Here is a 57,671-nt window from a genome sequence, read left to right on the forward strand (position 1 = left end):
CGGCCGGCAGCGTGGTGGCGACGGCAGGCAGCACACTGGCCACGGTGGTCGGAGCCGGCGCGACCTTGAACGTCGACGGCAGCTTCGGTTGTGGCGCCGCCAACGACACGATGAGCGTGTCGGGCACGGTGTCGGGCAGCGGCAGCATCGACCTGTGCGGCGGCGAAGACACCCTGACCTTGAGCGACGGTGCGGTGCTCAACGCGACCATCAGCGGCGGCGGACACGGCACCGGCGACACCGTGGTGCTCGACAACGCCAACGCCTTCAGCTTCGATGCCGGCAACACGATCAACTTCGAGTTCCTGCAGAAGGACAACACCGGCGAAGCCACGCTGACCGGCTCTCAGAGCTTCAGCGGCGGCACCACGCTCAACGGCGGCATTCTGAGCGTGGCCGGAACCTTGCAAACGCCGACCTTGGCGATGGCCGACGGCACCACGCTCGCGATCGACGGCCGCGTGCAAGGCATGGCCGCGGGCCAGACCGTGCTGACCGGCAGCGCCGGCGTCAACACGGTCGAAGTGGCCGCTGGCGCGAGCTTGCTCGCCTCCGGCGACCTCGGCGACGGTAACGACGTGTTCGATTTGGCCGGCACGCTCGACACCGGCAGCGGCATCTTCGCACTCGGCAGCGGCGACGATCGCTTCATCGTCCACGAAACCACCGCGGCGATCGGCACGGTCGAAGGCGGCCTCGGCAACGACACGCTCGAGGCAAATATCGGCGGCGGCTTCAACGTGCCGCTGGGCAGCATGCTGGGCTTCGAATCGCTGGCCAAGTCCGGTGCCGGTGCGTTGCAGATCAACGGGCCTTCGCAGTTCATCGACGTCGATGTAATCGGTGGCCTGCTCGAAGTCACCGCCAGCGGCAGCGTGGCAGCGCAGAACACTACGGTAGCCGCCGGCGCGACCCTGAAGGCCACCGGCCTGTACAGCGGCACCGCCGGCAACGACAGCTTCGCGTCGTCGGGCACGGTGATCGGCAACTTCGAATTCGGCGCCGGCAACGACAGCGCCGATTTCCGCGGCGGCGAGCTCAGCGGCCTGACCCGTTTCGACGGCGGTGCCGGCGGCGAGGATCGGGTGAACTTCCACGGCATGACCCTGGACCAGAGCGACGTGGGCGCACTGTCCAACTGGGAGCGCGTCGACCTGCTCACCGGCACTCACCTGACCTTGAACGCACCGCTGAACCTGGCCGGGGGTTTGCTGTCGATCGACGGTACCTCGGAATTGATTGCAATGAGCGGCGCCAACCTGACCGGCAGCGTGGCCAATTCTGGCGTGATCACGGTCGGCGGCGCCCGCTTCGGCATCAGCGGCAACTACACCGGCGGCGGCGCGCTGGCGCTGACGGTATCGCCGGGCAACCAGACCTCGGGCGGTTTGGACATCGGCGGCGACGTCGCCGGCACCACCGCGGTGACCTTTCTCGGCGACGGCAGCGAGACCCCGCAGCAGCCGGCGTCGATCCGGGTGATCTCGGCCCCGAACGACAACGCGGCGACCGCAGGCAGCTTCACCGCGGCCGGCGCGAGCGACGGAGTGGTGCGCTTGAACGGCAGCGTGTTCCCGTGGAGCTTCGACCGCCAGGGCGATGGCTGGTATCTGAACACCGAGGCCAGCAATATCCTGCCGGAAATCGGCGGGTACGCGGTGCTGCCGGACATCGGCCTGGCCGATATCCAGAGCAGCAACCGGCTGTTGTTCGAACGCATGAGCGGCGTACGTGGCGACACGCCGCGCTGCGGCGCGGAGGAGGAGGGCGCACGGCGCGCTTATGCGTCGTTGCGCGGCGATTGCCACGGCCTTTGGGTAGCGGCGAGCGGCAGCGAACTCGAGATGGGCGCCAACCCGGGCTTCGCTTTCAGCGGCGACACGCTCGGCTTGTACCTGGGCATGGACGCGCTGTTGCAGGACCGCGAGACGCGCAGCTTCCGCGGCGGCGTATTCCTGGGCTACCAACACGGCAACTACTGGGCCGACGGCGCCAATTCGACCGATCTGCAAGGCATCGGCCAGGCCCATGTGCGCGTCGATACGCCGATGGTCGGCATGTACGGTAGCGTCAGTTGGCAGGGCGGCAGCTACCTGGACATGACCCTGGTCGGGCAACGGCCGGAGGCCCGCGTCGCGGTGGCCGACGGTTTCAACCAAGACATCGGCGGCAGCAGCGTGACCGCAAGCGCACAGTTCGGCCATCGCTTTCACTTGAGCAACGGCTGGACCCTCGAGCCGCAAGTGAACCTGAGCGCCAGTGCCATGCAGTGGCAGGACCAGCGCGATGCGAGCGGCAAGCAACTGGTGATGGACGACGACCTGCTGGGCACGGTGCGCGCCGCGGTGCGTGCCGAGAAGCGTTTCGAGACGGCCGGCGGCGCACGCATCCGCCCGTGGGCGACGCTCGGCCTGCAGGACACCCTGGGCGAGAAGGACAACGCCTTGCTGGTGGTGCCGATCGGCTCCGGCACGCAACCGCAAGCGTTTCCGAACCATGAGCTGGGCCTGATGGCGACCGTCGACGTCGGCGTGGAAGCCGAGTTGAACGAATCGGTCAGTGTGTTCGGCGTGCTGTCCTACGGCGAAAGCCTGGAGGGCAGTGACGTCAAGCAGCGCCAGGCCAACCTGGGCGTGCGGATTCGCTGGTGACGGCAGGGGCGGTGCATGCCTGAGGCATGCACCGCCCGATGACGACCCGGTGGATGCCTGTCGTACGCGGGCCTCGGCCTTACGTTTCGGACTGCGGGCGCGATGGCCGACTTTCTAAGACTTTTGCCAATTTTGCGCTATCGAGCGCACTCCTAGTATTGCGCCGTTGCATTCCGAACGAGTGCTGCGACGGCATCGAAGCGCTAGGACAGGTTCTTGAATTTTTCATGGCTCAATGAGTTACGCGACGAGCGCTGGAAGCCGGCGCTCGATGGAAGTTGGTACTTGGTCATGCCGCTCACCGCGTTCCTGGATACGAGCGGCGTGCGCCAGGGCGACCGCTGGGATACGGTCTTCGATACTTGGGGCAGGCTGCAGCTGCGCAAGTATTCCATAGGGCCGGTCGCGACGCTCGATCCGTCCGGAGACCTCTGCGTGTTCATCTCCGCATCCATGGGCGACTGGCCCTGGCCCCAACAGCTATCTGCGGACATGAGCCTTGGCTCATTCTGAAGGGATCGCGATGACGCTGAACTTGAGCGCCACCGAATTCGATTGAAAGCAGACAGGCTGATCCGTTCCTCGAGAGCGGATCTTTCTTCTGAGTGCGATAAATAGCGCACTTTCCTTCGACCCAAGGCGCTCTTCGAGCATCCTGTGCCTGCGACCAACTGCGCCCTTCGAGCATCCTTGGAAGTGCTGCCCGTTGCTCCCGACGAAACTTGGAACTGGCCAAACTGTTCGTTCGGGATCTGCAAAGACGGCGACATGGCGAACGGCATCTTTTCTGCCGTCGATTCACGCGACCCCATAGTTCGAGGATGCTCATGAAGATCACTTTGCTTTCTGCCGGCCTGACCGCTGCCTTGGCCTTTTTACCCGCGCAGGTCGTGCCTGCGTCTTCGCCGGGCAATGCTCCGGCGCTGATTTCGCGTGATCTGTTGTTCAGCAACCCTGAACGCACCAACGTCTCGATCAGTCCCGACGGAAAGTACCTGAGCTGGGTCGCTCCATTGGATGGCGTGCTCAACCTGTGGGTCGCACCTGCAGGCCAGTTGGACAAAGCCAAGCCCGCGACCCACGACAAGGCCCGCGGCATCACCGGGTATACCTGGGCATACAAACCCGGCACGCTGCTGTATGTACGCGACAGCGGCGGCGATGAGAACTATCACGTATTCGCGTTGGACATCGTTACCGGCAACGAGCGCGATCTGTCGCCCTATCCCAAGACCCGTGCCAGTATCGGCAACATCAGTCCGCGCCATCCCGAGTCGGTGATGATCGGCATGAACGACCGCGATGCGAAGTACCACGATCTCTATCGCGTCGAGCTGAGCAGCGGCGAGCGTACATTGGTGCAGAAAAACGATGGCTTCAGCGGCTTTCTCACCGACGAGGACTATCGCGTGCGCCTGGGCTACAAGCCGGCTGCGGACGGAAGCCGCGAGATACTGGCTCTCGGCGAGAGCGGGCAATGGAGTCCTTGGGACCGCATCCCTGTCGAGGACGGTCTGACGACCCGAACCCTGGGCTATACCGCCGACGGCCAAACCTTGTACTGGCTGGATTCGCGCGGCCGCGATACCGGCGCGCTGTTCGCGCAGGGGCCCGACGGCAAGCGCCGCCTGCTGCTGGAAAACCCCAAAGCCGATATCGCCGGGGTTCTGACCGATCCCAGCAGCGGCCGGATATTGGCCGCGAGCGCCAACTACCTGCGCGAGGAGTGGACCGCGATCGATCCGCAGGTGACCGCCGACCTGGCGGCGTTGAAGACAATCGGCCCCGGTGAGGTCTCGGTGCAATCGCAGACGCTGGACAATCGCAGTTGGATCATCCTGTATTCGGCGCCGGAAACGCCGAGTGTGTATTACCGCTACGATCGCGGCGAGCATGGTCGCCCGGGCAAGCTGACCAAGTTGTTTTCGTCGCGGCCGAAGATGGAAGGCCTGCCGCTGGCGCCGATGTGGCCACAGGAAATCCGCTCGCGCGACGGCCTGACCTTGGTGAGCTACCTGACCCTGCCGCCGCAGGCCGATACCAACGGCGACGGCAAGCCCGAGCGAGCGGTGCCGATGGTATTGAACGTGCACGGCGGCCCCTGGGCCCGCGATTCGTACGGCTATGCCGGCACTACGCAGTGGCTGGCCAACCGCGGGTATGCGGTGCTCAACGTCAACTATCGCGGTTCCACCGGCTTCGGTAAGAATTTCCTCAACCGTGCCGACGGCGAGTTCGCCGGCAAGATGCACGACGACTTGATCGATGCGGTGGCCTGGGCGGTGAAACAGGGCGTGACCACGAAGGACCAGGTCGCGATCATGGGCGGCAGCTACGGCGGCTATGCGACCCTGGTCGGGCTGAGCTTCACGCCCGACACCTTCAAATGCGGCGTCGATATCGTCGGCCCCTCCAGTCTGGTCACGCTGATCGAATCGTTCCCGGCATACGCCGCTCCGATGCTGGAGACGACCTGGTACAAGCGGGTAGGGGATCCGCGCACGCAATCCGGGCGCAAGCACCTGCTCGAGCGCTCGCCGATCGGTCGTGTCGACAAGATCAGCAAGCCCTTGCTCGTCGGTCAGGGCGCCAACGATCCGCGCGTCACCCAGGCCGAGAGCGACAACCTGGTTGCCGCGATGAATCAGCGCAAGATTCCGGTGAGCTATGCGTTGTTCGCCGATGAGGGACACGGTTTCGCGCGCCCGGAAAACCGCAAAGCCTTCAATGCGCTGACCGAAGGGTTTCTCGGCAAGTGCTTGGGCGGACGAGTCGAGCCTATCGGTCAGGATCTGCAAGGCTCCAGCTTGTCCGTACCGCACGGTGCCGACGGCGTGCCTGGTCTGACGGAGGCGCTCAAGACTCATAAGGCGCAGAGCAAGAAGTAGAAGTTCGATCGAGGCAACGCACGGAAACGCTCGGCCCTGGCTGGGCGTTTCCGTGTCGGGCCCGTTCTGTCCGTGACGAAAGCGTGTGTGAATCGGACGATCAATGCGGGGGCAGATGGCGCTCGTGCGGCGTTTGCGATGCTGCGCCCATGGCATGCGCCGCGTCGGGTGGTGTGATCGCGGCCAGTTCCGCCAGCGATCGTTCCAATGGCGTGGTGCTGGCGACACGTTGATCGACCTGCACGTACTGATTGGCGGGATCGTTCGGTATGCCGCCCCTGATCGCGAACAGATACTCGTTGTGCTCGGACGCGACGACATGATCGATGCGTCCCAGATCGGACTTCTGCGCCTCATAAGCCAGCCCGGCGGCGAGGCACTGCAAGGTTTCCGGCGCGCGGCTGCGAAGCTCCGGGTCGGAGTGAGTTTGCAGCGCGTGCAAGGCTTGCAGGTACAGTGGATGTTGCGATTGCGGCGTACTGGAAGAAGTTTGTGGCGGGTCGGGCGGCTGCATCAGGTTGAATTCTCGGTCGATGCGCGGAATTTTCGGACTGCCCTGGCTTGCCCTTGGCGATTCGTCGTCGAACTCGCGTTTGCCGAGCGCGCTGCCGGTACTCGGCCCAACTTCGTCGCTGAGTAGCGAGGCGATCCAAAGATCCAAGAGTTCGGGCGACTGCGGTACGGGCGGCAGCGGCGGAGATCCGGGAGGCGTGGTGAACGGGACCGGCGCTTCGCCATCCGGATTCCACTTGGCAGACATCCTCGTCTCGAGCAGTGAGCTGCCACTGAGGTCGACAGCATCGCTGCTGGCGGCATATTCGTCGCCCACACGCTGCTCGGACATGCCCAGCCATGAGGAGTCGTAAAACAATGGTCTGGGCTCGGGTTGGCCAGGAGCGGGCAGCGTTTCGGTTTCTACCGGGTCGTTCGCCGGTGCCGGCACGGATGCATCGCTGAAGATCGGAATGCCGGTGGGGCTCAGATCTACCCCGCTGGCCCAAAGGGTCGCGGTATCGAGATGGAGCGCAGACAGTCGCACCTGGATTTGCGAGGAGGCGGTTTGATGGATTTCCCCGATCGCCATGGCCGCGTAGTAGTGCCGATAGTCGCAGTTACCCGACGGGCCCAGGCGCGAGCGCTCCGGCGGAGCGTCGAAGTAGCACTGCGATATCCTGGCGATGGCTTCGGTGCTGGCCGGCATGCTCCGGTCGGAGTTCAGAACCGCCTCGATCTCCGGCTTGAAATCGTAACCCAGGCTACCGGCGCTGGGCTGGAAGTAAAGGTCTTTCCGACCTGGAACCGACACAACGATGTCGTTGGCGTCGGGCACGTCCTTGCCGCCGTTTTTCTTGAGGACGTCCAAATGCGCATTCCAGCCCGCGATCTCCGAATACGCTTCGTCCTCGCGCATTGCTTGCACATAGAACCCGACCACGTCGGTGTAGTCGTAAGTACTGTCTGTCGCAAATATGTTTGCGATTTCGATATCGCGGCCGACACGCGCATGAAGCTCGGCGGACCTGACGCAATGTTCGAGTTCATGGCCCACGATCCAAGCCGCTGCGGTGCCGCCCTCGGCAGGAGACTTCGACAGGGCCTCGCGACTTAGCGATATCACCCCGTTCGTATAGGTATAAAGTCCGCCTAATGTCGATGTCTCCGGCAACAGGACGATCGAGGTCAGCCCACCCTCGGCCATGGCCCTGCGCAACTGACTTCGCAGATGCGGAGAGTCGGCGAACAGCTGTTTTAGATTGGCGTACTCGATGGTGTCGGCGCCGATATCGTTGACACTGTCGAGCAATGCGCTGACGTCCTGCTCGGTTTCGGTTTCGGGCTCGTGCACGGGGCGCTCCACTGATCGACGCTCTAGGGGATACGTGCGGCGGCGTTTCGACAGGACGCGGCAGACCGTCGACAAGCGTGTCGATAGTCACAAATTGCGCAGATTGCGGGCGTGCTCGCAGCAGCGAGAGCCGGGCGATCCAATCTCGATGGCCTCGCAGCGGTCGAGCAAGCTCATCCGGTCTTGGTTGGGGCAGTGCCTGGGCGATCTCGGACAGAGGATTCGCCGGGACGAACGGGGCGACCAGGGCCGGCCCCAGCGCTGAGTGCCTTGGGCCTACCAGAATGGCCGGAGGGGAGGGCTGCAGCATCGAGCGCCGAAGCCCTCCAATGGGGGCTTTGCGCACGGAGTTTTGCGCTTGGGATGGGCCGCTCTTGCCATTTTCCCTTTGCCAAAGGGGGCAGGGGGATTTGCTTTCGCCGTCGCCTTGGTCGAGAAAGGCAAGTATCGTGATGGCGACGGCGCGTAGTCCGCCGACATCTCAACTTCCGAGAGAAAGCATCCATGGAGAAGGTCGCTGCGAGTCTGATTTGCGCATTGGCGCTTGCGTGCGCAATAGGGCCGGTACAAGCCAATCAGGCGGAAATGGCTGCGCATGCGCGAGCGATGAACGACATCGCGGCGACCCCACCGTGTTGCCACGGGGAAGACGACGAAGATCAATGGCAAGGCTACGAGCCCAACTTCTCTGCCGAGGATCTGCAGGAGATGCTCCACAGGAGCAAGCAGGAGGAGGCGGAAAGCCTGCGCAAGCATCAGCAACGGATGGCGCGCGACCCTGACTACCGGGCCTTCTTCGACGGATTCTGGAATTTCAGGCCGGCAGCGGATAACGCGCCAGGACAGTACTGCGCCGCGCGTTTCTATCGCGAGGGCAGCAGCATGATGATTCTAGGCCCGGGCGGCGGCTCTCCCTACGCCTATCTGGCGCTTTACGGGCGCGGCGTTCCCAAACCCAAGTCGGCGCAGAAGTTGACCGTCCAATTGCACCAGACCGGGGAAGAGCGCCAGGCCATCGAGGTATTCAACCTGCCGATGGCGGGCACCGGCGGCGACGGCATGTTGCTGATGGCCGTCGAGAACGTGGACGCGCTGCTCGATGGGATGCTCGACCAACATCGATTCGAGGTCTTCGATCGCAAGCACGAAAACGTGCTTTACATCCTCGAATGGAGCGGAGGGCTCGCTGCACGCGACAAGCTGCGGGTCTGCGTCAAGGCCACAGAGAGGTCCAGGCGCTAGCGGCCAAGCCGCCATCGTCCACGCCGAGGAGACATCATGACGATCGAGCGTATGGATAACGTCGGCATCGTGGTGGAAGACATCGATGCCGCCATCGGGTTTTTCACCGAGCTCGGCCTGGGGCTCGAAGGACGTGCCCCGATCGAAAGGGATTGGGCGGATGGCGTCACCGGATTGCACGACATGCGCGTCGAGATCGCCATGATGCGTACGCCGGACGGTCACAGCCGGCTCGAGATCTCCCGATTCCTCGCGCCGCATGTCGTCGCCGATCATCAGTCGCTTGCCGATTTCGCTTTGGCAAATCTGCCCCCTCTCCCGCTAGGGGAGGGGGGCTTTACGCGCCGCAATGACGGCATCAATAGTCGAAGCGGACACGCAGGCCGACCGTGCGCGGGTCGTTCCAGTAGCCGCGGATGAAGCCGCCGGCATCGTCGGCCCAGTTCTTGGTCATCTTGTCGGTGGCGTTGAGCACGTACAGCTCGGCGCGCCAGAACGACGGCGACTGCAGACTCAGACTGGCATCGACCGTCGTATAAGCCTCCTGCGCGTCGGAGACGTGCGCGTTGTCGAGATTGCGCAAGGTGAAGTACATCTTGTCCTGCCACTTCACGCTGAGCCAAGGCACCAGTTCATAGCCGTTGCCGAACTTGAACGTGTGGGAGACGTTGATACCGGCGGTGAATTTCGGCGTCATCGGCAGGTGGTGGCCGGTGATGTCGTAGATCTGGCGACCGGCCAGGGTCGGGTCGGGGCCGTTGTAGGGCTCCGGGCAAGGCACGGCGCCGAACTCTTCGCGCACGCCGCAGTTCCATTCGTCGCTGAAGCTGGGGTAGTCCTTGATCTTGCTGTCGATGTAGGAGAAGAAGCCGCCGATACGGGTGTTGGGTGTGGGCAGATAGTCCACTTCCACTTCCAGGCCCGGGATGTTCACCGTTCCGACGTTGACGGTCTGCCACTTCTTGATCACATCGCAGGTCGGGTCCCAATCCGGGCAGGGTTCGTTGACGTGCACCTTGGCGGCGAAGAAATCGCCGGTCACCTGCATGTCCTTGTAGCGGCTGTAGAAGGCGGTGACCGACAGGCTCAGGCGCTTGTCCAGCAGCAGGCCCTTGTAGCCGATTTCGAAATTGGTGACGGTTTCCGGCTCGTACGGGAAGAAGGTGTACTGCGGGCCGGGCGGGCCGTCGATGCAGACTTTGCCGCCGCAGACATCGTCCTTGTCGCCGAAGCCGCCCGCCTTGTAACCGGTGGAGAGTGAGGTGAACAGGATCTCGTCATCGGACAGATCCTTGGTCAGGCCCAGTCGCCAGGTGACCTTGCGCCAGGATTCGGAGTGTTCGTTCTCGGCCGGGGGGCCCCACAGTTTGTAGGCATCGATACCGCCGAACGGCCCCATTCGTTCGGTCAGCTCGCGGCCGTTGTGGGGGCGGAAGCCCGGTTCGCCCGGCGTGCCCGGGTGGTACAGGCCGTTGTAATAGGCCGTCGATTCGGCATCCCAACCGCCATACACCTGGCCGCCGCGGTCGGTTTTTTCGTCGCGGCTGTAGCGTGCGCCCAGCGTTGCGGTCCAGGTGGGAGCGAAGCGCCAGTCGGCCTGGGAGAAGATCGCCTTGGCGTCGATCTGGCGATTGGGCTGGTGGTAGAACTGGCTGATCGGATAGCCGAACGGCGCGTTGACCAGCATTTCCTGGGCATAGTCGATCGAGTTCTTCTCGTGCATCCAGAACAGGCCGGATACCAGCTTCAGGCGTTCGCCCTGATGCTTGAACTGCAGTTCGTGCACGAACGACTTGTACTTCGAGTCCAGGGTGATCGAGGTGTTGTCGCGCACCGGCCACACGCCCCAGTCGCCCGCCGCCGGCACCGGCAAGGTGGCGGTCACCTGCGAGGGGATCTCGTGGTAGCCGCCATCGTCGTCGGCGATCTGCGAGCGCTTCTGTGTGGCGAACGCCACGCTGTATTCGATGCTGTTGGTGTCGCTGAGGAACCAGTTGAGATTGGAGCGCACCGTGTCGATCGACATGTCGGTCTTGCCAGGCACGTTGATCTTTACGTCCCACTTGCCGCCTTGGCAGGCGAAGCGGGTGCCCGCCGCCTGCTTGCAGTCTTTCAGCCCGACCTGGCCGGCGCCGGAGTTCTGGAACTTCTCGTAGGCCAGCAGCCACTCGACGTCGTCGGTGATGGCGAAGCGCGCGGCGAGGCGGACCGCCCATTCGTCGCGGTTGTAGTAATACTCGTCGCGCCCGACCTTGACGTTGCGGCGCTGGTCTACGTCGGGAATGCCGTCGGCGATGAACCCGCGCTCGGGAATATCGACGTCGGTGAAGTCCTGCTGTTGGTCGATCCAGCCATCGCGCTCGACCTTGGTGGCGGACAGGCGCAGGGCGAAGCGATCGTTCACCGCGATGTTCTGGATCAGGTTGAGCTGGCGCAGGTTGTAGCTGCCGACTTCGAGCTCGGTGCTGCCGAAGCTGGAATCGAAACGGGGCTTGGCCGGAATGATGTTGATGCTGCCGCCGGTGGAGTTGCGGCCGAACAGCGTGCCCTGCGGGCCGCGCAGCACTTCGACCTGGTCGACGTCGAACATCAGCGCCAGCGCGCCTTGCGGACGCGGCGAGTACAGGCCGGCCACGTGCAGGCCCACGGCGGGGTCGCCGATCTCGGTGAAGTTGTTGGCGCCGATGCCGCGGATGCTGACCTGCACGCCGGAATCCGGGCCGGAGGCGATCTGCAGATTGGGCATGCTGCCGGACAGGCCGCGCACGTCGCGGATGCCCTCGCGGGTCAATGCTTCCTGGGTGACGGCGGTGACGGTCACCGGCGTCTTCAGCAGGTCCGATTCGATGCGGGTGGCGGAAACATGCACGGTTTCCAGTGTCGTTCTGGCTTCGCCAACGGGAGTGGCCCGGGCTTCGCCAGCGTCAGCCTGTCCGGCGTCGACCTGCCCGGCGCTGACCTGTTTGCTGTCCTCGCTCGTACTGGACTGGGCCATCACCGGCGCGCTTGCGCAGCCGATCAATACCGCGGCGATTGCGACGGCGATGCCGGTCGGTCGGACATCGCTGGGATGCTTCTTCATTATGGGCTCCTGGTTGTACGGCGACTCGGGCCGGCGGACCCGCGCAGTGGCTGGTGCGGTTGCCCGATCAGGGCGAGGCGGGAGTGTTCGAGGCGGGCGTGTTTTTCGCGGAATACACGGTCTGGTTGCGTACCAGTGGCCTGGCCCAGGCACCGACGCTGAGGATGTAGAGCAGGGGGATGAAGACCAGCGACAGGCCCACGCGCAGCCCCCAGTGGTCGGCGATGAAGCCGATCAACAGCGGCACGATGGCGCCACCGAGAATGCCGCTGCACAGGATTCCCGAGAACGCGCCGTGATGCTGGCGCACCGAGTTCAGTCCCAGCGAGAAGATCACCGAGAACATCACCGACAAGAAAAAGCCCGCGGCGGGGAAGGCCAGTAGAGAGATGTCCGCGGAGCCGAAAAGAGCGAGGGCCAGGCAGGCGATGGCGAGCGTCGAGAAGATCGCCAGCACCCACTTCGAGTCGATGAGTTTCAGCAAGCCCAAGCCGGCCAGGCAGCCCAGCGACATCAAGCCCCAGAAGCGGCTGACGGCAATCGCACCTTGCTCGGTGGCCGACATGCCGTGGTAGCTGTGCAGGAACTGCGACATCCAGTTGGCGAGGGACTGCTCGGTGCCGACATAGGCGACGATGGCCAGGAAGAACAAACGCACATCGACGCGGCGCAGCAGGCTGCGGTAGGCCGCGCGGCTGCCCACGCGCTCGTCTTCCTTCAGCGCCACCGCCGGCAACGGCAGCTTGTAGTTGAGCAGAGCCAGCAGTACGAAGGCGGCGCTGAAGAACCAGTAGAACGTCAGCCAGGCCAGCGGCTGCCCCTCCACGCCGGGGCGCTGCATGTAGAGCCGAAACGCCAGCGGGCTGAGGAAGGAGGCCAGGCCGAACACCAACTGCGCCATCACCGAAAAGAAGGCGAAGTGCTCTTCGCCGCCGGCCGTGCGCATCAGCGGGTTGATCACCACCTGCAGCAGGGCCATGCCTAAGCCGATGACGAACAGCCCGGCCACCACCGAGACGTAACCCGGCATCACGGCAATGGCCAGGGCGCCGATGAAATTCAGCGCGAAGGCGGTAAACAGAGTGAAGCGCGTGCCGCGGACTTCGATCAACAGGCCGCCGGGGATCGAGATCAAGCCGTAGGCCAGGAAGAATGAGAACGGCATGAAGCCGGCCATGGTCAGGCTGAGCTTGAAATCCTGGATGGCGATGGGCATCAGCGGCCCGATCAGATTGGTGATGAAGGAGATCGCGAACCAGATCAGGAGGATGTAGCTGATGATCATCGGCTGGTGCTTCACGATCGTCTCTCCGGGGTCAGGACTGCGGCTGCAGGCAGTGGGCGAGTTCGCCGGCGCCGATGCGCTTGCGCGGGAAGCGGGGCAGGATCGCGCTGGCGGTGCGGCAGCCGGCCGCGAGCGCGTCGCGCAGGCTGGCCTGCTTCGTGCTGGCCTGGCTCGTGCTGGTTTGACTCAGGCGCGCCGCCAGATAACCGGTATTGAAGCTGTCGCCGGCGCCCACGGTGTCGAAGATGTCGCCGACCATCTCGGTGGTGTAGCGGGTGCTCCGGCCATCGACGTGCCCCAGCGCACCCGCGGCGCCCAATTTGACGATCAGATGGGCACCGGGCTTGAGCAGGCGGGCGACGTGTTGCACCGCAAGCTCCAGGACCCGGCTGTCGTCCAGATCCTGGCCGTCGTCCTGGCTGCCGGCGATGCTCACCGCCTCCAACTCGTTGACCAGCAGATGGTCGCAATGCGCCAGCCAGCCTTCGACTTCCTGATGCACCTGCGGCGTCCAGCCTTCCGGCGGCCAGCCGGTATCCAGTGCGACCTGATAGCCCTTGCTCGAGGCCGCGGCCAGCAGCTGGCTGAAGCGCTCGCGCAGGCCCGGCAGCAGGAAGGGGGCGGTGAACAGGGCGATGCTGCCGGGAGATGCCTGCGGCAGGTGTTCGAGTACGAAGTCCGGAGTCAGATGCTGCAGGTGCCCGCAACTGGTGAAGAAGGTGCGTTCGCCATCGGCATGCATCAGCCCGACCGATACGGTGGTGTCGCTGGCACAGGTCTGCAGTTCGACTCGGATACCCGCCAGCTGCAGCAGCAGCCACTGGGCCAGGTCGTCGTCACCGATGGCGCCGATCAGATGCGGGTTCAGGCCCAGGTGCCGGGCCGCGAGGGCGGAGTTGGCCGCCGAACCGCCGGCGCGCAGTTCGCTGCGCGGCAGCAGTTGTTCGGTACCGATCTTGGGCCAACCGTCCAGCGTGCCCAGGACCAGGTCCACGCTGACGTCGCCGACGATGCTGAGTTGGGGCGGGTTGAACTGAGACCGGCCGAGCTCCGGCTGACGGGATTGAGGTTGGCTGGACTCGGACCGGTTTGACTCGGTCCGGTTGGGCTGGGGCCGGCTGGGTTCGGGATGCTCTAGCTTCATGGGGCGACTATAGTCACCCCAATTTTGCTCTGTCAATAAAAATATCCAGTGGAAGTATAATTAAATTCGGCGGCCCCCGGCAGCCGGGCGGTGACCCAGCAGCTCGGCCGTCTGCAGCTCCCCGAGTTCATCTTTCTGCAGGCCTTCCAGGCGCGGCGAGAGCAACTCGTGGATGGGCAGCACCGCGGCGCCCAACAGCGAACAGTCCTCCTCGCGTTGGGAAATCATCACCCGCGGCCATTCCGGGGCAGGGCGGCCGCGTACCGAGCGGTGCCATGGCTGGGCCAGGTCGACCAGGCGCTGCACCAGTTTCTGCGGCGCCGACCCGCCGATGACGATGGTCTGCGGGTCGAGCATGTTCTCGATCATGCAGATGGCATCGCGCAGCCGCTGGGATGCCTGCCGGCACCACTGCTGCAAGGGTTCGTCGGCAGCGTCGTCCAAGCGATCAAGCACGTCCGAGGTACGGATCTGCCCGTCGTCCAGGCCCAGCGCCTCGGCCAGCGAGTGCAGCGACAAGTAGCGCTCCAGGCAGCCCTGGTTGCCGCAATAACAGGGCGTGCCGCCCGGGACCACCGGCACGTGACCGATCTCGGTGGCGTTGCCGTCGGTGCCGCGGTAGGTGTTGCGAGCGACGATCAACGAGCCGCCCAGGCCCATGCTCAGGTGCAGGTAGAAGAAGTTGTCGAGGTGCCGGGCGACCCCGTACAAGGTCTCGCCCAGCGCGCCCGCCACGCTGTCGACGCTGTGGAACAGGGGCAGGCCGGTGGCCTCCTGCAACTGGTCGAGGATGGACAAGTCCTTCCAGCCTTCCAGCGCGGTGGGGCCGACGAAACTCAGTTCGGTGTCGCCAAGCGGGCCGGGCAGGGCCACGCCGATGCCCCACAGCCGGGCATTGGCCTGCCGGCGCAGCTTGGCCACGAGCTCCAGCAAGCCGGCCAACAACTGCGATCGATCGCAGCCCTGCAACTGCACCTCGCAGCGCGCATCGATCTGGCCCAATAGATTCACCAGCGCGCCCGAGGCGCGGCCAGGTTCCAGGCTGATGCCGATGGATTGGCCGGCGTCGGGATTGATCTCGAAAGCGATCGGCGGCTGGCCGCGGGTTTTCAGGTCCTTTTGCCGGCGCGAGACGATCAGGCCGATGGATTCCAGCTCATTGGTGATGTTGGCGACCGTCTGCGGGCTGAGCGAGACCTTTTCCTGGATGTCCTTGCGCGAGGCCGCGCCATGCTGGCGGATGAAATCCAGCACGAGGCGGCGATTGTAGGGAGCGCTGGATTGCTGGGTGGCGCCGCGGCCGATATTCATAGGCGTTGAAACCGCTTGAGCGTAGGGGAGAGGGAGTTCGTATTATTCATACATCCATGTGAAGTATTTATTGACGGCGGCCGGCCACATGGCTAAGTTGCGGTGGCCAGTCTATCCGGAACCGTGCCAATGACCGCTGCGCCGCATTCCCGCAAGACCGCAATTCAAGCGATGGCCGCGCTGGCGATTGCGCTGTCCAGCCTGCCGCAGATGGCCATCTCGGCATCGACCGAAGCGTCGGCGACGAAGCCGAAGACCACGGTGTCAGTGAGCCTGCCGAAACAGCCGCTGCTGGTGCAGATCAACCAGGTGGCGCTGGAGCGGCTGGGGCCGAAACAGGCCATCGTCGAATATGCGGGCGAGGCCGGGGAGGGCACTTACACCGTGCTGCGCGATGGCCAGCCGATCAAGCAAGGCGATCTGCAGCCACTGCGGCCGTTTGCCGAGTGGGGCACGGGCAAACGCTATTTCAGCGTCGACTTTTCCGATGCGCAGGATGCGGGCAAGTACGAAGTGGAAGTGCGCATCGGCCAGCAACGTGCGGTGTCGGCGTCGGTCTCGGTGCGCGACAACGCAGTCTTCGCCACCACCGGCGCGCAGCTGCTGGGCTACTTCAAGCGCAGCCGCCACACCGATAACGCCGACCGCGAGCTACGCATCTTCCAGACCTCGCGCAAGGTGAATGTGTGGGGCGGCTGGCAGGATGCCGGTGGCGACAAGGGCAAATACCTGTCGCACCTGGGCTACGCCAACCATTTCAATCCGCAGCAGGCCTCGATGGCGGCCTGGGTGCTCGCCTATGGCGCGCATGCGCGCAAGGCCCTGTTCGCCGCCCACGACTTGCAGACACAGGTCGAGGACGAGGCGTTCTGGGGCGCGGACTATCTGCATCGCATCCTCGATGCGGAGGGCTACTTCTACACCACCGTGTTCGACCAATGGGGTACGCCCGGCGTCGAGCGCATGGTCACCGGTTATGAAGGCTCGGCCGGAACGTTTACTACCTTGTACCGCTCGGCATTTCGCGCCGGCGGCGGCATGGCCATCGCGGCGCTCGCGCGCGCTTCGATGTTGGCCAAGCAAAGCGGCCGCCATGGCGAATTCGACGGTGCCCAGTATCTGGCCGATGCAGAGCGTGCCTATGCGCACCTGCGCCGGTTCAACCCGCAATACGGCGCCGACGGCAAAGAAAACATCATCGACGACTACGCCGCGTTGATGGCGCTGGTGGAACTGCACAACGCCACCGGCCAGTCGCGCTATCTCGACGATGCGCGCGAGCGCGCCGCCCGCTTGATGGCGCGGCAACAGGCCGACGGCGGTTTCGTCAGCGATGGCGGCAGCCGCCCGTACTACCATGCGGCCGAGGCCGGCTTGCCGGTGATCAGCCTCTCTGCCTATGTCGATATCGAACCGGAGCAGGGGCGCCGCCAGCGTGCGCTGGATGCCATCGGCTCGGCGCTCAAGCACGAGTTGACCATCACCAATGCGGTCGCTAACCCGTATGGCTACGCCCGCCAGCGCTTCCAACTGACCCAGGACGGCAAGGCCACAGGCGAGGTACTGGAAGGGTTCTTCATCCCGCACCGCAATGAAACCGGCTACTGGTGGCAGGGCGAAAGCGCCCGCCTGGCCTCGCTCAGCGCGGCCATGGTCATCGGCGGCCGCAAGCTCGCAGACCATGACGCGGCCGGTTATAGACTGCCCGCCGATCGAGCCGCTTATGCGCAGAGCCAACTCGACTGGACCCTGGGCCGCAACCCTTACGGCATCTCCATGCTCTACGGTTTCGGCAAGAAAAATCCGCCGACCGTGCTGGAGAGCGCCGGCGAAATGTTCGTGGGCGGCATCTCCAACGGCATCACCGGCGCACCGGGCAGCGACACCGGTGCCGGCATCAGCTTCGCGCCTGGCCCGGATTCCGAGCAGTGGCGCTGGGTGGAGCAGTGGATTCCCCACACCACCTGGATGCTGTTCGCGGCCATGACGATGACGACGGCCGAAACGCGTTGAGCTGGCTGCGGCGTTCGTTCCGAATCCGCAAGAGTTGGGCTGAGGAACGAATTCGCGCAAGACACGCCCGGTGGCGATGCGGGTGGCGTTGCTGCGCAGCGGCGCTAGCTTAGGCGCAGGGCGCGTATCAGGGCGGAAAGCGCCGCCGATTGATGGCGACGGTCCGGGTAGTAGATGAAGAAGCCGGGAAAAGAGGGCGACCAATCTTCCAGCACCCTGATGAGCTTGCCCTCGTCGATGTAACCCGCCACCTGGTCTTCATAGGCCAGCGCGATGCCCACACCGGCCAAGGCGCCGTGGATGGCGAGGCTCGTGTCGTCGACGACGAGCGACCCGTTGGCGGTGATCGTCACGGGCACGCCGCCTTTCTCGAATTCCCATCGGTACGGGCCGCCCGGAAGGCGCAGCCCGATGCAGTTATGAGCGCTCAGGTCCCGCGGTTTCAGGGGGCGGCTGCGTGTCGCGAAATACCCGGGCGAAGCGACGGCGGCCAGGCGTAGTTCCTGGGTCACGCGCACGGCGATCATGTCCTTCTGAATGAATTCTTCCAGTTGGATGCCGGCGTCGAACCCGCCTGCAACCAGATCCACCGGGCCCGTGCAGGTGGAAACATCAAGCACCACCTCGGGATAGGCCGCGGCGAACGCCGGAAGCTTGGCCAACAGCACCGACACAGCGGCGGATTTCGAGACGGCAAGACGAAGCCGGCCGGTCGGCCGGTCTCGCGCGGTGCGGACCTCGTTGAGCGCCCGATCGATCTGCTCGAGCGCAGGCGAGAGCGTCTTCAACAGCGCTGCACCCGCGGAGGTCGGCGCCACGCTCTTGGTCGTGCGCGCGAGGAGCTGCAGTTCCAGCCGACGTTCCAGGCCGCGGATCGTGTGGCTCAACGCGGACTGTGTGACCCCAAGCCGCGCCGCAGCCCTGGTAAAGCTCCGCTCAGTGGCGACGATGGCGAACGCTGCGAGGTCATTGAGTTCGCTCTTCATGAAATCGGCTCATGAGTTCTATGTTGGTATTGGCAATTTACTCATATATAGGCGCAATCTAAAGTGATTCCTGTGGCGACCGGGAGAGCACGCCCCAGAGCGGAAGAGCGGACCGGCCGTCCTCGCTATCGCAGCAATCTCCGACATCGGGCAGTTAAATCTATGGAAGACGCTGAAAACACCTTGCGAGCCTTGGCTCAAGTCTATTTCGATGCCGCGTACGACATGGACGCCGAGCAGTTCCAGTCGATATTTCACCCCCTCAGTGCCGTAACCAGAATCGGCGACGACGGCGAAGTCAGCGTGATGCCGATCGAGACCTGGCTGGGCGGCGTGCGCAATGCGACCGCTCCACGAAAGCTCGGCCTCGAGCGCAAGGACGAGGTCGTCGCGATCGATGTTTCGGACAACCTCGCCCTGATAAAGCTGAAGCTGCAGATGCCGCCGCGTCACTTCACCGACCTGCTGTCGTGCCTGAAGGTGCAGGGCGGCTGGAAGATCGTTCAGAAGGTGATGACGGTCGACGTCCGCCAGTAGATTCGACCGAAGCAGGTGGAGCGTCAGCCTGAGACAGGCCTCCGACCGGGGGCCTTCGTTTGGTTGCAGCCGATCCGCCCGGTCCGACGATCGTTCGAGCAGATCGGGGCAGAGCGACCTTGACCGTCGGTCATCCGCTCCATACTCGTCCGCAAGCGCCAACCGAAACTTCGTCGCCGTTGTGCATAAATCGGTTTCCGGTGCGACTCGCGCGAACCGCAGTTCGTGAGACGAGTCGGGCCAGCATGGCCGGTGAGTGTTCACGGGGACCTGAGGAGCGCGCGTAGCCGACGCGGGAGCCACGATGTCTGCCTGGGAAAATAGCGATTGACGCAGGCCCTTGATTTGCAAGGCCCCCCAGTACTGGCTTGCGAACAGCGTAGACAGCATCGCCTGGTCGATTCAGGTTTATGCCAAGTGGCCGCCATGACGTGTCGCCCGCGTTGTACTCGCTATAGAGCCAGGGTCGGGTTCTAGGGAGTGGTGCGCATGAAAAGGGATGCGGCAGTCGTGTTCGTTCACGGGCTCGCAAAGAAGCCCGCGCCAGAGAAGCTGGAGGAGATTTGGATGTGGGCATTGTCCCGCGACAATCCGATGCCCAGCGTCTTCGCACCGCCCAACTCCGGCGTCCATCTGGACAACCGCGGTATTCCCAGGCACTTCGGGTACTACGCCGACGTCTTCTACGGCACCGACTACGAAACGGAACTTTCTTCGTACTACGAGTCCGCAGGGGATGCAGGGGAGGCCGAAATAGTGGCGGAAGTTGCGGGCATGGAAGATGTGCCCGGCAAAATGGAGTTGCTGACCGACGAAGAGCGACGCTTCGTTACCAGCCTGGAATCGAAATTCAGCGCGCAACTTGCCCTGTCACCAGTCGCCGTCGCGAATCCGGCTTCATCGCTGGAGGAGGCGTCGGAGTACGAAATCGCAAGCTGGCTGCCGGCCCCGATCAAACAAGCCATCGTGCGTGCCGCGGCGATGGAGGCCTACTACTATCTGTTCGACAAGGAATACGTCCGGCAAGACGGCCGTCGCTTCAAGGTTCGCGAGGAACTCCGCACCCGGTTGCTTCATAAGCTCAATGCGGCCCGCGAGGAATCGGACCGGGTCATCGTCGTTTCGCACAGCATGGGCACGATAGTGGCGTATGACGTTATACGTAACTGCGATGACTGCCCCCATGTCCACGCCTTACTTACCCTCGGATCGCCCCTGGGGGTAAAGGAGGTACAGGACGAATTACACGCACCAGGAAGCAGCAAGCCCGACTTCCCACCCTCTCGCCTCGATCGTTGGATCAACATCTACGATCCGCTCGATCCGATTTGCGGCGCGGACCCACGGTTTGCGAATGACTATGCGGGGGCAGGAGGGAAGGGCGTCGAAGATATCAAGGAATCCAACTGGGGGCGTTGGAGACACAGCGCTACGCACTATCTGGCTGGCTCCCGGCTACGCGAACAGCTCATCGCAGCAATGGGCCAATAGCTCATGCGCGCGGTGGACGGCGATGCGATGCTAGAGCTCGCCAATTCCCTCGCGGAGGGAAACTGTGGCTCCGCCCCGCCATGGGAGCTCGCAGCGGCGGTGGACTTGCTTATCGCCTCATTTGGAAACGGCCAACAGCGCCGTTCTGTCGACGAAGTAAGGCTTGCGATGCGTGCACTCAACGCGTACCGCCATTTCTATCATGCGCAACGGTTGGGTGAGGCTTGGCACGCGTGCGTCGGCTTGGATCCGACCATCGCCAAACACCAGGCCCAGGCGCTGATTAATCTTTCCGGGCTCGATGCTGCCGAGCGGCTTTTGCACGAGGCCCTATCCGCAGCCGAGGCGCCTGGAGCATCCGCGGACGCCATGTCCGAAATAGTGGAATACCAAGGCCTACTGGGGCGCATCGACAAGCAACGCTTCGTGTCGCGCGCAAACAAGGGCAGCCTGGTCAAGGCCACCGATCGCTACCTTGAGCAGTTTCATGCGCATCGGGACAAGCCCTACTGGCTGGCCATCAACGCCATTGCGCTGATGAGCCGGGAGCTCAAGGAAGGACTGCCGCCTCGCCCTGCATCGCCGACGCAAATGGCGCAAGTCCTTTGCGAACGTCTCCTCGCCCTCCATGCCAATGATCCCGGCGACTCGTGGCTTTGCTCCACGCTTTCGGAAACCTACCTTGCTCTCGGCGAATGCGAGTCGGCGGAATTCTGGTTGTACCGTTTCCTCCACCATCCTCGCACGCTGCCGTTCCATGTCGAAAGCTACGAGCGGCAACTTCGCGAAATATGGCAGGGCAGCGCGATCGGCACGGGGCCGGAATGCGCAAACAGGCTGGCAACGATCATCGCGCGATATGTGCTGCGCTCCGAAGCGAGGGTTTCCATCTCGCCAGGCCGCGTGCAGGCGATTACCGAGGCGATCGCCAAGCGCCCGGCCGAGTTGGAGAAGAACTTCGCAGGCGAGTCCGGTTTCAGCCTCGCTTTGCTCCAACGCATGGTTTCCGCGTGCAGCTCCATCGGTTGCGTGACCAAGCGTGGCATGGAACGCCTGGGCACCGGATTTCTGGTGGCGGGCGCCGAGATCAATCCGGCGTGGGGAGCCGAGCCGGTGTTCGTTACCAACGCGCACGTCATCAGCGAGGAAGTCGCCGGCGCGATCCCGCCGAGCGATGCCCTGGTCACTTTTGAAGTGGAATGCGCTACCGCACCGCAGCCAGTGTTCCACCGTATAGCGGAGGTGTTGTTCACCTCGGCGCCCGGCAACCTCGGCATGCGATGCGCGCGCCAGGATAGTCTCGACGTGACCATCGTACGTCTCACCGAAACTACGACCGGGTTTTCCGGGCTCGCAACGGCGAGGGCGCTGCCACTGGTCAGCCAGAAGGCCAAAACTTACGTCGTGGGCCATCCGCTGGGGAGTGGATTGCAGATATCGCTGCATGACAGTTTGTTGCTGGATATCGACGACGATGGTCGCCTCATTCACTACCGCACGCCGACGGACCCCGGCAGCTCGGGAAGTCCGGTTTTCAACTCGCAGTGGGAGGTGATCGGCGTTCATCACGGCGGCTCGGCGTCGATGCCGCGCCTGCGTGGAGAAGGCTGTTATGAAGCCAACGAAGGGATCGCGTTTCATGCGGTGCGGAGTGGGGCATCTGTAACTTCGCCGGCGACAAGCCAATAGAACCGATGTGAGGACAGCGAGTGTCGCCCATCTTCATCAGCCACTCCTCGAGCGACAATGCGCAGGCTTTCGCGTTGCGCGACCGGCTCGCCGTCAACGGCTGGAGCGACGTCTTCCTCGATCTCGACCCGCGCCGCGGCTTGATAGCGGGCGAGCGATGGCAAGTGGGGCTGCCCCAGGCCGCGCATCGCTGCGGAGCCTTGATCTTCGTGATTTCGCCGACGTCGGCCGCCTCCAGATGGTGCCTGACCGAATTCCTACTCGCCAATTCGCTCGGCAAGCGCATCTTCGGCGTCATCGTTCAGCCGATCGACCTGAGCGAGCTTCCGCGTGAGATGGGCCGCCCTTTCTAGATGTCGATACGATGGAACGTTTGCCTACATCGACCAGCGTGCCCAACGCCGCACCTCTTGAGGAGTCGCTCGCCGAACGCTACGACGTGTTCATCTCCTATAGCCGCAAAGACATTCAGTTCGTCGCGCGGCTCGAACGAGCGCTCGAGGCCTACAAGCCGCCAAGTTCCTTGCCGCTCGAACGACGTCGCCTGCGTGTTTTTCGAGATGCCCAGGATCTGACCGGACCCGAGTACGGCGTTTCTATCCGGGATAACCTGCGGCGATCGAAGAGGCTCCTTGTGGTGTGCTCGCCCAACGCGCGCCAGAGCGCTTTCGTCGACCAGGAGATCGAGTGGTTTCTCGAAACGCACGAGAACGCCGATGTGATCTCGCTGTTGCTCGACGGCGTACCGAACAACGAAGCCGATGCCGTCGACCCACGTTGCGCCTTTCCTGCGCAACTCTGCAAGGCGCATGCGATTCCCCTTGCCGCCGACTATCGCGGCTTCGACGTAGCCAGCAACAAACCTGCCAAAGCGCCGTTCGCTGGCGCATGGTACACACTGCTTGCGAACATCTACGGCATCGACCGCAACAAGCTTGAGGAGCGTGAGCGTTTGCGGCAGCGGCGTGAACGGCGTATCGCGATCGCCATCACGGGCGTGGTCATGGCGAGCCTCGCAGGCGCGGCGGTGTTCTCCTGGGTCCAGATGAAACGCGCCGAAGAACAGCGCGATGTCGCGGTTCGCGGCTTCGCGCGCTCCCTGGCCATGCAATCCGAGGACGAGCGTGAGGTAAACAAGGAAACGGCGCTTCTACTCGCCGTGGAAGCGGCGCGTGCCACACACGATGTTGACGGCACGTTGACCGACGATGCGGAGCTTGCGCTGCGGCGTGTCTTGGCGGAGGCCGGCGGCACGCGGCTCGGCATCGACACGCGTGGGCTGAGTTTTAGCGCCGACGGACGCTGGCTTGCGCGTTACGACGACGACGGCAAAGTGACCGTCTGGGATCTCAGGGCTTCTGAAAGCAAGTCTCGCGAGCTAACGCTGCCGGCGCTGCCGAACGACAAAGCGTCCGGTTCGGAGGGAGGCCGGCTGTCGGCAGCGATATTCGGACCGCAGCATCGGCTCGCCCTCATCACCAAAGATCGTGATCGGTTTGCGGTAGTCGACGTGCAGGAGCCTCGACGGGGAAAGCCACGCTGGCTGACGCCTCGCGTGGGTCGTATTCGCCATCTCGAGTTCAGTCACGACGGCACTGCATTGTTGCTAGTCGATGACAGCCCAGATCTCGCCTTGCATGAGGTCGCCGACCTGACCGCGCCGCCGACTCTCCTGCGTGGTCACGCCGCGAAGTCAGTCGACGGTGAGATGCGCGGCATTGCAACCGCGGCGTTCGGATCGACCGGTCGCTGGATCGTTACCTCCGGATGGGATGAGACGGTGCTCTTGTGGGACAGGAAGGCCATCGATGCTGCCCCGCATAAGCTGCTGACGGGCGTCATTGCAACCGCTCCGGTCTTCAGCGCGGACGACCGTTGGCTCGTGGTCGCCACGCAGTCGGCACCCCATGTGCTCTGGAGTCTTGGCGACGACGCACCGCGGGCCGTCGCGATGGCCAGCACGCCGGGCGAAACTGCTCCCGGAGCCGCGTTGTCGTTCGATGCGCCCTCGTCGGCATTCATGACGGGCGATCACCTCATCGCGGCCGGCGGCGGCGAGACGCTGGTTTGGAAGCTAAGTCCGACCGGCGCGCAGATCGAGCGGCGTATTCCTGAAAGCCTCGCAGCGCTTGGCGGCGATGGACGCCATTTCGTCACCACGCGCGTGGCGGGCGGACAACCGCCGGACTACATCATGTCGCTATGGAATGTTGAAGCATCCGCGGAGGCAAAGGCCGAAGAGCGAGTGAACGCACCGATTCATGCCGTCGGTTATTCGGCGCGCGGTCGCCGACTCGCGGCGTTGACGGATGCCCAGGAGCTGTGGGTGTGGGATCTGACGTCCGATTTCGAGTCATCGGACGCGCGCCGCTATCTCGGTGCGAAAGGCAACAAGCTCGTGATGAGTGCCGACGGTCACGCCGTCGTCATCGGCGATTGGTCGAGCGAAGCGCGGCTCTGGATGCTGACGAACCCGAGCCTTGATCCATTGCGAGTGAGCGACGTCGAAGACGACGCTGAGCTCGAGCAGCGGATGACGTCCGGCTCAAGCTCCAGTAGCCGTTCGGGTCAACCCTTCGGTGGCCTCCAGCAGATGCTGGCCTTCGACCGCGATGCCGCGCGCGTCGCCATGCCGCGCCAGGGCGGTGCTCTCGCGATCGTGACGCTAGCGCGGCCGAATCGTGCTCCGGTAACGATCCCAGTGCACGAAGACGGCGTTTCCGCGGTTGCCTTCAGTCCCGACGGCAAGCTCGTCGCGGCGGGCGACAAGGACCTCACGATACGGCTCTGGCGCAACGGCGAGCACGACAAGCCCATGGCGACACTGCGCATACCGAGCGCGGAGGGAGCCGCCTCAAGCGTATCCGTGCTGACGTTCAGTCACTCCGGTCAGCGATTGGCCGCAGGTGGCGCGTTCGGCGCGGTTGCCGTATGGGATGTCTCGAACCTGGCGGCCGAGCCGCTGACGCTGGCAGGACAGGAAGACTGGGTGACGTCCCTCGAGTTCAGTCCCGACGATGGCAGCCTCCTGGTCGCGACCGACAGTGGCGCAGCGAGCGTCGTGGCGCTCTCCAAGCCCGTATCCGTGCGTGCGCTCAAAGGTCACACGGGATTCATATGGGGCGCCTTTATTGCCGACGGCGAAGCTGTCGTCACGGCCGGGATGGACGGCAGCATCCGGGTATGGTCGATGAGGGATGCCAAGGCCGAGCCGCGCATCCTGCAGGGCCATATCGACACCATCACGACGTTGGCGCTGGTGCCTGGCGAGCAGCGCCTTATCACCGCAAGCGAAGATGGATGGCTTCGCGTGTGGAACCTGGCCTCCGGCGACCAGCCGGAAAAGGCTATAGCGCTACGCGTGCCGCTGTCGATCATCACGGTCAGTCACGATGGGCAGTGGCTCGCGCTTGCCGATCGCGCCGGCAACGTGCAGTTGCTGAGGATGGCGGCGCTCGATGCCGTGGGGAAGGAGTTTCCGTTGGCATGGCCGGGGAGGGAAGAGGATCGCGCCGGGCTCTATGCGCTGAAATTCTCCCCCGACGATCGCTGGCTTGCCGCGCTCCTCCCGGGAGAGGGCAGAGTGTGGCGTCTCGACGGCGGGGAGCTGATTCGCCTTGCTTGCGAGGCGAGCGGGCGCAATCTAGATGTCGAGGAATGGGAGAAGTATCTCGGCGAGCTCGAGTATCGCTTTACGTGCCCCGAGTGGGGCCTTGGGCCGGGTTATCTCGCGCATGCACGCCGCGATGCGAAGCGCGGCCATCTCGATAATGCAGTACGGCTGTTGACGCGGGCGAAGGCATTGGTTCCCGAGCTGCCGTTCGAGCCGGCGGCGGAAGCGAGGCGTATCGGCATCGCCGGCGTGCTCGAGCGCGGTCGGGATCTGGTACGCGACGGACGATCGGACACCGCGCTCGCGGAGCTCGGTAGAGTTCGCCAAATCGACCCTGGTACCAGCTTCGATCCGGCGCAGGAAATCGAGCGCGTCAAGAAGGCGGGTAAGCTCGTCGTCCAAGCGGACGCACAAGCCTCCATAGGCGAGCTCGACGGGGCGACTGCAAAGTATCGTGAGGCACTGGTCCTCGATCCCGGCCTCGACATCGACCCTGGCAAGCAAGCGAGCAAGATCTATGCCCCCATCCTCGTGCAAGAGGGGGAGGAATTTGCGAGGCAGGGGCACATGGAAGAGGCGATCGCGCGCTTCGAACGCGCCGAGCAGCTCGATTCGAAGGCATTATGGCGAACGCCGGAAGAAACCGCGGGCAGCGTGCGTGCGGACGTGCTCATCGCCGAAGCCGGCAAGCTGGCTGATGGCGGCGACCTGCAGGGTGCCATTGCTGGCTACCGCGCGGCGATGGTCCTCGACGAGAAGCGCGGGATCGATCCCGAAGCTGAAGCCGCCAAGCGCGTGGCGACCTATTGGCTGGAGCAGGCCTATAGAAGCGGAGAATTTCCGGGCGCCATCGAGCTGTTCGAGAAGGGGCGTTCGCTGGATGCGACCGTCAAGGTCGATTCGTTCTCGGCCAATGGGCTTTGCTGGGCCGCGGTGAAGCGCGGTTACGCGAAGCGGGTCATGGCCATATGCAACGCCGCGGTGTCGAGCGATACGGCCAACTGGATGGCGCGCGACAGTCGCGGGGTTGCGCGTGTGCTCGCCGGCGATACGGCCGGGGCCATCAGTGATTTCGAGGCCTATGTGCGGGCGGGCGACCGCCCCGACGTGGTTGCGCAGCGCAAGCGCTGGATCGCGCGCCTGAAGGCCGGGTGGCGTCCGCGGTCATTCCAGGAGCTCGACAGGGGCTGAATCCGATTGCCTGTACGGCCGAGCGCCGAACGGATCCGCATGCGATTGGAACGCAGCTCACCGACAGCTCAGCCGCGGCCACACCCCGACCCACTACTTCGCATAATGCCTATAACCACTGCTTGTTCAGGTAAGCCGAACCCGACGACCGAGCCGCCACCGTGAGCCGAAGCGGGTAGGGCGACCAACGACAGCACGCAGACCATCAACGCAACCGACGCCGCCGCCCCGAATTTACGCGCCAGGGCGAGCCAAGCGTCGTGAGCCGCACCGGTAGTGCGGGCTACCTGGGCAATCAGAAGCCACTCGGCCGGCTCTTCGCCTGCGATCCGGCAAAGCCGCACTACGTCATCGTCTTCCGGGTTCCGCACCCCTGACCGCCACTGCGACATCGTTTGCTTGGACTTCCCCAGGCGAACACCCATGGCGCTATCGGTAGCGATGCCGCTACGGGCGCGGGCGTGGTCGATCAGGTCGGCAATGGTCTTCATAGTCCTCACCAGAGTTGACTTTGGTACTCATCCAAGCATACTTCCACCTAGTCCTCATCTGAGAGGACTAGGGCGCCGGCGGGGACGGGGCCCAGCCCTCCCCCCAAGGGCTGCCGTCCCCGCCCACTACGGGGGTAGGCATGGACAGCGGCACACAGCAGCAGATCGGCGACCAACTCGCCCAAGCGTTCGTCTTCGCAATGGTCGCCAGCTGCATCGCTGGCCTCTGCACTAGGTCCCTGGTCGACCTCGCTTCCAACCTCTACTACCAGTGGCGCGCTGAACGCCGCCGCCGTTCCCTGCGTCGTCGCCGGCAGGGGAGGTTTCTGTGATGCGTCACGAAATAGCCCTTGCGCTCGAGCTCGAGCACACCGCCTGGGAGCGCTACAGCGCTGCCCATGCTGCCTGTAGCCGGCCCCGTCCAGGCGACCAGGTCGACCTCTTCGACCCCACCCGAGCTGTTTGCCGCGAATGGCTGGGCATCTGGCTCGCCTGCGCTGCTGAGGCTGACCGCCTGGGGGCTCCCTATGCCGGCTGACGGCACCTTTTCACCGGTCGAGGCGTGCAATCGCCTCCCGGCCCGCGACTTGATCGCGGGAGTTGGCCCGAGCAGTAACACGGGCCAAAAGTCATCCCTCACGGCCCCGATTATCGATTTCGCGACGGTCGTCCTGGATAGCGAAAAAGCTCGCAAGTTCTTCCGCAAGATGCACCCGGCCGAGATGTTCCGCTCCGTCTTCACGGCGGGAGCTATCGCTGTTGGACCCATCACGGATCGTCCTTTCAACTTCTACGAACGCAGCTGCACGCTCATCGACGACACCGCAACCATTTGCGGAAAGATCGGCCTCTCAGACGATGGCAAGGTTCAAATCTCGCTGACAGGGCAGGGGTGTCAGCACGTCGCCAACTGGCGCGCTGTTGCTGACGTGGTCGACATGCTCGACGGCAAGCTGTCTCGCGTCGATATCGCGGTCGATGATCTGACCGGCGAAATGTTCAGCGTCCGCATGTTCAAAGAGCTGCACGAAGCCGGTGAGTTCACCAATAACGGCAGGCCCCCAGAGGGCCGTTTCATCGATGACTGCGGCAGCCAAAAAGGCTGCTCGATGTACGTCGGTCAAAAGGGTCACAAGCAGCTCAACGTCTACGAAAAGGGCAAGCAGCTCGGCGATCCGGAATCGCAACACACGCGCTGTGAGCTGCGCCTCTACTCGAAGCGCTACGAGTTGACGACCGATGTTCTGCGCAACCCTGGCCGCTATTTCGGTGGTGCGTACCGCCTGCTCATCAACTACGTGATTGGCGAGGTCGAACGGCTAGAACTGAAAGACCAACTCGTCAACGCAAGCGCAAAAGCGGTTGTGCGCTTTCTCAATACCCAGGCAGGCACAGGACTTGGCGTCCTGGCTGAAGCCCTGGGCGAAGACTTCATTTCGTTTCTCGTCACGAAAATCATCCGGACCGGTCGCCCCGGACGATTCAAGAGCTTTAGCGGCGACCTCTCTGCACACCTCCGAACTCAACTGCTACCTGACCTGGAAAACTAAAAATGGCCACTGTCACTGTCACCTCGGAAAAGATCGAAACCAAGCGCGGCGAAAAGAACGGCAAGCCGTGGGAAATCCGCGAGCAAAGCGCCGTTATCGAAACCTCGCAGATGCGTAACAACTGCAAGTTGCCGCTCCGCAAAGACCAGCCGCCGTACAAGGTTGGTCGCTACAACTACGACGCTGAGGCTGCGCTGAAGGTCTCCGACTTCGGCTCCGTCCAGCTCCAGCGCGACATGGTTCTCGAACCGGCGAAGGCCTAACCGTCATGGCACGGGTTCTCACCTGCGTGACTTGGAACGAGACCGCACAGCAGTGCGACGTTGAGGCCTGGGTCGAGCAAACGAGCCCGTGGCTCGAAGCCATGCCCACCGTCGAGCAGGCGAATACGGTGGGTGCGGCGATTTTCGTGAGCCTGCTGACCCTCGCAGTAATCAAATCACTGACCCAACCCCCAAGGGATAACGAATGAACATCATCGACAACACCCAGTCGCAGGTCTCCACCTTCCACAAGATGCAGCTCGCCGCCGTCCTGCTCGCGCTGTCGCCGTTCGCCATGGCGGCCGATTTCGACGGTACCGAGATCGTGACCAAGGTCGTCGCGTACACCGCCGTGGGCGTGCTGATCCTCGGTGCGTTCGCGCTCGGTCGCTGGACGCTGCGCGCCATGGGTCTCATCGGCGGCAAGTAAGTCTTCGCACAACCGGTGCTTACCTCACGCCGGGCGGCCACCATCCGCCCGGCCTTTTTTTTTGGAGAACGTCATGGAAGGTCTAGTGATGCTGGTGTGGTGGTTCCTGGCAGCGCACGTTTGTTCGACCGGCTGGGGTCATTGATATGAACTGGACGAGATGCATCCTTGCCCTCGCGCTACTTCTCGGCAGTGCCTTTCCCGCGTCGGCTGAATACACAAACACCTGTTCCGACTCGTTGTGCTACTTCAAAGATGAAGGTTCGGCACGCTCGGCATGCGAAGCCAGCGGCCAGAAGATCATTTCTAAATACACGTACGTGTGCGAGCGGGTGACTGCCGCGCCGATGCACTACTACTGCAAGGGCACGGGCGCGGGTCAGGGCTATTCGTGCTCGCGACTTGCAACGGATTTTTTCACCGCGCCAAAGCCCGCCCCTGTCTACTCGCATTTCTATTTTGAAGACGCTTGCACGGCGCGGCAGCCTATGTATGCGGGCGAACTGTACGACACGACGGTCAAGGACGGTTTTGTCTGTGCCAACGGCTGCGAGTACCGCCTTGACTACAGCATTCGTAAACGACTGGACACGGCCGGCAAGGACAGCATTCTTGCAGGCAAGGGGATGCAGGTTCCCACCGGGCAAAGCTGCAAGTCGCCGGAGACGCCTGCGAAGAAGCCACCGGACAAGCGTGGCGTATGCAGCGAAACGTTGGGTGGTCATACGTTTTGCACTCGCGATGACGGAAAAATTTGCGTTACCAGTGCGGGGACTGGACGCACTTACTGCGGACCCGCGTCAGACGGTTTCAATGCGACCAACCCGAATCGCACTGAGAACATCAAGGTAGGACCGCCCACGCCTTCGCCGACACCTCCGACGCCGCCAACGCCTCGGCCTGGAGAGGATTGGAAGCCCAGCGGCAGCGGGACGATTAACAACATCTCGAACAACAACAGCAATTCGATCAGCATGAGCGGCAACGCCGGCACGCCGAACACGACTCCGGGAAGCGAACTTCCTGGCGATGGCTCAGAGAATCCCGGCATCCCCGGCGGTACCGACGGCGAGGGTGAGGGCCCCGAGCCCAGCACAGCGTCTGGTGGTGCGTGTGGCAGCGGTTGGACGACGTCCGGCGATGCGATCCTCGGCGCGATCCTCGGTGAGCAGCACAAACAACGCTGCGCGGGAGACAAGGCGAACAAGGGTTTCGACGACGTCGCCGGCACCAGTCTCAGCGACGATGGCGTGCTTGAAAATTTCTGGAAGAACCCCGGCTCCGGTCCGACGCTCAACCGCGACTTGATTTCCATTGGCGGCGCTGGCGCGCTCTTTCCATCTGTGCAGATCGAGGGCCAAGAGTGGACGGTCCCCGAGAGCTTCTATGACGCGATCGCACAGATCCGCTTCCTGATTATCGCGGTGTGCACGATCGTTGCTGCGTTCGTCGTCGGGAGGAATATCTGATGGCCTTTCTCGATCTACCGAGCAACATCATCGCGGCCGCTGCCGAGGGCTTTCACAAGCTGGTTCAGCTCAAAGGCGCGATCTGGCTGGGACGCATCCTGTCTGCCGTGGGACTGGGCTTTGTCGCGCAAGCGGTGATCTACGACCCGTTGATTCAGTACGCGCAGGATGCATGGCAGGCGATCCCGCTCGGTGTAGCCAATTGGGTGCACGCCTTCGGCATCGACACCGGCGCGTCGATCATCCTCAGTGCGTACGGCATCAAGGGTGCGGAACGCATTTTCATTCGTCGTGACAATCAGAGCTGAGGTCGGCCATGCTGGGTGATACCGCATCAATTTCCGCGCTGACCGGCCTTCCCGGAAGCGGTAAGAGTCTGCGTCTTGCGCAGGCAATCAGCATGCTCGTTGAAAAGGGCGAGCACGTTTACTACGCGAATATTCCTGAGCTCTCGATCAAGGGCACCACGCCGTGGCCTGATGCGACGAACTGGCGCGATCTGCCTACGGGCGCGATTCTGTTCGTCGACGAAGCCCAGGATTTTTTTCCCGCGCGTCGCGGTGGCGAGCCCCCGGAAGCCGTGATCATGAATCGCATCCGGCACCTCGGCATTCGCATCGTGCTCGCGACGCAGCAGCCGAGCTATCTCGATACGCATTTGCGCGGCTTGATCGGCTACCACGAACACCTGTTGCGCAGGAACGGCAAGGAAGCAAGCTTTATCTTTCGCAACAACCAAGTCATCGAGGAAGTGCGTGCCGCGCTGCCGCGCATCAAGAAGCTGTACGACTATGAAAACTGGTCGTTCCCCACAAAGTACTTCGCTTGCTACAAGTCGGCGGAGATCCACACGGTGAAATACCAAATGCCGGCGTTGGTGAAGAAGGCCTTGATGATCATTCCGGCCGTGATACTGATGAGCGGCATCGCTTGGTACACGGTGTATCGCGACACGTCCCTAGCCAAGGGGCATGAGTCGGCGGAAGGCGACGCCTCCGGCGTCGCCGCAGCCGACGCCGCCACTTCTGGCGCTGGCCAGCCGCGAGTCACCATACGAAGCGCTGCCGACTACGGAAAGCACTACCGGCCGCTGGTCGACGGGCTGCCCTGGTCAGCGCCGGCATTCGTCAACCGTCCGGCGCTGGCCGATCCGAAGGTCTACTGCATGTCGTCGGGCCAGGACGGCAAAGAGGCTTGCAGCTGCATCACGGAGCAGGGCACGCGGTTCCTGATCGGCGGGGAGCCCGAGGTGGCTAAAGCTACCTGCGAGAACGTGGCGCGCTGGGGAGCCCCGTACAACCCGTTCCAGCGCCCAGGCGGGCCACAGGACCAAGCGGGTAGGGAGCGCCGCCAGGAGGCCCCTACGGCCGCTCCAGCGCGGGCAGGGGGCGAGGGCAAGGTGGCTCCGGCCAGGGTCCTCGCCGGCACTGTCCTGGCCGCTGACCAGGTCGCGCGGTATGGGGACATTGGTATCGGTGCCGCGGCAACTGCAGCAGCCAGCGGGAACTAAATAGTGACGCGTCACTTATAACACAAAGCCATTAGACATTAGTGACGCGTCACGATAATATGCATCGTACCCAAGGAGCGCCCAATGAAAGACCTTCAGGACCCAGGAACGATTGAGCTTCCCTTGCCGCGCAAACGCGGTCGACCGACGTATCGGCCATCCGGAAAGCCATTGACGCCCGCTGAGCGGGCCTATTGCTATCGTGCGCGTCGCAGTCAACGCGAGGATAGGATGCTCGATGACCTGAGCAGTGCGACGTTGCCGCAGCTTTGCGAGTACCTGCGCCGTGTTGCTTCTCGGGCAGAGCCTGGAGAGGCGCCGAACTTGATGTACGAACTCGCGGCGGAAATTCTGCGCCGTTGCCCTAAACCGTAACGCGTCACTAAAAGGATGAGCCATGTTCCATGATGCAATCGCAGTCGGCGCGCTGGCTGGTGTGGTTCTCTACCTGCTGCCGGTTTTTCAGTACATCATTCGCGAAGTACGCGAGGCATATAGCCCCGACGAAGGGGATTTCCAGCAGAACGCCTCACCTGCACCTGCGCCTGCCTCGGACGAGGACTAGGTTGGGTCAACCGGGCAGGGGGCCGCCCAGGTCACCCCGCCCCCGATAACGGCTTTGGAGATCGACATGGACTGGATGCTGCTTGCATATGTGTTCGTCGCGGGGGTTCTCATCGCGGCCTTTCCGGCTTGGTATCGTGCTCGACGCCGCGAGCGCCTGATTGAGCAGCTCGGGTGGTTGCTTGAGGTTGAGAATCTCAGATCGAAACCGGAGAGTGACGCGTAACGAAAAGGCCCCCAATTGGGGGCCTTCGTTTTTGTCTGTTCGGATCTGAGCGAGCAATTTTGAGTAGCAGCGATCGACGGATCTGCCAGCTCGAGTAGCTACCGCTCAAACATCCGCTGATGCCGATAGAGCCAGCGGTCCAGCTGGTGCGGTGCGATCCATTCGCGGGTGGGTGCGATCAGCCGCTGCCCGGCCATGCGCCATCCGGTCCAGGGGCCGAACAACGGGGTTTCGTTGTAAACCGTGCGGCGGTACTGCTGCGCGGCGCAGTTGTTGGGGCATGGCGATCCTTCAGACCAGCACGGCGGTCGACTCATTTGCCTGCGTCCTTGCGGCGCACCAGTGAGCCATAGATCGCAGTGTGCTTAGAAGGGCACGCAGGTTCCGCTTCGCCAGACGTCGGTACGCGTCCCGCTTCCTACGCACACTTCGCATAATGCCTATTATGTTATAGAACAGCTGGCATCCGGCTGCCGGCTGAGCTCAGCTTCCCTGGCAACGTCATTTGCAGGCGTCATACACGCGATCGTTCCATGCCCTGCGGCCGTCGTAGCCGGTGTTCCGACCTTGCTCCGACTCGAGGTACTGGTCGCGTAAACGCTTCGTCTCCGCGCAAGCACTGTAGCTTCCGGTACTGGGGCCTATAACGGTCCCAGGACCGGCGCCTTGTCGCGCACGCCTGGCCAGGCGCGGCAAATAGTCGGGATCTATCCGAGGCTGAGGCGGATTTCGCACTCGGCCATAGGCGTCGCTGGAAGTGGCCCAGGTGCCCCAAGTCTTCAGGTGCGCTTGGTCAGCCTCGCACGGCTCGGATTGATAGCTGATCTCCTTGCCGCGAACGCACTTATGGATGTTCTGGGCGGCCACCGGGCCCGCTACGAGTACAAGAAATAACCCAACCGCGATCCTTGCGTGCATAGCGCCCCCTGCGCCGTTTGGTCGCTCCACGATACGACCAAGAATCCGCAACGAACAGGCCCGGCGGAAACCTGTGCCACGTATCCAGGTCGCGCCAGTGCGTGGCGGACGCTCGGCAGTCCTCGCGCCGATCGTTGCGATAACAGTTCCAGGTGCAGGCTCGATGGGCGTCCTTCTCCTTTACGACCGGCTATCCTGCTTGCCTACCCAGGGGGAAGCGTCATGGACGAGAACACACGCACCGTCAGGAAAGACGAGGATCGAAGCCCCTGGGGCTGGATCAGCCCCGGGCTCGCCATCCTGATCTTCACCGGGATCGTTGCCGCCGCGGGCGCGGCAGCCTTCCAGATCGGCAAGCAACAGACCGCCGCGGACGACAAGAAACGCAACGAAGCGGCCGACCGGGCCATCGCCCAACAGCAGCAGATACAACTGCGAATGGAAGAAGCCCTTGCCGAGCGCGACAGCCTGCGCGACCGGGTGCTGCAGTTGGAAACCGAGCTTTTGGCCGAACGCAGCGCACAACCGCAAGAAAAAAGCTCACTGCGCTGCATCAACGGCGAACTGGTCGTTCGCAAGGGAAACACCTGGTCCTCGGCCGGCGACTGCTGAGCCAGTGCGCGAGTCCTCGTATTCCTAAGGCCGGACACCGCCATAGCGCATCCAGCCACCGGTTCGGCGCACGCCCGCGCTGACGGGCTGGCCAAACGCGGCCGGATCGGATGCAATCGGGCCGACCCTTCGTGCCCCAGGACCATGACCGCGTCGACCGAAGCTCGTCCCAAGCCACACTCAAGCCCCCTGCCCCGCAGCGAACCGCCGTTCTGGCTGCCGTTGTTGGCCGGCCTGCCCTTGGGGCTGGGGCTGCTGTTGATGGCAGTGCCCTTGCTGGACCATGGCGCGGCGACGGCATCGCGCACGCTGTACCTGTTCGCGCTGGCGCTGTGGATGCTGCCGCTGACGGCGCTGCAACGCGGTCTGTGGCGTCGCGGTGTGGCCGGCTGGGCCATGGCCGCGGTGTTGCTGCCGGCGAGCTATGCGATGGTGGTCGCGACCAAGGCCCTGAGCGTGGTGATGATCGCCTGGAGCAAGGGAGCCACGCTCGACGGCTTCAACTGGTGGTTGATCTTCCGCGGTCTGGAAGGCGCTTGGCTGGCCTTGATCGCGTACTGCGCCATCCATGCGGTGGCGGTGTATTACGCGGAGTTGCAGCAGGCCCAAGCGCGCCATCTGCAGTCGCAGGCCCTGATCCGCGACGCCGAGCTGCGCGCGCTGCGTTATCAACTACAGCCGCATTTCCTCTTCAATACCCTCAACGCCATCTCCGCTCTCGTGGCCGAGGGACGCAATCGCGAAGCACAGCAGATGTTGGCCTGCCTGGGCGATTTCCTGCGCGCCACGCTCGACGGTGCGCACGGACATGAAGTCGGCCTGGCCGATGAAGTCGCCATCACCGAGGCCTATCTGGATATCGAGAAGGCACGCCTGGGTGCGCGCCTGCTGGTGAAGTGGGAGCTCGGCCCCGGCCTGCTGACGGCGCAGGTGCCCTATCTGTTGTTGCAGCCTCTGGTTGAGAACGCCATCCGCCACGGCATCGCCGCACGCACCGCGCCGGGCCGACTCGACATCCAGATCAGCGACGAGGCTGGACGGCTGCGCGTGCAGGTGAGCAACGATCTGTGCGCGGAGCAAAGCCGTGGCCGCGACGACGACTGCGTCGCGCGGGCAGAGCCGGTGGGCCTGGGCAACATCAGCGCCCGGCTGGCCAACCTGTATCCCGGCGATCATCAATTGAGCGCGGGCATCGGCGCCGATGGGCGTTATCGGGTGGACCTGTCCTTTCCGTTGCGGCTGCATGCGGGGCCTGCCGCATGATGCGCGTGGCGGTGGTCGACGACGAACCCCTGGCGCGCAGCGGCGTGATCGCGCGGCTGGCCAGTTGCACCGATGTCGTGGTGGAGGGCGAATACGCCGATGGCCCCTCGGCGCTGGCCGGGCTCGAACAGCGCAGGCCCGATCTGGTGTTCATCGACGTGCAGATGCCCGGCATGACCGGCCTGGAAGTGTTGGCCGCGCTGCCGTCGACGTGCCGGCCGTTGGCGATCCTGTTGACCGCACACGACAGTTTCGCGGTGCAGGCCTTCGCGCTCAACGCGGTGGATTACCTGCTCAAGCCGATCGACGAGCTGCGCTTCGCCGAAGCGCTCGACCGCGCAAGGCGCTTGCTCGCCTGGCATGCCGGCGGCACCGCGGCGCAAACGCCGGGCGGCATCGTCCCGGAACCCGCTTGTCCGACGCGTTTTTCGGCACGGGTCGGGCGGCGTTCGTTGTTCGTGGCCACCGCCGACATCGATTGGATCGAAGCCGATGGCGATTACGCCAGTCTGCATGCCGACGGTCGCGTGTACCTCTTGCGCGAGTCCTTGCATCATCTCGCCACCCGCCTCGACCCAGCCTACTTCGTACGCATCCACCGTTCGACCATCGTGCGCGTGGATCGTATCGCCGAACTGCAGGCTCAGACCAATCGCGATGCCATGCTGCGTCTGCACGACGGCACCCCGTTGCGGGTCAGCCGCACGTATATCGACACGCTGCTGGCGCGGCTGCAAGGCGCTCGTTCGTAGACGCACCGGGATGCGCCGCGGCACCGTTCCCCACCGACTCGGCGCAGGCCGTGCACGACTGACCGCAGTAGCCGATCCGGGCCCGAATCTCGCGACTAGAGTAGCGTCACCGCCCCAGGAGCACCGTCGCATGTCGCGTACTCGAACACTCCGCTTAGCCTCCCACCTGCACGCTTCGCTGGCGCTGAGCCTGGCCATCGCGCCCTGGCATACCGCGCTCGCGGCCGACAGCTGCGCCGCCGGATCGAACTCGCCCGCGGCCAAGACCTCGCAACTGATGCTCGATGCGCTGCGCGCCACCAACGGCGTGCCGGGCATGGGAGCGGCAGTGTGGCGCGACGGCGAGGTCGTGTGGACCGGCTGCAGCGGCCTGCGCGACATCGCCGCGAAGTTGCCGGTCGAGCGCGATACCGTGTTCCGTCTGGCCAGCGTGTCCAAGCCGTTGGCGATCACCGCCGCGGCGAAGCTCGCCGAACAGGGCCGGCTCGATCTGGATGCACCGGTCTCGGGAATGTTGCCGTGGCTGCGCAACGACTGGTCGCCGATCAGCGTGCGGCAGCTGTCGGCGCATATCTCGGGCATGCCGCATTACCAGCTCGGAGACAGAAACGCCGGCCAGCGTCACTACGCGACCGGCCGCGACGCGGTCGGCATCTTCGCCGATCGCAAGCTGTTGTCGGTGCCAGGCACGACCTACCGATACTCGTCCTGGGGCTATACCTTGATCGGTGCGGTGATCGAAGCCCTATCCGGCCAACATTACCTGGACTATCTCGCCGAACAGATCATCCCGGGCCTGGCCATCCAGGCCGATACCGACGGGCTCGGCAAGAACGTGTCGCGCCTGTATAAGATCGGCGACGGCGCGCCGCGCCCTGCCCCGCCAAACGATTTCAGCTACACCTGGCCCGGCGGCGGCATGGCCGGCACGCCCGAGGCGCTGGTGCGGTTCGGCGGGCGCCTGCTGCAAGGCCGCATCGTCTCGCCGAAGACGTGGCAGGCGATGTTGCAGCCGACCCGCTACGCCAACGGCCAACCGGTGCGCGAACGCGACTACGGCCTCGGCCTGGGCTGGCGCATCGGCAAAGACGAGGACGGCGCAGGCATCGCCCATCACGCCGGCACCACTGACGGCGCACGCAGCGCGCTGGTGCTGTGGCCGCAGCAGGATCTCGCCGCCGGCGTCTTGTCGAACGCCCAGTGGGTTTCGGCGATCGACAAGACCGCGATGATGCTGGCGGCACCGCACCGGCCTCGGCCGCAGGGCCTGCTGCCCCGGCCCTGCCCGCTCGCGGCGACGCGCTATCGCGGCAGCCTCGGCGAACGCCGCTTCGACGGCGAGCTCAGCTTCCGTCTCGTCGACGGCCGTTGCATCGGCCAACTCAGCGCCGCCAATTCGCTCGGCGGCTACTTCGACGCGGCCGAAGCCTGGCCCACTCGCGAACTGCAAGTGATCGCGCTCGACCGCGACGGCCAACTGGCCCGCGCCGCCCTGGTCGCACCGACCGGGCTGTACGACTTGCGTGCCAAGGCGACAGGCGCTTGGTCGGCGCGTTTCAGCGACGAACTCAGTCTGGAGTTGATGCTCTGACACGGCCGCGGGAAGCGGAGGTTCGCGCATACGACGATGACGGCCAGCCTGGCCGTCATCGCGCATCGGACCGGCCCGTACCGATCTACGGCGCCGCTTCGCCGCCATGCTGGCTGAAGGCCTGCGTGCTGCCATCCAACAGGACGAGTTCCACCGTATAGGGCGACACGCTGCCATCGGGCAGTTCCATTCCCGGCGAGCCCGCGGGCATGCCCGGAAGCACCAGGCCGCGGGCCCGGGGACGCTCGGCCAGCAGACGACGGATATCCTGCGCCGGCACATGCCCCTCGATCACGTAGCCATCGATCTCGGCGGTATGGCACGAACCCTTGCCATGCGGAACCCCGAGCCGCTGCTTGATCGGGTTGAGATTGTCCTCGTCGCGCGCCTCCACCCGGAAGCCGGCCTTGCGCAGATGCTCGACCCACAGATGGCAACAACCGCAGGCCGGGTCCTTGTGCACCAGGACCTGGGGCAATGCCACGGGGCTCACTGGGGCTGACACGACAGGCGTGCTGGCCGCCGCGCTATCGGGCAAGCGTGCGCAGGCACTCAAGGCGAGGCCGGCTCCCAGCGCCAGCCACAGTCCGGCTTGATATCTGTTCATTCGCATGACGGCGTTCCTTAGCGTTTGGGCCGCGAAGACCAGTGAATATGCACGATTCGCCAGCCTGGCTGCGCTCGCTCGAGCACCATCGTTTCGGTGCTCAGCAAGATCGTGGGCTTGCCATCCCCGCTGGTATGCACTTCGCTCTCGGTGCCCACCCAGGCCAGACCGCCTTCGGCGCGGGCGGTGCGGCGCAGCACTCGAACGCGCGCCGTTTTCAGGAATGCGGCATCGTGCGCGGCATGCCCGCCCAGGTACTGTTCGCGCGAATGCTCGGCGCCGCCGCTTTCCAGAATCAGCGCCTCGTCCGCCAACAACGAGCCCGCCTGGGTCAGGTCTCCGGATTGGAGCGCCGAGGAAAAGCGCTCGACCGTTTCGAGCGCAGGCTTCGCGGCCGCCGAGACATCGCTGTTGGCCGGCGATGCGTGCTTGCCATCGTGGGCCGGTGCCGGCAACGCGAACAGTGCGGCCACGCAGAAACAGGTCAGTAAGCGCAAAGGCATCGATTTATTCTCCCGGGTAAGTGAACGGTCAATGTTGGTGGTCATGGCCATCGTCGCTGGCTGGATGGGTTTGGGGATTGGGTTTCGCTTCCGGCATGGCCATCCCCGCATGGGGATCGGCGGCCTGGGGTTTTGCCGGCGGTTTCGGCCCGGACGGTTTTACCGTCGAAGCATGCAGGTGCTGCATACCATCTGCGTGGGTATGGCGGGTTCCGCCTTCCGACCTCATGCCCGGCTTTGCTCCCATGGCCCCGCTCTCATCGTTCTGCCGGGGATGCGCTTGTTCATGCGCTGGCCCGCCGCTTTCCCGATGGCTGTCGCGCTGGTCAGGTGCGTGCGCATGCCCACCGGTTTCCCCGCCGCCGTGCGAGTGCCCGCCGCTGCTGGCGACCCAGGCCTGGTACTGCGCTTTGTCCAGCTTGGGCAATTTTTGCAGGAACGCGGCCATGTTCCAGATGTATTCGTCTTGCATGCTTTTGCCCCAGGCCGGCATGCCGCTGGCCTTGATGCCGTGTTTGATCGCCCAGAACGCCTCGGCGGCGGACACCATTTCCCGAGTCAAGTCCGGCGGCGCCGGATACAGGCCCTTGCTCAGTTCGGTCGGCCCGCTGCCTGGCGCCAGGTGACAGCCCGCGCACATCGCGGCGTAGTTGCCTGCGCCCTGTCGGATACGCGCCTCATCGTCGAGACCGGCCGGCAGTTGCAACTCGCTCGCTCGTACGGAGATCGAGCGAGCGCGGGCGGTTTCCAGCAATGCGTAGACCGCAGGCGTATGCGGCTCGTCAGCGGCGACGTTGTAGACGCCGGAATATACGGTGGCCGCGCCGGCGACGGCGACTAAGCCGATCGCGAGCATGGCCGCGAGCATGGAGGTGCGGATGGTCTTCATGGAGTCTCTCGTGAATCTTGTGCGAACGCGCGAGCGTGCTGGCGAACTCGTCGCGCAGTTGGGCGCGGCCTCGACCCTGCTCGAACCTGCGCCGATGCGAGGCGCAGGTTCGCCGCTCCGACGCGTGGCTCGGCCAAGCCGGCGCGCAATCGAATCAGCGATCCGTCGGCGCAAGCGGCGACGGAATCGAATGGCATGGCGAGTTCTGCATGCGCCAGGGACGCCCGCGGGAGTGGGCAGGACCGTCGTGCTCGGGCAGACCGAATGCACGACGGCAGGCGCCTTGCGGCGCCGGCGAACGCTCAGGCGATGGGAGGTCGAATCAGATGCGGGAGCGTGGGCGCGGGGTGACCCAAGCTCATCGCTCGGATCGACGGATCGCGAGCGATGACCACCATGGGCTGCGCGACGGCCGGCACCGCGAACGCGCAGCTCTGCATGCATGCGCAACCGCATGCGGAGGATTCGCAACAATCCGGTGCGGGATCGGCGCAGCCATCGGGAGCCGGCCCGGAGGCATCGCTTGCGGCACCTGACTTTCCTGGCGGCACCGCATGATGCTCCAGACAGGGCGCAGCGCCGTTCTTCGCTGCCGCCGTAACCGATGACGAAGCGGCCGGCATCGCCATTGCGCCCAACATGCGTATCGATGCGTTCGCCGTCCCTATCCCGTTGAGGATAAGAACCAGGCTCAGCAGCAAACGCAGCGCGATGGCGGAAACGGACATGGCGGCACGATACCTCATCCGGGCTTCGCTGAGACAGGCCCGACATGAAGGTCGGTCCCGAACTCGGCCGTGTCCCGCGCTTACGCTCGACTTGCGGCTTCACGGGACTGTCGAAGATTCCGGCGATTGCTTCGACTCGGCTCGGCTCCATGGCCATGCCGCATGCGCGAGCGCTGTGCGGATACCGGGCGCTCGCCGGATGACGCCGGTGTTACCGGCATGCGAACCCGCCCTAAGCCATTGATCGAGTTACGAACGCAAACCGTAAGGTTCCCGGCAGGTGAATCCGGGCGCAAACGTGGATGCTCCGTCCTGCCGCCGGCCAGGACGACGCCGGCGCGGCTCGCCGGCATCGGATGCGAGCGAGAGTCGTCTGCACAATGAGGACAGGATCATGGCCACCATCAGCTTCGCCGGTTACGGCGTCTGGAACAGCACCAACGACGTCACCAGCAAAGTCACCCAACAGTACGCTAACAAGCAGCGCAAGTTCATCGCCAACAACGGCGACTACGGCGATCCGGCGCCGGGCGAGCGCAAGTATCTCTACATCGTCTGGAACAACAACGGCGCCACCGACAGCGGCGTGGTCGGCGAGGACGACGATCGCGGCATCATCGTGCCCTGAGCCATTGCTGGCGGACGCCGTTCCGCCGGTCGGAGCATCGCGCGCCGGCTCTTGATGAGCCGGCGCGCCTGGCCAGCCCTCGATCGGGGCCGGCCCGCAAGCAGAGCATTTTCCGTCGTGTCCTATTCCGGCAAGATGAGGAAGCCGAGCGTCTTCAGCCGTGTCCGCCCGGGGGTTGCGTATCTCGCGGCGTTCACCGCGAACCAGCGCTCGAACAAGCCAGCGTCGGGTTTCAGGCGTCCAGCGTGGCGCCGCCGTCGACGCGCAGATCGTGCAGGGTGATATGCCGCGCCCGGTCCGACAGCAAGAAGCAGACCGCCTCGGCGACATCGTCGGGGTCGGCGATACGCCCAAGCGGAATCCCCAGGCGGAAGCGATCGGCGGCGCCATGGAGAATGTCGCGGCGCGCCGCTTCGTCGCGCACGAAGGCGCGCTGCATCGCGGTGTCGGTCGAGCCCGGCGAGACGATATTGCAACGCACGCCCTTCGGCGCCAGCTCCAGCGCCAGGCAACGCAGGTACTGCGTGGCCGCGGCCTTCGAAGCCGCATAGGCCGACATGCCGAAGCGCGGCGCCGAGGCGGCGTTGGAGCCGACCAGGACGATGCTGCCGCGGCCGCGAGCGACCATGCGCCGCGCCACCGCCCGCGTGGTCGCGAACACGCCGCGGGCGTTGACCGCCATGCAGGCCTCCCAATCCTCCAGGTCGAGATCGAGCGATTCGCCGACACGCAAGATGCCGGCGACATGCGCCAGGTGTTCGATCGCGCCGAAGCCGTCTTCGACCTCCGCGACCGCCGCATCGACCGCGGCGACATCGGCGAGGTCCAGGACGATCGCATGGACCTGCGAGCCCGCGCGGCGCAATCCTTCGGCTACGGCCTGGAGCAAGTCGGCGTCGCGATCGACCAGGGCCAGTCGCGCGCCCTCCCCCGCCAGGCGCTGCGCGGTCGCCGCGCCGATGCCTTGCGCGGCGCCGGTCACCAGCACAGTGCGGCCGACGAACTCGCCGGGCTTCAATGCGACAGCGCTCAAGCCGCGACCTCGTCGAAGGCGTCCATGATGCGGTGGCGTTCGTCGTGGTAACGGTCTTCGTCCCAGCGGTCTTTCCAGTACGGCACCGCGTACATCATCCGCCGAGGCACACCGCGAACCTCGGCGAGGAAATCGCGGATCGCGACTACCTGCGCGCTTTCGCCGGCCAGGGTCACCGACACCGTCTCGGCCTCGTTCCACGGCAGCTTGCGCACCGCATCGAACAGCAAGCGGCTGGCGCCGGCGGGACCGCCATGGCGCGACAGCCATTGCGCGTTCAAGCGTGGGTGCGGCGGCAGCGGCTGCACTTCGCTCGCATCCGGCACCTCGATCAGGACATCGACCTGCGCCGGAACCGGCAGCTTGGCGATCACCGCAAACAGCAAGGGATAACTGCTCGGGTCGCCGATCAGCACGAAGCGCTGCGCATGCCCCTGGAACAGATCGGGCCCGCCCGGCCCGGCCAGGCCGAGCGGGTCGCCGACGCCGGCGCGCATGGCCCAACGCGAGGCCGGGCCGTCGTCGCCGTGCAGGACGATGTCGACGTCGATCTCGTTCGCGTCCGGGTCGATGCGCACCACCGTATAGGTACGCACATGCGGCCGCACCGCATGCTCGGGCCAGACCGGGCCGCGCTCGCCGAGGCTCGGCAACAGCGGCGTCTCACCGGAGGCATCGGGAAACAACAGCTTGATATGCGCGCCTTCGCTGCCGCCCGGAAAACCGATCAAGTCGTCGCCGCCGAGGGTGAAGCGGCGCATACGCGGGGTCAGGTCGACGACCCGCAGCACCCGCAGCAAGCGCGGGCGCGGGCGCGGCCGTGCGCCGCTCATGCCGCCTCCGCCGTGCGAGGCGAACAGACCCGCCCGGCCAGGGCACCGACCGAGATCGCCGGTTCGGCGATCACCGTTTCGAGCACCTCGCACAGCGCGGCGTGATGCGCCTGCAGGGTCGCCGCATCGTAAGCCTGCGGATTGGCTTCGATGTCGAAACGGATGCCTTCGGCCATCGGCGAGACAGTGATGTCGAGGTCCTCGACCGAACCGACCGAGATCGGATGGGCGCAGCTATGCAGTCCTTCGAAGACGAAGCCGCGATCGAACGGCATCAGGTTCACCACCGGGCCGTAGAGCTGGGCATGGCCGTCGGCCAGGCCGAGGTCGCGGCGCATCCATTCATAGTTATAGCGCTGATGGCTGCGCAGTTCGCGCAGTTCGCCGGCCACCGTTCGCACCAGGCCCTCGAAGCTCTGCTCCGGGTCGATGCGCAGACGCAGCGGCACCACGTTCATCGCCATGCACGGCACGGCGAGCGCCGGCGTGCCGAGCCGGTTCATCACCAGCAAGCCCAGGCTGAGATCGCTCGCGCCGCTGCGCGCATGCAGCCAGGCGAAGATCGAGGCGATCAGCCAGGTCGCCCAATCGACTCCAAGACCCCGCGCTGCCGTCTGCCACCGCGCGTACTCGGCCGGTGCCAGCAGAAGGCGTTGCGAATGCGAGCTGTCGTCGGGCGCGCGCTTCGGGCCGAGGGTCACCGGCTCGCCGACGTCGCCGAAACGCTGCGTCCAGTAATCGCGGTCGGCGAGGAACCGCGGCGAGGCGCGATACGCCGCCTCGTCGGCGATGGTCGCCGCCAGGGACCAGTCGCGCGCCGGCTCCGCCGCGCGTCCGCCGACACCGGCCGAATACAGTTCGGCGACGCGGTGGATCAACAGCAGATAGGCGAAGCCGTCGAGGGCGATATGGTGGGCCCGCAGATACCACAGGTGGCGATGTTCGCCGAGTCGGATCAGTGCGGTCGCGAACAAGGGCCGCTGCGCCAGGTCGGCGCTGCGCTGCAGGTCCTCGTCCATCCAGGCGCGGGCGCTGCGCCACGGGTCCTCGCAGTTCGAGTAGTCCTGGTGCGCGATCGTCACGGGCCGTGCCGCGTCGAGAATTTGCACGACCTCTTCGCCCTGCAGACGATAGCGCATGTGCAAGGCATCGCAGGCCGACAAGGTGTCGCGCAACGCGGCTTCCAGCGCGCCGAGATCCAGCGGACCGGTCAGTTCGATCGCCTCGGCAGTCCAGAACGATGGGCTGTCGGGATCGAGTTGTTGCCCCGCCCACATGCCGTACTGCGGGCCGGTCAGCGGCAAGGCTTGGCTGTTCTGCTGCATCAGGCGGCCCGTCGCGAATCGATCAACTGCCACCACTCCGACACGCTGCCGCGTTCGGCCAGTTCGACCAGGCCGATGCGCTCGCCGCGGCTCGACCAGCGCTCGAGCAAAGTCATCAGCCGGATCGAGTCCAGGCCGGCTTCGAAGGGATTGTCCGAGGCGGCGATCTCGTCGAGCGGCACCTCCATGATCTGCGCCAGCTCAGTGCGCAAGGCGATCAGGCTGCGCGGCAGGCCCAGGCCGGCGCCGAGCGCATCGATGCAGACGGTGCGATCGATGACGACACCGCAGCGACGCGACACGTAATCCAGCGCCATCGCATGCTCCTCGGCGGAGAAGTCGGCGACCGCATCGGCGACCATGAACGGCTGGATGTCGTGCATGAAGGCGTCGGCGAGGGTCATCATGCAGCCGATATGGGCATAGATGCCGCAAACGATCAGCTGGTCGCGGCCCTGCTCGCGCATGCGTTCGCGCAGGTCGCTGGAAACGAAAGCGCTGTAGCGCCATTTGGTCAGCACCACATCCTGCGGGCGCGGCGCGATCTCGAGCGCGACCGGCGCCAGCTCCGGCTTGGCGGTGATGCCCGGCCCCCACCAGGGCTGCAGCAGGCCGCGTTGCACCGCGCTTTGCTCGGTCGGCTGCGCCGTGTAGACCACCGGCACGCCGGCATCGTCGCAGGCATCGCGCAAGGCGCGGATGTTCGCCAACAGTTCCGGCACCGGCGCCTGGGCACGGTCGTAGAAAGCGAGGAAGTAATCCTGCATGTCGTGGATCAGCAACACCGCGCGAGACGGGTCCGGGCGCCAGTCGACACGGTTCGCGGGCAGGCGGTCGGTGCCCGGCATGGGATAGGAAGCGATGGTCGGAATCGTCATGACAGCGTTTCGGCGAAAAGTGAGTGAGGGGCCGAGGCGTCGGCCGGCGGCGCGACGAAGCGGGCGCGCAGGAGTTTCTTGTCGATCTTGCCGACCGCGGTGCGCGGCAGGCGCTCGATCGGCTCGATGCGGTCGGGAATCTTGAACGCGGCGATGCCGCGTTCGCGCAGGAAGCGCTGCAGCTCGCGCGGACTCGGCGCGGGCTCGCGCAGAACCACGAACGCGCAGGTTTTCTCGCCGAGCCAACGGTCCGGCATCGCCACCAGGGCGGCATCGAACACCGCCGGATGCGCGAGCAGATGGCTTTCGACTTCCTCGGCGGCGATCTTCTCGCCGCCGCGGTTGACTTGGTCCTTGGCCCGGCCTTCGACGATCAGGTGCCCCGAGGCCAAGCGCCGAACGCGGTCGCCGGTGCGGTAGAAACCGTCCTCGGTGAAGGCCCGGCCGTTATGCGCCTCGGCGCGGTAATAGCCGCGGATGGTGTACGGCCCACGCGTCAGCAAATGACCGGTTTCGCCGTCGGGCACCGGCCGATCGTCGTCGTCGACGATGCGAATCTCGTCGTCGGCGCTGATCGGGCGTCCCTGGGTGCTCAACACCAAATCCTCGGCATCGTCGTCGCGGGTGTAGTTGACCAGGCCTTCGGCCATGCCGAACACCTGCTGCAAACGGCAGGCGAACGCGCCCGGCACGCGCCGTGCGACTTCGTTGGCGAGGTGGGCACCGCCGATCTGGATGGTCCGCAGGCTGGACAAGTCGTGGCGTTCGCGCGCACGCGACTCCAGCCAGGCCAAGGCCAGCGACGGCACCAGCGAAGTCAGGGTCACGCCCTCGCCGGCGATCAGGCCGAAACAGAAGTCGGGTTCGGCCTGGCGCGCGAGCACGACGCGGCCGCCGACCTCGAACACGCCAAGCGCACCCGGCGAACTCATCGGGAAATTGTGCGCACACGGCAGCACGCACAGATACACGCAGTCCTGGTCCAGCCCGCAGATCTCGGCGCTGGCGCGAACGCTGTAAAGGTAATCGTCGTGGCTGCGCGGGATCAGTTTCGGCACGCCGGTGCTGCCGCCGGACAGCTGCAGGAAGGCGATTTCGCCGGCCTTCGGCCCGGGCTGATCGATCGGCGCATCGTAGAGCGAATCGAAAGCGTGGAACTCCTGCGCCTCGCCGACCACGATCACCTCGCGCAGGCAGTCCTGCGATGCGCGCACCTCGCGCATCAATTCGCGGTAATCGAAACCGACATCGCGGTCGGCGATCACACAGGCCCGGGCCTGGGTATGCTCGACGAAGTAGGCGATCTCCGAACGCCGATGCGCCGGCAAGGCGAACACCGGCAAAGCACCGATGCGGAACAAGGCATAGCAGGCGACGTAATACTCGCCGAGGTTTGGCAACTGCAACACGATCCGATCGCGCGGGCCGATGCCCAGGCGGGTCAGTCCAGCGGCGAAGCGCCGGATTTTCTCGTCGAACTGCGCATAGCTCCAACGCCGTTCGCCGCAGACCACGGCGATGCGTTCGCCGTGTTCGGCGGCGACCTGGGCCAGACGCTGATACAGGCCGACCCCGGCCCAGTAACCGAGTGCGCGATAGCGCTCGGCGAAGTCCTCCGGCCACGGCGTGCAACCCTCGAGCAGATCGGTGCCGCTCATGCCGTGCCCTCCGCGCCGGTCGCCTCCACCGCCTGGGTCAGGCCCATCGCGTTGAGCATGGTGCCGAGCTTGGCGGTGGTCTCGGCGAGTTCGGCATCGGGTTCGGAACCGGCGACGATGCCGGCGCCTGCGAACACGGTCGCGCTGTCTTCCTCGACCATGGCGCAGCGGATCGTCACCGCCCACTCGCCGTCGCCCTCGGCGTCGCACCAGCCGACCAGGCCGGTGAACAGACCGCGGTCGTAGCCTTCCAACTCGTGGATCACGCCGCGCGCCGGTTCCGTCGGATAACCGCAGACCGCCGGCGTCGGGTGCAAGGCCAGCGCCAGGCGCAGCGAGCTGGTATTCGGATCGATCAGCTCGCCGTCGACCACGCTCGACAAGTGCCACATGGTCGGCGTCGCCACCAGCGACGGCGTCTTCGGCACGCGCAGATCGCGGCAATAGGGACGCAAGGCCGCGGCGACCGCATCGACGACCAGGGCGTGCTCGTAGCGGTCCTTGGCCGATTCGAGCAGTCCGCGCGCCCGGCGCTGGTCTTCCTCGGCATCGGCGACGCGTGGAATCGAACCGGCCAGCGGGTTGGAAACCACCCGCGCACCGCGCTTGGACAACAGCAGCTCCGGGCTGGAGCCGATCAGGCATGCCTTCGGCCCGGCCGCGCCGGCCAAGTCCATGGCGAAGGTGTAAGCGCCGGGCGCACGCGTCAGCAATTGCGCGAGCAACTGCGGCACGTCGACGCGCGCGGCGATGCGCAGGCTGCGCGACATCACCACCTTGCTGATTCCGCCGTCGTGAATGCGGTCGAGCGAGCGTTCGACGTTGCGCTTGAACTGCGCCGGCGCCGGCACCGACTCGACCCGCGGTGCGGACTTCTGATCCGACGGCAGCGAACTCAAGGCGGCGCCGCGGTGACGCGCACGCCCCGCGGCGAATGCGGCCTGCGACGGCACCCACAGGCACGAGGCTTCCGAGGCACTGAACGGCACCGCGCCCATCAACGGCAGACGCCCGCTGTCGGCGGCCACCCGCGCCAGCAATCGCTCGGATTCGCCGGCCAGATCGGCATCGATCGAATGCACCAGGGTTTCCAGCACGCCGCGCGCATGCAGTTGATGGGTCGCCGACGAGAACAGCGAATCGTGCGCCAGATAGCTCGACAACAAAGCCGGAGTCGCAGGCGAGCGGGCGCCGTGGTTTGGGGACTCCACCGCCGTCAGGGCATGCGTTTCGCCGATCATCGCCCGCCCCCTGCCCGCGTCGAAACGAACTGGGGACGAACGGAAACGGGCCGCCGCCGCGATGCGGCAGACGATCGGACACGGGGGGACGCGCAAGCCGCGCCTCGGTATGCGTTCACTGTAATTACCTGCAGGCTCTGGGTGTGATCGAGCTTGCGGGCAGGAACGCCGGCTGGCTGAGTGATGGCGGGCATCGTGCCCGTCATGGAATCGTCATGCGCCGGCGGGTCGCCGACTGCGGATTAAAGTACGCCGAGCCACCAGCCTTGGCAAGCCGGGCTTCGCGCTCGCATCGTTCACTTTCGATATGAGCGGCACACGAACGCCGCGGACTGCGCAGGCTTTCGCAAAAACCGGCGCGGTTGCGCGTCGCAAGGCGGAAACGCCGCCCTGCGACACGCATCACATCCAGAGCGCGTCAGCGATCCTGGTAATAGACGTTATCGATCAGCACATCGACGTTCGCCGCCGGCGGGTCCGACACCAGCATGAACATCTGTTTCACCGCATGCAGGTCGAGATCGTGGAAGGCGCTGAACGGAATGCTGACCTCGTGCCAGCGGCCATCGCGTACCAGGCCGTACTGCTGGCCGCCGTTGACGAAGTCGATCCAACTGTCGCCGAACGAGGAGTTGATGCCGATCTTGAACGTCGACGGTGTGGTCGTACGCATATGGAACTTCAAGCGCCCGTTGCCGAAGCGGCTCATGTTGCGATAGCCGGTGGCTACGCCGAGGCCGTACCAGGCGCCGGCATTGGCGCGGAACGCCATCAGCTGATTGCCCTCGAAGGCCGGCGCGGAAATCGGCGCGAGGTTGTTCCACAGGTAAAGATTGGCATCGCCGTTATAGCGCAGGCGGTCGTTCATGTCGCTGCGCTCGGTGAACACGCCGAACTTGCCGCTCGGCGCCGCCCCGCCGACATAGAGCTCGCTGCCGGGGTTCTGGTACAGGCGGATGTAATCGATCTCCATCTTCGCCGGCAACGGCGCGGTGATGCCGTTGCCCGACATGATGCCGGTGTAGCTGCCGCCGACCGCGAGATTCAGCAACAGGAAGTATTGATGATGGAACTCGTGCAGCGAAGCGCCTTCGATGTTGGAGATGGCGAATTCGAAGAACTGCTGGCCGTCGATAGCGACGCGGATGAACTGCGGGTCCCAGGTCATGCGGTAGACGTGGAAGCCGCCGTTGAGATCGCTGGCGCTTTCGTGGTCGCGGCCGTAGTCGGCCTGCGAGCCCTGGTAGTCCCAATGCACCGCGGCGCCGGCGCGGCGGTTGGTCCGCCCTGCCGCGATGGCCGCGGCCGAGCCCATTTCCATCAGGTCGATTTCGCCGCGCGCCGGCCAGTTGCCGACCGTGCCGAGCATCCAGTACGCCGGCCACAGGCCGTTGCGCAGGTCCGGCACCTTGATCCGCGCTTCCAAGGTGCCGTACTTGAAGTGCATGCGGCCTTCGGTCTTCAGGCGCGCCGAGGTGAAGCCGCGGCTGCCGAAATTCTCGCGCCGCGCTTCGATCACCAGCCGTCCGTTCTCGATGCGCGCGTTCTCGGGGCGGCTGGTGTAGTACTGCAACTCGCTGTTGCCCCAGCCGCACAGGCCGATCTGGCAACCGTCGCCGACGTCGTAGATCCATTTGTTGCCGTCGATGGACGGGCCATTGAAGTTGTCTTCCCAGACCAGGGTCTGCGCCCGCGCCGCCTGCGGGGTCATGGCCAGGCCCGCAGCGAACAGGGCCGCGGTGGAGAAAGCGAATACACGTGCGAGGTTCATGATCGGCTCCGATGCTGAACATAGCGCCTGCCGGTGACAGGTCCGGGGCCAAGCTCGAATCTCATGACAGCGCTGTCAACGGCTGTTTTTCCCGTATTTCCTTTTGCCTGGACGGGTTCACACAATGCATGTGGGCTGGTTGGTAGTAAGCGCGGATGCGCGGCGGCGGCATGCTGCACGACAGCAGGCGGGATCGGGCGGCTGCACGTCTGTGCGCCTGCGCGCACCGCCACCATCTCCCGCTCTTGTTTCGTCATCCCCGCGAAGGCGGGGATCCTGGGCTTTATCGCCACATGACGCTGAAGTCTCGTGACTCTGAAGTCTCCGGATCTCCGCCTTGGCGGGGATGACGGCCTGACGTGCCGGCAAGAAGCCCGGCAATACCGGATAATCCCCGCCCGTTCGCCGTTCCGCCGCCTGCGTATGACTGCATTGCACCGTCTGCTGCTGTTCCTCGTCCTCGCCACCGCCAGCCCGGCCGGCGCTGTCACCCTGCCCGCCCCCGCCCTTCCCGCCGTCACCATGCCGGACCGTTGGGTCCACGGCGCGCCCGGCGAAACCGGCCTGCAGGTGCACGAAGCCGCGCCCGGGTTGTGGATCCTGCGCCAGTCCAAGGCCAGCAACTTCGAGGCGCCGTTCCTGTACCTGTTGGCGGGCGACCGAGGCGCATTGTTGCTCGATTCGGGTGCCGAACCTGCCGCCGGCAGCGAGCTACCGCTGCGTGCGACGGTCGATCGCCTGCTCGGCGAGTGGCAGCGCCAGCACAAGCTCGACGCCTTGCCGCTGGTGGTCGCACACAGCCACGGCCATCGCGACCACGTCCATGGCGATGCCCAGTTCCGCGATCGTCCCGACACCCGGATCGTAGGCACCCAGCCGCAGCAGGTCGCCGCCTTCTTCGGCCTCGACCGCTGGCCCGAAGGCGAGGCGCGTTTCGATCTCGGCGGTCGCACGCTCACGGTGTTGCCGTTACCGGGGCACGAGCCTGCGCATATCGCAATCTACGATACGCAGACGGCAAGCCTGTTCAGCGGCGACAGCCTGTATCCCGGCTTGCTGACCGTGCGCGACTGGCCGGCCTATCGCGCCAGCGCGGCGCGCCTGGCCTCGTTCGCGCAACGCCACCGGGTCGAGCGCGTGCTCGGTGCGCACATCGAGATGAGTGCGCGCGCCGGCCAGCTTTATCCGCTGGGCAGCGCTTACCAACCCGACGAGCACGCCCTCGCCCTCGACGCATCGAGTTTGGCGCTATGGCAGAAGACCTGCGCCGAGCTCGGCGATTTCCTCCACGAGGAAGTGCGCGACGAGTTCGTACTGGCGCGCATCGCCCAGCCCGGCGAGTTCGCCGACAAGCCGAATACGCACGGCATGCTGGTCGCCGGCACCGACGTGGTCTACCTCTCGCATCTGCCGATGTTCCATCGTCCGCACGATTACCAGCTGATCTTCGAAGCCGGCCTGCCCGCCGATGCCTTGGCGCAGTACCGCGCCGACGCGAAATCGCATCCGCGCGAGTACTACACGCTGGCGCCGAGCGAGCAGTGGGTGTTGCCGGAAACGATCCGGCCCGACGGCCGCTTCAAGGCCGATCTGTACCGCGGCCACTTCGAACGCGGCGGCACACCCATCGTCACCGGCATCGAGGTGAAGGTCGGAGGGATCGTGCACTTCCGCCGCTTCGAAGCCGGGCGCAAGCCCGAGCCGCGACAATGGATCGCCTTCGGCCGCGGCCGCGAGCATTTCCTCGCCCACCGCCTCGAAGGCGCGCCCGACATGGACCAGGTCGTGCAGGTGTCGGCGGCGCATGGCGAAGGCGAGCGCGTCTTCGGCGAAACCGCAGCGGCAACGAGCAGCGGCGAGCTCAAGCCCGGCGACCGTATCGGCGGCGCCGTGGTCGAGCGCGCGCTGTACACCGAATATGGCGACCTCGCCCGCTGAGCTCGCTGCCAAGCGGAGCAACCTTCCCATCGTGTCGACAGCGCCTCTCACGAACGGTTAACGCGGCGAATCCGGAAACCGTTGAAACTGTCCCGTCTCCTGCCGCATCCTGTGCCGTCTCCGATCCGACGCTCCATGACCTATTTCCCGCTCCTGCTGCGCGTGCTGTTGATCGTGGCGATCAGCCTCAATGGCTACGCCGCGGCGACGATGTCGGTGGGCGGCGCTCATGCCATGCATGCCTCTTCGACTCCCATGGCGATGCCGCCGTTGGCTGAGCCGGCAATGGCGACGGGCACGCAGACGGCCATGGACGCCGATTGCCACGACATGGGCGCAGCCCCTGCCCACGCGGCGCAGCCGCAAGCGCCCGCCGAACCGGACCAGGAAGCCGCCGACGATTGCTGCGGCAAGTTCCGTTGCCAGTGCGATTGCCTGCAGGCGGTCGCCATCGTGCGCATCGCCCTGCCGGTGCCGCCGCAGTTGTCGAACACCTTGCTCGCTCTGCCCGTCGAAGCCGCCGCACCCAGCGGCGTGTCGAGCCTGCCGATCCGGCCTCCTATCGCCTGAGATCCGTCAGGCCGGGGCTTCGCGCCCGGCCCGCGGCCCAGGCGCTTACACCGCGCCCTGCGCCGCCCGCCCGCGCAAGCTTCGTACGCCGGCTCGACCGGCCGTTGCGGACTGCGCGCTTCGCACACCGTTGCGACTCTTCCGCCAACAGGAAGAACCTCATGAATCGATTCAACCGCTTCGACGGCGCCGCGCCGATCGATGCCGGCCGCCGCCGCTTCGTCACCGGCCTGGCCGTGGGCGGCCTCGCCGCAGGCACCGGCCTGTGGCATTCCGCATTCGCCTCGACCGGCCTGGCCGGCACGGCGCAGACCTTGCGCGGCACCGAGTTCGACCTCTCGATCGGCGCCGCGCAGGTCAATTTCACCGGCCGCACGCGCCCGGCGATCACCGTCAACGGCACCTTGCCGGCGCCGATCCTGCGCTGGCGCGAGGGCGACACCGTCACCTTGCGCGTCGCCAACCGCCTGGCCGAGGGCATGTCCTCGATCCATTGGCACGGTCTGATCCTGCCGTCCAACATGGACGGCGTGCCCGGTTTCAGCTTCGACGGCATCCATCCCGGCGAGACCTACACCTATCGCTTCCGCGTCGGCCAGTCGGGCACTTACTGGTATCACAGCCACTCGCTGTTCCAGGAACAGGCCGGCCTGTACGGCGCCATCGTGATCGATCCGCGCGAGGCCGCGCCCTTCCATTTCGACCGCGAGCACGTGGTGCTGCTGTCGGACTGGACCGACCTCGACCCGGGCGCACTGTTCCGACGCTTGAAGAAGATGTCGAGCTACGACAACTACTACAAGCGCACGGTCGGCGACTTCATGCGCGATGCGCGCGAGCGCGGCCTCGCCGCGACCCTGCGCGACCGCGGCGACTGGGGGCGCATGCGCATGACCCCGACCGACCTGTCCGACGTCAACGGCCACACCTACACCTATCTGCTCAACGGCGTCGCGCCCGCGGGCAACTGGACCGGCCTGTTCCGGCCCGGCGAGAAAGTGCTGCTGCGCTTCGTCAATGGCTCGGCGATGACTTATTTCGACGTGCGCATCCCCGGCCTGAAGATGACCGTGGTCGCTGCCGACGGCCAGTACATACACCCGGTCAGCGTCGACGAGTTCCGCATCGCCGTCGCCGAGACCTACGACGTGTTGGTCGAACCCTCGGGCCAGGACGCCTACACCATCTTCGCCCAGGACAATGCCCGTACCGGCCATGCCCGCGGCACCCTGGCGGTGCGCGAAGGCCTGCAGGCCGAAGTGCCGCGCAACGACCCGCGCCCGCTGCTGACCATGGACGACATGGGCCACGGCGGCATGTCGCATGGCGCCGGTCACGACATGTCGCAGATGAAGGGCATGGAAGGCGGCTGCGGCGCGAACATGGGCATGGCCGGCATGGATCATGCCGCGATGAAGGACAGCGGCGCGGCGGGCAAGCCGAGCGCGGGCGACGAACGCCTGATCGACATGCGCACGATGTCGACCTCGGCCAAGCTCGACGACCCCGGCATCGGTCTGCGCGGCAACGGCCGCAAGGTGCTGGCCTACGCGGACCTGCGCAGCCTGTTCGACGACCCCGACGGACGCGAGCCGAGCCGCGAGATCGAGCTGCACCTCACCGGCCACATGGAGAAGTTCGCCTGGTCCTTCGACGGCCAGAAATTCGAAGGCGCCGATCCGATCCGCATGACCTACGGCGAACGCCTGCGCATCGTTCTGGTCAACGACACCATGATGACCCACCCGATCCATCTGCATGGCTTGTGGAGCGACCTGGAGAACGAGCAAGGCGAGTTCCAGGTACGCAAGCACACCATCGACATGCCGCCGGGCACGCGACGCAGCTATCGGGTACGCGCCGACGCACTCGGGCGTTGGGCCTATCACTGCCACCTGCTGTACCACATGGAAGCCGGGATGATGCGCGAAGTGAGGGTCGAAGAATGAAGACCTCACGCACTTTGCATCGTTCCGCGCTGACGCTCGCCTTGCTCTGGGCCGGCGGCGTCACCGCGCAGACGATGGATCACACCGATCACGCCGCACGACAAACCGCCGGCAAGCCCGCCGTCGAACCGGCTGCGGCCGATGCGAAAGCATCGAAGCATTCGCCGGTGGATCACGCAGCGATGGATCACTCGCAGATGGACCACGCGACGATGCAGGATCCGCCGCGCACACAGACGCCTGCCGCGTCGACGCCCGAGGATCGTTCGAAGACGGATCACTCGCAAATGGATCATTCCAAAATGGACCACTCGCAGATGGGCCACTCGGGCATGGATCATTCGGGCAGGCAGCACGCAGGCAGCACACCGCCCTCGGGCGAACCGCGTGAGCCGATCCCGACCCCGACCGACGCCGATCGCGCCGCGGCGTTCCCGCCGGTGTCGCATCACATGCGCCATGCGCCGGCGGTCAACAGCTATCTGCTGATCAACCGGCTGGAAGCGGTCGAGGTCGAACACGGCAGCGCCCAAGCCTGGGAAGCCCAGGGCTGGGTCGGCACCGATACCGATCGGTTGTGGCTGCGCAGCGAAGGCGAGCGCGAACACGGGCGGACCGAGTCGGCCGATCTGGAAGTCCTGTACGGCCGCGCAATATCGCCGTGGTGGGACCTCGTCGCCGGCGTCAAGCACGACTTCGCACCGGCGGGTTCGCAGACCTGGGCGGCGATCGGCGTGCAAGGCCTGTCGCCGTACAAGTTCGAGGTCGCCGCGACGGCCTACATCGGCGAGTCGGGACGCACGGCATTGAACCTGGAGGCCGAGTACGAATTGCTGCTGACCAATCGCCTGATCCTGCAACCGCTGATCGAGATCGACCTGTCCGGCCGCGACGACCCGCAACGCGGCATCGGCTCGGGCCTGAGCAGCGTCGAGGCCGGGCTGCGCCTGCGCTACGAGATCACCCGCCGGTTCGCGCCCTATGTCGGCGTGACTTGGGAACGCGCGTTCGGCGGCACCGCGGACTACCGCCGCGACGCAGGCGAAAGCGTCGAGGACACCCGTCTGGTCGCCGGCATGCGGCTGTGGTTCTGAACCCGCGCCGATCTTGAGCATGCACCGCGCGAGTGCGCCCGGCCATAGCGGCCGGGCGCACCACCGAAGCCGGCCCGCGCAGGGCCGGCCACAGTCCGCAATCTGGCTGCGGACTGAAGCGGGCCGGGCCTCTGCCCGGCCCGACGCTATGGCCCCATCACCTCGACAGGCTATGATCTTTCCAGGACGAACCGGCTGAGCCGAGGAACATATGTCGATCAATTCCAAGGCCCGCCGCGACGCCAAGAAACGCAAGATCGCCAAGGCCCGCAACGCGCCCCTGCCCGGTCCGAGCATCGAGCCGCATGCCGAATTGCGCGACGCCCAGGGGCGTCTGCTCGGCGGCATCGTGCGCCGCGAAGGCGAGTGGACGCTCGGTCTCGGCGGCCGCATCGTCGGCGGTTCGGAAAGCGCGGCGCGGGTCCTCGCCCTGCTCGAACGCGCCGCATCGCTGCACCGCGGCGAAGGCCGCGAAGTCAGCCTGGGCTGTTCGGCCGCGCTGCGCACCGCGGCGCAGACCGAAGTCGCCGAACGCGGCTTGAGCTTCGAGGAGTTCCGGGTCGAACTGGAAAAAGAGCTCGCGGTCGAGCCGCAGCCCGGCCTTGGTGGCCTGCACGAAGCCAGCGAAGTCCGTCACTGACGGCCCGCCGCGGGGCCTGAGGCTCCGCACGATCACCCTGCGACGACGTCGCAACGGTTCTGCTGGGCGCATGTCGTCCCGGCTCGCCAACGCATGGACCTGAAAAGCGGCTACCCGTTCTGGCCGATCCGCAACGGCCTCATGCATGCGTTTCCGCGTTTGAGCGAAGACCTGCGCTGCGAAGTGGCGGTGATCGGCGGCGGCATCAGCGGCGCTCTGATCGCCGACGAACTGGCCGCGCACGGCCACGACGTCGCCGTCGTCGAACAACGCGACATCGGCTGGGGCAGCACCGCTGCGAGCACGGCCTTGCTGCAGTACGAAATCGACACCCACCTGAGCGATCTGTGCCGGCAATACGGCGAAGACCAGGCCGCCCTCGCCTACCGCACCTGCGCCGAGGCGATTCCGGCCCTGCAGGCGATCGCGCGCGAACTGCGCGACGTGGATTTCCAGCGCTGCTCCAGCCTGTATTTCGCCAGCAAGCCCGCGCATGTGCCGGTGCTGCGCAACGAGGCCGCACTGCGCCAGCGCCACGGCCTGAAGCTGCGTTGGCTCGACGGGCAAGCACTGGCGCAGGACTACGGACTGAAAGCCCCGGGCGCGATCCTCAGCGCCTGCGCCGCGACGGTCGACCCGTATCGATTGACTTTGCGGCTGTTGGCGCGCTTGCAACGGCGCGGCGTCGGCGTGTACGACCGCACCCACATCGAGCACCTGCGCGCGACTTCGCGTTCGGTCGAATTGCGCACCGGCGAAGGTATCCGGATCCGTGCCG

The 57,671-nt window shown here is 65.2% G+C and carries 50 protein-coding genes (1 of these 50 running past the window's edge); 31 read left to right on the top strand and 19 right to left on the bottom strand.

The window, feature by feature from the left end; translation table 11 throughout:
- The 3 genes from LC490_RS17455 to LC490_RS17465 all read left to right on the top strand — a co-directional run.
- Window positions 1-2,651: autotransporter domain-containing protein (locus LC490_RS17455; protein WP_223621017.1), on the top strand; the 2,651-nt coding region annotated here is incomplete at its 5' end.
- Between the two features lie 216 nt (window positions 2,652-2,867).
- Window positions 2,868-3,164 (top strand): hypothetical protein, encoded by a 297-nt coding sequence (locus LC490_RS17460; RefSeq protein WP_031372421.1) that lies wholly within the window; start codon window positions 2,868-2,870, stop codon window positions 3,162-3,164.
- A gap of 314 nt (window positions 3,165-3,478) precedes the next feature.
- A complete protein-coding gene (locus LC490_RS17465; protein WP_223621018.1) occupies window positions 3,479-5,539 on the top strand; it encodes a S9 family peptidase in 2,061 nt (686 codons plus the stop codon).
- A 100-nt stretch (window positions 5,540-5,639) separates the two neighbouring features.
- On the opposite strand, the gene LC490_RS17470 is transcribed toward LC490_RS17465, so the two are convergent.
- Entirely contained in the window at window positions 5,640-7,385 is a 1,746-nt protein-coding gene (locus tag LC490_RS17470) for an XVIPCD domain-containing protein (RefSeq protein ID WP_223621019.1), read from the bottom strand.
- 504 nt (window positions 7,386-7,889) lie between these two features.
- Here LC490_RS17470 and LC490_RS17475 point away from each other — a divergent pair.
- Complete coding sequence (locus tag LC490_RS17475) at window positions 7,890-8,627, top strand: hypothetical protein (RefSeq protein ID WP_223621020.1); 738 nt, start codon at window positions 7,890-7,892, stop codon at window positions 8,625-8,627.
- 36 nt (window positions 8,628-8,663) lie between these two features.
- Complete coding sequence (locus LC490_RS17480) at window positions 8,664-9,047, top strand: hypothetical protein (RefSeq protein WP_223621021.1); 384 nt, start codon at window positions 8,664-8,666, stop codon at window positions 9,045-9,047.
- On the opposite strand, the gene LC490_RS17485 is transcribed toward LC490_RS17480, so the two are convergent.
- The 4 genes from LC490_RS17485 to LC490_RS17500 form a co-directional block, all read right to left on the bottom strand.
- Window positions 8,986-11,709, bottom strand: coding sequence for a TonB-dependent receptor (locus LC490_RS17485; RefSeq protein ID WP_223621022.1), 2,724 nt, complete (start codon window positions 11,707-11,709; stop codon window positions 8,986-8,988). The genes LC490_RS17480 and LC490_RS17485 overlap by 62 nt on opposite strands.
- Window positions 11,710-11,776: 67 nt before the next feature.
- A complete protein-coding gene (locus LC490_RS17490) occupies window positions 11,777-13,009 on the bottom strand; it encodes an MFS transporter (RefSeq protein WP_200875843.1) in 1,233 nt (410 codons plus the stop codon).
- A 16-nt stretch (window positions 13,010-13,025) separates the two neighbouring features.
- Window positions 13,026-14,138, bottom strand: coding sequence for a carbohydrate kinase family protein (locus tag LC490_RS17495; RefSeq protein WP_223621023.1), 1,113 nt, complete (start codon window positions 14,136-14,138; stop codon window positions 13,026-13,028).
- Between the two features lie 60 nt (window positions 14,139-14,198).
- The gene (locus tag LC490_RS17500; protein WP_223621024.1) at window positions 14,199-15,449 is read right to left on the bottom strand and encodes an ROK family transcriptional regulator; all 1,251 of its coding nucleotides are present in this window, start codon (window positions 15,447-15,449) and stop codon (window positions 14,199-14,201) included.
- 129 nt (window positions 15,450-15,578) lie between these two features.
- Between LC490_RS17500 and LC490_RS17505 the strand changes: the two genes are divergently transcribed.
- A complete protein-coding gene (locus LC490_RS17505; RefSeq protein ID WP_223621025.1) occupies window positions 15,579-17,462 on the top strand; it encodes a glycoside hydrolase family 9 protein in 1,884 nt (627 codons plus the stop codon).
- 104 nt (window positions 17,463-17,566) lie between these two features.
- Here the strand turns inward: LC490_RS17505 and LC490_RS17510 are convergent, their stop codons facing one another.
- Window positions 17,567-18,448 (bottom strand): LysR family transcriptional regulator, encoded by an 882-nt coding sequence (locus tag LC490_RS17510; protein ID WP_223621026.1) that lies wholly within the window; start codon window positions 18,446-18,448, stop codon window positions 17,567-17,569.
- A 162-nt stretch (window positions 18,449-18,610) separates the two neighbouring features.
- Between LC490_RS17510 and LC490_RS17515 the strand changes: the two genes are divergently transcribed.
- The 5 genes from LC490_RS17515 to LC490_RS17535 all read left to right on the top strand — a co-directional run bounded on the left by LC490_RS17515 (window position 18,611) and on the right by LC490_RS17535 (window position 26,969).
- The gene (locus LC490_RS17515; protein WP_223621027.1) at window positions 18,611-18,985 is read left to right on the top strand and encodes a nuclear transport factor 2 family protein; all 375 of its coding nucleotides are present in this window, start codon (window positions 18,611-18,613) and stop codon (window positions 18,983-18,985) included.
- 489 nt (window positions 18,986-19,474) lie between these two features.
- Window positions 19,475-20,476, top strand: a complete 1,002-nt coding sequence (locus LC490_RS17520; protein ID WP_031372433.1) for a hypothetical protein — start codon at window positions 19,475-19,477, stop codon at window positions 20,474-20,476.
- 3 nt (window positions 20,477-20,479) lie between these two features.
- A complete protein-coding gene (locus LC490_RS17525; RefSeq protein ID WP_223621028.1) occupies window positions 20,480-22,165 on the top strand; it encodes a serine protease in 1,686 nt (561 codons plus the stop codon).
- Window positions 22,166-22,185: 20 nt separating this feature from the next.
- The gene (locus LC490_RS17530) at window positions 22,186-22,518 is read left to right on the top strand and encodes a toll/interleukin-1 receptor domain-containing protein (RefSeq protein WP_223621029.1); all 333 of its coding nucleotides are present in this window, start codon (window positions 22,186-22,188) and stop codon (window positions 22,516-22,518) included.
- Between the two features lie 11 nt (window positions 22,519-22,529).
- Window positions 22,530-26,969 (top strand): TIR domain-containing protein, encoded by a 4,440-nt coding sequence (locus LC490_RS17535; RefSeq protein WP_223621030.1) that lies wholly within the window; start codon window positions 22,530-22,532, stop codon window positions 26,967-26,969.
- Between the two features lie 68 nt (window positions 26,970-27,037).
- On the opposite strand, the gene LC490_RS17540 is transcribed toward LC490_RS17535, so the two are convergent.
- Entirely contained in the window at window positions 27,038-27,460 is a 423-nt protein-coding gene (locus LC490_RS17540) for a helix-turn-helix transcriptional regulator (RefSeq protein WP_223621031.1), read from the bottom strand.
- A 398-nt stretch (window positions 27,461-27,858) separates the two neighbouring features.
- On the opposite strand from LC490_RS17540, the gene LC490_RS17545 reads away from it, so the two are divergent.
- The 9 genes from LC490_RS17545 to LC490_RS17585 all read left to right on the top strand — a co-directional run bounded on the left by LC490_RS17545 (window position 27,859) and on the right by LC490_RS17585 (window position 33,472).
- Entirely contained in the window at window positions 27,859-29,010 is a 1,152-nt protein-coding gene (locus tag LC490_RS17545; RefSeq protein ID WP_223621032.1) for a replication initiation factor domain-containing protein, read from the top strand.
- A 2-nt stretch (window positions 29,011-29,012) separates the two neighbouring features.
- Entirely contained in the window at window positions 29,013-29,273 is a 261-nt protein-coding gene (locus LC490_RS17550; protein ID WP_223621033.1) for a G5P family DNA-binding protein, read from the top strand.
- A 5-nt stretch (window positions 29,274-29,278) separates the two neighbouring features.
- Entirely contained in the window at window positions 29,279-29,482 is a 204-nt protein-coding gene (locus LC490_RS17555) for a hypothetical protein (protein ID WP_223621034.1), read from the top strand.
- On the top strand, window positions 29,479-29,703 hold the full coding sequence (locus LC490_RS17560; RefSeq protein WP_223621035.1) for a hypothetical protein: 225 nt from the start codon (window positions 29,479-29,481) through the stop codon (window positions 29,701-29,703). The genes LC490_RS17555 and LC490_RS17560 overlap by 4 nt, the downstream gene beginning before the upstream one ends.
- 146 nt (window positions 29,704-29,849) lie before the next feature.
- Entirely contained in the window at window positions 29,850-31,172 is a 1,323-nt protein-coding gene (locus LC490_RS17565; RefSeq protein ID WP_223621036.1) for a hypothetical protein, read from the top strand.
- Window positions 31,172-31,480: a DUF2523 family protein gene (locus LC490_RS17570; protein WP_223621037.1), complete on the top strand. Its 309-nt coding sequence runs from the start codon at window positions 31,172-31,174 to the stop codon at window positions 31,478-31,480. Before LC490_RS17565 ends, LC490_RS17570 begins: the two co-directional genes overlap by 1 nt.
- Window positions 31,481-31,488: 8 nt before the next feature.
- Window positions 31,489-32,682, top strand: a complete 1,194-nt coding sequence (locus tag LC490_RS17575; protein WP_223621038.1) for a zonular occludens toxin domain-containing protein — start codon at window positions 31,489-31,491, stop codon at window positions 32,680-32,682.
- A gap of 397 nt (window positions 32,683-33,079) precedes the next feature.
- The gene (locus tag LC490_RS17580; protein WP_223621039.1) at window positions 33,080-33,247 is read left to right on the top strand and encodes a hypothetical protein; all 168 of its coding nucleotides are present in this window, start codon (window positions 33,080-33,082) and stop codon (window positions 33,245-33,247) included.
- A gap of 66 nt (window positions 33,248-33,313) precedes the next feature.
- The gene (locus LC490_RS17585) at window positions 33,314-33,472 is read left to right on the top strand and encodes a hypothetical protein (protein WP_223621040.1); all 159 of its coding nucleotides are present in this window, start codon (window positions 33,314-33,316) and stop codon (window positions 33,470-33,472) included.
- A gap of 98 nt (window positions 33,473-33,570) precedes the next feature.
- Here the strand turns inward: LC490_RS17585 and LC490_RS17590 are convergent, their stop codons facing one another.
- Entirely contained in the window at window positions 33,571-33,789 is a 219-nt protein-coding gene (locus LC490_RS17590) for a hypothetical protein (protein ID WP_223621041.1), read from the bottom strand.
- A gap of 823 nt (window positions 33,790-34,612) precedes the next feature.
- Between LC490_RS17590 and LC490_RS17595 the strand changes: the two genes are divergently transcribed.
- From LC490_RS17595 to LC490_RS17610, 4 genes are all read left to right on the top strand, one after another.
- Window positions 34,613-35,002, top strand: a complete 390-nt coding sequence (locus LC490_RS17595) for a hypothetical protein (protein ID WP_031372437.1) — start codon at window positions 34,613-34,615, stop codon at window positions 35,000-35,002.
- A 144-nt stretch (window positions 35,003-35,146) separates the two neighbouring features.
- Entirely contained in the window at window positions 35,147-36,265 is a 1,119-nt protein-coding gene (locus LC490_RS17600; protein ID WP_223621042.1) for a histidine kinase, read from the top strand.
- Entirely contained in the window at window positions 36,262-37,017 is a 756-nt protein-coding gene (locus tag LC490_RS17605; protein WP_223621043.1) for a LytTR family DNA-binding domain-containing protein, read from the top strand. The genes LC490_RS17600 and LC490_RS17605 overlap by 4 nt, the downstream gene beginning before the upstream one ends.
- 130 nt (window positions 37,018-37,147) lie before the next feature.
- Window positions 37,148-38,608 (top strand): serine hydrolase domain-containing protein, encoded by a 1,461-nt coding sequence (locus LC490_RS17610; protein ID WP_223621044.1) that lies wholly within the window; start codon window positions 37,148-37,150, stop codon window positions 38,606-38,608.
- A gap of 85 nt (window positions 38,609-38,693) precedes the next feature.
- On the opposite strand, the gene LC490_RS17615 is transcribed toward LC490_RS17610, so the two are convergent.
- The 4 genes from LC490_RS17615 to LC490_RS17630 all read right to left on the bottom strand — a co-directional run bounded on the left by LC490_RS17615 (window position 38,694) and on the right by LC490_RS17630 (window position 41,335).
- Window positions 38,694-39,215 carry a DUF411 domain-containing protein gene (locus tag LC490_RS17615; RefSeq protein WP_031372441.1) on the bottom strand — a complete coding sequence of 174 codons (522 nt, stop codon included), beginning with the start codon at window positions 39,213-39,215 and terminating at the stop codon, window positions 38,694-38,696.
- Window positions 39,216-39,232: 17 nt separating this feature from the next.
- Window positions 39,233-39,763 carry a nuclear transport factor 2 family protein gene (locus LC490_RS17620; protein ID WP_223621045.1) on the bottom strand — a complete coding sequence of 177 codons (531 nt, stop codon included), beginning with the start codon at window positions 39,761-39,763 and terminating at the stop codon, window positions 39,233-39,235.
- Window positions 39,747-40,607 carry a cytochrome c gene (locus tag LC490_RS17625; RefSeq protein ID WP_081930942.1) on the bottom strand — a complete coding sequence of 287 codons (861 nt, stop codon included), beginning with the start codon at window positions 40,605-40,607 and terminating at the stop codon, window positions 39,747-39,749. Before LC490_RS17625 ends, LC490_RS17620 begins: the two co-directional genes overlap by 17 nt.
- Window positions 40,608-40,909: 302 nt before the next feature.
- Window positions 40,910-41,335: a CopL family metal-binding regulatory protein gene (locus LC490_RS17630; protein WP_161786123.1), complete on the bottom strand. Its 426-nt coding sequence runs from the start codon at window positions 41,333-41,335 to the stop codon at window positions 40,910-40,912.
- A 394-nt stretch (window positions 41,336-41,729) separates the two neighbouring features.
- Here LC490_RS17630 and LC490_RS17635 point away from each other — a divergent pair, with 394 nt between their 5' ends.
- Complete coding sequence (locus tag LC490_RS17635) at window positions 41,730-41,963, top strand: hypothetical protein (protein ID WP_031372445.1); 234 nt, start codon at window positions 41,730-41,732, stop codon at window positions 41,961-41,963.
- 232 nt (window positions 41,964-42,195) lie between these two features.
- Here the strand turns inward: LC490_RS17635 and LC490_RS17640 are convergent, their stop codons facing one another.
- From LC490_RS17640 to LC490_RS17670, 7 genes are all read right to left on the bottom strand, one after another.
- Window positions 42,196-42,996, bottom strand: coding sequence for a 2,3-dihydro-2,3-dihydroxybenzoate dehydrogenase (locus LC490_RS17640; RefSeq protein ID WP_223621046.1), 801 nt, complete (start codon window positions 42,994-42,996; stop codon window positions 42,196-42,198).
- Window positions 42,993-43,829, bottom strand: coding sequence for a siderophore-interacting protein (locus tag LC490_RS17645; RefSeq protein WP_031372447.1), 837 nt, complete (start codon window positions 43,827-43,829; stop codon window positions 42,993-42,995). Before LC490_RS17645 ends, LC490_RS17640 begins: the two co-directional genes overlap by 4 nt.
- Window positions 43,826-45,154 (bottom strand): condensation domain-containing protein, encoded by a 1,329-nt coding sequence (locus tag LC490_RS17650; protein WP_051885079.1) that lies wholly within the window; start codon window positions 45,152-45,154, stop codon window positions 43,826-43,828. The genes LC490_RS17645 and LC490_RS17650 overlap by 4 nt, the downstream gene beginning before the upstream one ends.
- Window positions 45,154-46,032, bottom strand: coding sequence for an isochorismatase family protein (locus tag LC490_RS17655; protein ID WP_031372449.1), 879 nt, complete (start codon window positions 46,030-46,032; stop codon window positions 45,154-45,156). The genes LC490_RS17650 and LC490_RS17655 overlap by 1 nt, the downstream gene beginning before the upstream one ends.
- The gene (locus LC490_RS17660; RefSeq protein WP_031372450.1) at window positions 46,029-47,690 is read right to left on the bottom strand and encodes a (2,3-dihydroxybenzoyl)adenylate synthase; all 1,662 of its coding nucleotides are present in this window, start codon (window positions 47,688-47,690) and stop codon (window positions 46,029-46,031) included. The genes LC490_RS17655 and LC490_RS17660 overlap by 4 nt, the downstream gene beginning before the upstream one ends.
- Entirely contained in the window at window positions 47,687-48,931 is a 1,245-nt protein-coding gene (locus LC490_RS17665) for an isochorismate synthase (RefSeq protein WP_223621047.1), read from the bottom strand. The genes LC490_RS17660 and LC490_RS17665 overlap by 4 nt, the downstream gene beginning before the upstream one ends.
- Window positions 48,932-49,349: 418 nt before the next feature.
- Entirely contained in the window at window positions 49,350-50,702 is a 1,353-nt protein-coding gene (locus LC490_RS17670; RefSeq protein WP_031372452.1) for a glycoside hydrolase family 16 protein, read from the bottom strand.
- Between the two features lie 423 nt (window positions 50,703-51,125).
- Here LC490_RS17670 and LC490_RS17675 point away from each other — a divergent pair, with 423 nt between their 5' ends.
- From LC490_RS17675 to LC490_RS17700, 6 genes are all read left to right on the top strand, one after another.
- A complete protein-coding gene (locus tag LC490_RS17675; protein ID WP_223621048.1) occupies window positions 51,126-52,640 on the top strand; it encodes an MBL fold metallo-hydrolase in 1,515 nt (504 codons plus the stop codon).
- A gap of 135 nt (window positions 52,641-52,775) precedes the next feature.
- On the top strand, window positions 52,776-53,210 hold the full coding sequence (locus tag LC490_RS17680; RefSeq protein WP_031372454.1) for a CopL family metal-binding regulatory protein: 435 nt from the start codon (window positions 52,776-52,778) through the stop codon (window positions 53,208-53,210).
- Between the two features lie 161 nt (window positions 53,211-53,371).
- Window positions 53,372-55,159, top strand: coding sequence for a copper resistance system multicopper oxidase (locus LC490_RS17685; RefSeq protein WP_223621049.1), 1,788 nt, complete (start codon window positions 53,372-53,374; stop codon window positions 55,157-55,159).
- A complete protein-coding gene (locus tag LC490_RS17690) occupies window positions 55,156-56,253 on the top strand; it encodes a copper resistance protein B (RefSeq protein ID WP_223621050.1) in 1,098 nt (365 codons plus the stop codon). The genes LC490_RS17685 and LC490_RS17690 overlap by 4 nt, the downstream gene beginning before the upstream one ends.
- A 211-nt stretch (window positions 56,254-56,464) precedes the next feature.
- Window positions 56,465-56,893: a hypothetical protein gene (locus LC490_RS17695; RefSeq protein WP_051885082.1), complete on the top strand. Its 429-nt coding sequence runs from the start codon at window positions 56,465-56,467 to the stop codon at window positions 56,891-56,893.
- 93 nt (window positions 56,894-56,986) lie between these two features.
- Window positions 56,987-57,671: the 5' portion of an FAD-dependent oxidoreductase gene (locus tag LC490_RS17700; RefSeq protein WP_223621051.1), read on the top strand. Its footprint extends 527 nt past the window's final position; only the first 685 of its 1,212 coding nucleotides appear in the window; it begins with the start codon at window positions 56,987-56,989; its stop codon lies off the right edge, out of view.

The sequence above is a fragment of the Lysobacter sp. ESA13C genome, from assembly GCF_019970005.1.
Lineage (GTDB): Bacteria > Pseudomonadota > Gammaproteobacteria > Xanthomonadales > Xanthomonadaceae > Lysobacter > Lysobacter antibioticus_B.

What these genes read in the sequence shown, in the direction of transcription:
- LC490_RS17600 (WP_223621042.1), top strand. Translation starts at nt 35,147, where the DNA reads ATGACCGCGTCGACCGAAGCTCGTCCCAAGCCACACTCAAGCCCCCTG.
- LC490_RS17645 (WP_031372447.1), bottom strand. Translation starts at nt 43,829, where the DNA reads ATGAGCGGCGCACGGCCGCGCCCGCGCCCGCGCTTGCTGCGGGTGCTG.
- LC490_RS17610 (WP_223621044.1), top strand. Translation starts at nt 37,148, where the DNA reads ATGTCGCGTACTCGAACACTCCGCTTAGCCTCCCACCTGCACGCTTCG.
- LC490_RS17550 (WP_223621033.1), top strand. Translation starts at nt 29,013, where the DNA reads ATGGCCACTGTCACTGTCACCTCGGAAAAGATCGAAACCAAGCGCGGC.
- LC490_RS17620 (WP_223621045.1), bottom strand. Translation starts at nt 39,763, where the DNA reads ATGACCACCAACATTGACCGTTCACTTACCCGGGAGAATAAATCGATG.
- LC490_RS17575 (WP_223621038.1), top strand. Translation starts at nt 31,489, where the DNA reads ATGCTGGGTGATACCGCATCAATTTCCGCGCTGACCGGCCTTCCCGGA.
- LC490_RS17585 (WP_223621040.1), top strand. Translation starts at nt 33,314, where the DNA reads ATGGACTGGATGCTGCTTGCATATGTGTTCGTCGCGGGGGTTCTCATC.
- LC490_RS17660 (WP_031372450.1), bottom strand. Translation starts at nt 47,690, where the DNA reads ATGAGCGGCACCGATCTGCTCGAGGGTTGCACGCCGTGGCCGGAGGAC.
- LC490_RS17580 (WP_223621039.1), top strand. Translation starts at nt 33,080, where the DNA reads ATGTTCCATGATGCAATCGCAGTCGGCGCGCTGGCTGGTGTGGTTCTC.
- LC490_RS17695 (WP_051885082.1), top strand. Translation starts at nt 56,465, where the DNA reads ATGTCGATCAATTCCAAGGCCCGCCGCGACGCCAAGAAACGCAAGATC.
- LC490_RS17545 (WP_223621032.1), top strand. Translation starts at nt 27,859, where the DNA reads ATGCTGCCTGTAGCCGGCCCCGTCCAGGCGACCAGGTCGACCTCTTCG.
- LC490_RS17590 (WP_223621041.1), bottom strand. Translation starts at nt 33,789, where the DNA reads ATGAGTCGACCGCCGTGCTGGTCTGAAGGATCGCCATGCCCCAACAAC.
- LC490_RS17625 (WP_081930942.1), bottom strand. Translation starts at nt 40,607, where the DNA reads ATGAAGACCATCCGCACCTCCATGCTCGCGGCCATGCTCGCGATCGGC.
- LC490_RS17520 (WP_031372433.1), top strand. Translation starts at nt 19,475, where the DNA reads ATGAAAAGGGATGCGGCAGTCGTGTTCGTTCACGGGCTCGCAAAGAAG.
- LC490_RS17655 (WP_031372449.1), bottom strand. Translation starts at nt 46,032, where the DNA reads ATGACGATTCCGACCATCGCTTCCTATCCCATGCCGGGCACCGACCGC.
- LC490_RS17630 (WP_161786123.1), bottom strand. Translation starts at nt 41,335, where the DNA reads ATGTCCGTTTCCGCCATCGCGCTGCGTTTGCTGCTGAGCCTGGTTCTT.
- LC490_RS17475 (WP_223621020.1), top strand. Translation starts at nt 7,890, where the DNA reads ATGGAGAAGGTCGCTGCGAGTCTGATTTGCGCATTGGCGCTTGCGTGC.
- LC490_RS17565 (WP_223621036.1), top strand. Translation starts at nt 29,850, where the DNA reads ATGAACTGGACGAGATGCATCCTTGCCCTCGCGCTACTTCTCGGCAGT.
- LC490_RS17495 (WP_223621023.1), bottom strand. Translation starts at nt 14,138, where the DNA reads ATGAAGCTAGAGCATCCCGAACCCAGCCGGCCCCAGCCCAACCGGACC.
- LC490_RS17560 (WP_223621035.1), top strand. Translation starts at nt 29,479, where the DNA reads ATGAACATCATCGACAACACCCAGTCGCAGGTCTCCACCTTCCACAAG.
- LC490_RS17670 (WP_031372452.1), bottom strand. Translation starts at nt 50,702, where the DNA reads ATGAACCTCGCACGTGTATTCGCTTTCTCCACCGCGGCCCTGTTCGCT.
- LC490_RS17665 (WP_223621047.1), bottom strand. Translation starts at nt 48,931, where the DNA reads ATGATCGGCGAAACGCATGCCCTGACGGCGGTGGAGTCCCCAAACCAC.
- LC490_RS17650 (WP_051885079.1), bottom strand. Translation starts at nt 45,154, where the DNA reads ATGCAGCAGAACAGCCAAGCCTTGCCGCTGACCGGCCCGCAGTACGGC.
- LC490_RS17515 (WP_223621027.1), top strand. Translation starts at nt 18,611, where the DNA reads ATGGAAGACGCTGAAAACACCTTGCGAGCCTTGGCTCAAGTCTATTTC.
- LC490_RS17465 (WP_223621018.1), top strand. Translation starts at nt 3,479, where the DNA reads ATGAAGATCACTTTGCTTTCTGCCGGCCTGACCGCTGCCTTGGCCTTT.
- LC490_RS17595 (WP_031372437.1), top strand. Translation starts at nt 34,613, where the DNA reads ATGGACGAGAACACACGCACCGTCAGGAAAGACGAGGATCGAAGCCCC.
- LC490_RS17680 (WP_031372454.1), top strand. Translation starts at nt 52,776, where the DNA reads ATGACCTATTTCCCGCTCCTGCTGCGCGTGCTGTTGATCGTGGCGATC.
- LC490_RS17605 (WP_223621043.1), top strand. Translation starts at nt 36,262, where the DNA reads ATGATGCGCGTGGCGGTGGTCGACGACGAACCCCTGGCGCGCAGCGGC.
- LC490_RS17555 (WP_223621034.1), top strand. Translation starts at nt 29,279, where the DNA reads ATGGCACGGGTTCTCACCTGCGTGACTTGGAACGAGACCGCACAGCAG.
- LC490_RS17635 (WP_031372445.1), top strand. Translation starts at nt 41,730, where the DNA reads ATGGCCACCATCAGCTTCGCCGGTTACGGCGTCTGGAACAGCACCAAC.
- LC490_RS17535 (WP_223621030.1), top strand. Translation starts at nt 22,530, where the DNA reads ATGGAACGTTTGCCTACATCGACCAGCGTGCCCAACGCCGCACCTCTT.
- LC490_RS17690 (WP_223621050.1), top strand. Translation starts at nt 55,156, where the DNA reads ATGAAGACCTCACGCACTTTGCATCGTTCCGCGCTGACGCTCGCCTTG.
- LC490_RS17570 (WP_223621037.1), top strand. Translation starts at nt 31,172, where the DNA reads ATGGCCTTTCTCGATCTACCGAGCAACATCATCGCGGCCGCTGCCGAG.
- LC490_RS17685 (WP_223621049.1), top strand. Translation starts at nt 53,372, where the DNA reads ATGAATCGATTCAACCGCTTCGACGGCGCCGCGCCGATCGATGCCGGC.
- LC490_RS17510 (WP_223621026.1), bottom strand. Translation starts at nt 18,448, where the DNA reads ATGAAGAGCGAACTCAATGACCTCGCAGCGTTCGCCATCGTCGCCACT.
- LC490_RS17480 (WP_223621021.1), top strand. Translation starts at nt 8,664, where the DNA reads ATGACGATCGAGCGTATGGATAACGTCGGCATCGTGGTGGAAGACATC.
- LC490_RS17675 (WP_223621048.1), top strand. Translation starts at nt 51,126, where the DNA reads ATGACTGCATTGCACCGTCTGCTGCTGTTCCTCGTCCTCGCCACCGCC.
- LC490_RS17540 (WP_223621031.1), bottom strand. Translation starts at nt 27,460, where the DNA reads ATGAAGACCATTGCCGACCTGATCGACCACGCCCGCGCCCGTAGCGGC.
- LC490_RS17615 (WP_031372441.1), bottom strand. Translation starts at nt 39,215, where the DNA reads ATGAACAGATATCAAGCCGGACTGTGGCTGGCGCTGGGAGCCGGCCTC.
- LC490_RS17525 (WP_223621028.1), top strand. Translation starts at nt 20,480, where the DNA reads ATGCGCGCGGTGGACGGCGATGCGATGCTAGAGCTCGCCAATTCCCTC.
- LC490_RS17505 (WP_223621025.1), top strand. Translation starts at nt 15,579, where the DNA reads ATGACCGCTGCGCCGCATTCCCGCAAGACCGCAATTCAAGCGATGGCC.
- LC490_RS17485 (WP_223621022.1), bottom strand. Translation starts at nt 11,709, where the DNA reads ATGAAGAAGCATCCCAGCGATGTCCGACCGACCGGCATCGCCGTCGCA.
- LC490_RS17500 (WP_223621024.1), bottom strand. Translation starts at nt 15,449, where the DNA reads ATGAATATCGGCCGCGGCGCCACCCAGCAATCCAGCGCTCCCTACAAT.